At 62.3% G+C, this 56,231-nt stretch carries 57 protein-coding genes, 1 tRNA gene and 1 riboswitch (2 of these 59 running past the window's edge); of the genes, 20 read left to right on the plus strand and 38 right to left on the minus strand.

Annotated features, from left to right (window positions below; genetic code table 11):
* From ftsL to GL286_RS01750, 4 genes are all read right to left on the minus strand, one after another.
* Window positions 1-136: the beginning of a cell division protein FtsL gene (gene ftsL / locus GL286_RS01735; protein WP_155093822.1), read on the minus strand. Its footprint begins 272 nt before the window's first position; the window shows 136 of its 408 coding nt (coding positions 1-136); its start codon is at window positions 134-136; its stop codon lies off the left edge, out of view.
* The gene (gene rsmH, locus GL286_RS01740; RefSeq protein ID WP_155093823.1) at window positions 136-1,110 is read right to left on the minus strand and encodes a 16S rRNA (cytosine(1402)-N(4))-methyltransferase RsmH; all 975 of its coding nucleotides are present in this window, start codon (window positions 1,108-1,110) and stop codon (window positions 136-138) included. Before rsmH ends, ftsL begins: the two co-directional genes overlap by 1 nt.
* 3 nt (window positions 1,111-1,113) lie before the next feature.
* Window positions 1,114-1,623, minus strand: a complete 510-nt coding sequence (gene mraZ / locus GL286_RS22840; RefSeq protein WP_170295007.1) for a division/cell wall cluster transcriptional repressor MraZ — start codon at window positions 1,621-1,623, stop codon at window positions 1,114-1,116.
* A 675-nt stretch (window positions 1,624-2,298) separates the two neighbouring features.
* Window positions 2,299-3,414 (minus strand): Mrp/NBP35 family ATP-binding protein, encoded by a 1,116-nt coding sequence (locus GL286_RS01750; protein WP_155093824.1) that lies wholly within the window; start codon window positions 3,412-3,414, stop codon window positions 2,299-2,301.
* Between the two features lie 319 nt (window positions 3,415-3,733).
* Here GL286_RS01750 and GL286_RS01755 point away from each other — a divergent pair, with 319 nt between their 5' ends.
* Both GL286_RS01755 and rlmJ read left to right on the plus strand, forming a co-directional pair.
* Entirely contained in the window at window positions 3,734-3,961 is a 228-nt protein-coding gene (locus GL286_RS01755; protein WP_155093825.1) for a DUF1127 domain-containing protein, read from the plus strand.
* A gap of 621 nt (window positions 3,962-4,582) precedes the next feature.
* Window positions 4,583-5,359: a 23S rRNA (adenine(2030)-N(6))-methyltransferase RlmJ gene (gene rlmJ / locus GL286_RS01760; RefSeq protein WP_155093826.1), complete on the plus strand. Its 777-nt coding sequence runs from the start codon at window positions 4,583-4,585 to the stop codon at window positions 5,357-5,359.
* Here rlmJ and GL286_RS01765 read toward each other — a convergent pair.
* From GL286_RS01765 to gatC, 4 genes are read right to left on the minus strand one after another with little or no spacing between them, the layout of a single operon-like run.
* A complete protein-coding gene (locus tag GL286_RS01765) occupies window positions 5,344-5,973 on the minus strand; it encodes an N-acetylmuramoyl-L-alanine amidase (protein WP_155093827.1) in 630 nt (209 codons plus the stop codon). The two genes, rlmJ and GL286_RS01765, sit on opposite strands and share 16 nt — an antisense overlap.
* The gene (locus GL286_RS01770) at window positions 5,970-6,542 is read right to left on the minus strand and encodes a hypothetical protein (RefSeq protein WP_155093828.1); all 573 of its coding nucleotides are present in this window, start codon (window positions 6,540-6,542) and stop codon (window positions 5,970-5,972) included. The genes GL286_RS01765 and GL286_RS01770 overlap by 4 nt, the downstream gene beginning before the upstream one ends.
* A 25-nt stretch (window positions 6,543-6,567) precedes the next feature.
* A complete protein-coding gene (gatA, locus tag GL286_RS01775; protein WP_155093829.1) occupies window positions 6,568-8,052 on the minus strand; it encodes an Asp-tRNA(Asn)/Glu-tRNA(Gln) amidotransferase subunit GatA in 1,485 nt (494 codons plus the stop codon).
* Entirely contained in the window at window positions 8,049-8,336 is a 288-nt protein-coding gene (gene gatC / locus GL286_RS01780) for an Asp-tRNA(Asn)/Glu-tRNA(Gln) amidotransferase subunit GatC (protein WP_155093830.1), read from the minus strand. Before gatC ends, gatA begins: the two co-directional genes overlap by 4 nt.
* A 139-nt stretch (window positions 8,337-8,475) precedes the next feature.
* Here gatC and GL286_RS01785 point away from each other — a divergent pair, with 139 nt between their 5' ends.
* The gene (locus GL286_RS01785) at window positions 8,476-9,168 is read left to right on the plus strand and encodes a metal-dependent hydrolase (protein ID WP_155093831.1); all 693 of its coding nucleotides are present in this window, start codon (window positions 8,476-8,478) and stop codon (window positions 9,166-9,168) included.
* Window positions 9,169-9,223: 55 nt separating this feature from the next.
* Here the strand turns inward: GL286_RS01785 and GL286_RS01790 are convergent, their stop codons facing one another.
* The 12 genes from GL286_RS01790 to GL286_RS01845 all read right to left on the minus strand — a co-directional run bounded on the left by GL286_RS01790 (window position 9,224) and on the right by GL286_RS01845 (window position 17,179).
* Window positions 9,224-9,373 carry a hypothetical protein gene (locus GL286_RS01790; RefSeq protein ID WP_155093832.1) on the minus strand — a complete coding sequence of 50 codons (150 nt, stop codon included), beginning with the start codon at window positions 9,371-9,373 and terminating at the stop codon, window positions 9,224-9,226.
* 146 nt (window positions 9,374-9,519) lie between these two features.
* Window positions 9,520-10,299 (minus strand): succinate dehydrogenase iron-sulfur subunit, encoded by a 780-nt coding sequence (locus GL286_RS01795; RefSeq protein WP_155093833.1) that lies wholly within the window; start codon window positions 10,297-10,299, stop codon window positions 9,520-9,522.
* A gap of 12 nt (window positions 10,300-10,311) precedes the next feature.
* Complete coding sequence (locus GL286_RS01800) at window positions 10,312-11,157, minus strand: hypothetical protein (protein WP_155093834.1); 846 nt, start codon at window positions 11,155-11,157, stop codon at window positions 10,312-10,314.
* 6 nt (window positions 11,158-11,163) lie between these two features.
* Window positions 11,164-11,472 (minus strand): hypothetical protein, encoded by a 309-nt coding sequence (locus GL286_RS01805; RefSeq protein WP_155093835.1) that lies wholly within the window; start codon window positions 11,470-11,472, stop codon window positions 11,164-11,166.
* The gene (locus tag GL286_RS01810) at window positions 11,472-11,837 is read right to left on the minus strand and encodes a hypothetical protein (protein ID WP_155093836.1); all 366 of its coding nucleotides are present in this window, start codon (window positions 11,835-11,837) and stop codon (window positions 11,472-11,474) included. The genes GL286_RS01805 and GL286_RS01810 overlap by 1 nt, the downstream gene beginning before the upstream one ends.
* A complete protein-coding gene (gene sdhA / locus GL286_RS01815; RefSeq protein WP_155093837.1) occupies window positions 11,837-13,639 on the minus strand; it encodes a succinate dehydrogenase flavoprotein subunit in 1,803 nt (600 codons plus the stop codon). The genes GL286_RS01810 and sdhA overlap by 1 nt, the downstream gene beginning before the upstream one ends.
* Before the next feature lie 9 nt (window positions 13,640-13,648).
* Window positions 13,649-14,038: a succinate dehydrogenase, hydrophobic membrane anchor protein gene (locus GL286_RS01820; RefSeq protein WP_155093838.1), complete on the minus strand. Its 390-nt coding sequence runs from the start codon at window positions 14,036-14,038 to the stop codon at window positions 13,649-13,651.
* Window positions 14,039-14,052: 14 nt separating this feature from the next.
* Entirely contained in the window at window positions 14,053-14,445 is a 393-nt protein-coding gene (gene sdhC, locus GL286_RS01825; RefSeq protein WP_155093839.1) for a succinate dehydrogenase, cytochrome b556 subunit, read from the minus strand.
* 281 nt (window positions 14,446-14,726) lie between these two features.
* On the minus strand, window positions 14,727-14,933 hold the full coding sequence (locus GL286_RS01830) for a DUF1737 domain-containing protein (RefSeq protein ID WP_155093840.1): 207 nt from the start codon (window positions 14,931-14,933) through the stop codon (window positions 14,727-14,729).
* 1 nt (window position 14,934) lies between these two features.
* Window positions 14,935-15,486, minus strand: a complete 552-nt coding sequence (locus tag GL286_RS01835; RefSeq protein WP_155093841.1) for an NnrU family protein — start codon at window positions 15,484-15,486, stop codon at window positions 14,935-14,937.
* Window positions 15,487-15,528: 42 nt separating this feature from the next.
* Window positions 15,529-16,368: an HpcH/HpaI aldolase/citrate lyase family protein gene (locus tag GL286_RS01840; protein WP_155093842.1), complete on the minus strand. Its 840-nt coding sequence runs from the start codon at window positions 16,366-16,368 to the stop codon at window positions 15,529-15,531.
* A 76-nt stretch (window positions 16,369-16,444) separates the two neighbouring features.
* Window positions 16,445-17,179, minus strand: coding sequence for a sulfite exporter TauE/SafE family protein (locus GL286_RS01845; protein WP_155094495.1), 735 nt, complete (start codon window positions 17,177-17,179; stop codon window positions 16,445-16,447).
* A gap of 221 nt (window positions 17,180-17,400) precedes the next feature.
* Between GL286_RS01845 and mdh the strand changes: the two genes are divergently transcribed.
* Window positions 17,401-18,363, plus strand: a complete 963-nt coding sequence (gene mdh, locus GL286_RS01850; protein WP_155093843.1) for a malate dehydrogenase — start codon at window positions 17,401-17,403, stop codon at window positions 18,361-18,363.
* Window positions 18,364-18,425: 62 nt separating this feature from the next.
* On the opposite strand, the gene GL286_RS01855 is transcribed toward mdh, so the two are convergent.
* Window positions 18,426-21,077, minus strand: a complete 2,652-nt coding sequence (locus GL286_RS01855) for a beta strand repeat-containing protein (protein ID WP_155093844.1) — start codon at window positions 21,075-21,077, stop codon at window positions 18,426-18,428.
* 289 nt (window positions 21,078-21,366) lie between these two features.
* On the opposite strand from GL286_RS01855, the gene sucC reads away from it, so the two are divergent.
* The 9 genes from sucC (at window position 21,367) to GL286_RS01900 (ending at window position 31,473) form a co-directional block, all read left to right on the plus strand.
* A complete protein-coding gene (sucC, locus tag GL286_RS01860) occupies window positions 21,367-22,560 on the plus strand; it encodes an ADP-forming succinate--CoA ligase subunit beta (RefSeq protein WP_155093845.1) in 1,194 nt (397 codons plus the stop codon).
* Between the two features lie 6 nt (window positions 22,561-22,566).
* Entirely contained in the window at window positions 22,567-23,451 is an 885-nt protein-coding gene (sucD, locus tag GL286_RS01865) for a succinate--CoA ligase subunit alpha (protein ID WP_155093846.1), read from the plus strand.
* A 105-nt stretch (window positions 23,452-23,556) separates the two neighbouring features.
* Window positions 23,557-23,955 (plus strand): hypothetical protein, encoded by a 399-nt coding sequence (locus GL286_RS01870; protein WP_155093847.1) that lies wholly within the window; start codon window positions 23,557-23,559, stop codon window positions 23,953-23,955.
* A 122-nt stretch (window positions 23,956-24,077) separates the two neighbouring features.
* Entirely contained in the window at window positions 24,078-27,044 is a 2,967-nt protein-coding gene (locus GL286_RS01875; protein WP_155093848.1) for a 2-oxoglutarate dehydrogenase E1 component, read from the plus strand.
* A 1-nt stretch (window position 27,045) separates the two neighbouring features.
* Window positions 27,046-28,590 carry a 2-oxoglutarate dehydrogenase complex dihydrolipoyllysine-residue succinyltransferase gene (odhB, locus tag GL286_RS01880; protein ID WP_155093849.1) on the plus strand — a complete coding sequence of 515 codons (1,545 nt, stop codon included), beginning with the start codon at window positions 27,046-27,048 and terminating at the stop codon, window positions 28,588-28,590.
* A gap of 151 nt (window positions 28,591-28,741) precedes the next feature.
* Window positions 28,742-28,999 (plus strand): hypothetical protein, encoded by a 258-nt coding sequence (locus GL286_RS01885; RefSeq protein WP_155093850.1) that lies wholly within the window; start codon window positions 28,742-28,744, stop codon window positions 28,997-28,999.
* The gene (locus tag GL286_RS01890) at window positions 28,999-29,391 is read left to right on the plus strand and encodes an MAPEG family protein (protein ID WP_155093851.1); all 393 of its coding nucleotides are present in this window, start codon (window positions 28,999-29,001) and stop codon (window positions 29,389-29,391) included. The genes GL286_RS01885 and GL286_RS01890 overlap by 1 nt, the downstream gene beginning before the upstream one ends.
* Before the next feature lie 45 nt (window positions 29,392-29,436).
* On the plus strand, window positions 29,437-30,831 hold the full coding sequence (gene lpdA / locus GL286_RS01895; protein ID WP_155093852.1) for a dihydrolipoyl dehydrogenase: 1,395 nt from the start codon (window positions 29,437-29,439) through the stop codon (window positions 30,829-30,831).
* A 147-nt stretch (window positions 30,832-30,978) separates the two neighbouring features.
* Window positions 30,979-31,473, plus strand: coding sequence for a lytic transglycosylase domain-containing protein (locus GL286_RS01900; RefSeq protein WP_155093853.1), 495 nt, complete (start codon window positions 30,979-30,981; stop codon window positions 31,471-31,473).
* Window positions 31,474-31,528: 55 nt separating this feature from the next.
* Here GL286_RS01900 and GL286_RS01905 read toward each other — a convergent pair whose 3' ends face one another.
* Both GL286_RS01905 and GL286_RS01910 read right to left on the minus strand, forming a co-directional pair.
* Window positions 31,529-31,969 carry a GNAT family N-acetyltransferase gene (locus GL286_RS01905; RefSeq protein WP_155093854.1) on the minus strand — a complete coding sequence of 147 codons (441 nt, stop codon included), beginning with the start codon at window positions 31,967-31,969 and terminating at the stop codon, window positions 31,529-31,531.
* Entirely contained in the window at window positions 31,966-32,805 is an 840-nt protein-coding gene (locus GL286_RS01910) for an AAA family ATPase (RefSeq protein ID WP_155093855.1), read from the minus strand. Before GL286_RS01910 ends, GL286_RS01905 begins: the two co-directional genes overlap by 4 nt.
* A gap of 161 nt (window positions 32,806-32,966) precedes the next feature.
* Between GL286_RS01910 and dksA the strand changes: the two genes are divergently transcribed.
* A complete protein-coding gene (dksA, locus tag GL286_RS01915; RefSeq protein WP_155093856.1) occupies window positions 32,967-33,389 on the plus strand; it encodes an RNA polymerase-binding protein DksA in 423 nt (140 codons plus the stop codon).
* Between the two features lie 73 nt (window positions 33,390-33,462).
* Window positions 33,463-34,605, plus strand: coding sequence for an FAD-dependent monooxygenase (locus GL286_RS01920; protein ID WP_155093857.1), 1,143 nt, complete (start codon window positions 33,463-33,465; stop codon window positions 34,603-34,605).
* Here the strand turns inward: GL286_RS01920 and glmM are convergent.
* The 8 genes from glmM to GL286_RS01960 form a co-directional block, all read right to left on the minus strand.
* Window positions 34,602-35,945 carry a phosphoglucosamine mutase gene (gene glmM / locus GL286_RS01925; protein WP_155093858.1) on the minus strand — a complete coding sequence of 448 codons (1,344 nt, stop codon included), beginning with the start codon at window positions 35,943-35,945 and terminating at the stop codon, window positions 34,602-34,604. The genes GL286_RS01920 and glmM overlap by 4 nt on opposite strands.
* Window positions 35,942-36,916: a dihydropteroate synthase gene (gene folP, locus GL286_RS01930; RefSeq protein ID WP_155093859.1), complete on the minus strand. Its 975-nt coding sequence runs from the start codon at window positions 36,914-36,916 to the stop codon at window positions 35,942-35,944. Before folP ends, glmM begins: the two co-directional genes overlap by 4 nt.
* A 38-nt stretch (window positions 36,917-36,954) precedes the next feature.
* On the minus strand, window positions 36,955-37,737 hold the full coding sequence (locus GL286_RS01935; RefSeq protein WP_155093860.1) for a dihydroneopterin aldolase: 783 nt from the start codon (window positions 37,735-37,737) through the stop codon (window positions 36,955-36,957).
* Between the two features lie 70 nt (window positions 37,738-37,807).
* Window positions 37,808-38,323, minus strand: coding sequence for a cell wall hydrolase (locus tag GL286_RS01940; protein WP_155093861.1), 516 nt, complete (start codon window positions 38,321-38,323; stop codon window positions 37,808-37,810).
* A 217-nt stretch (window positions 38,324-38,540) separates the two neighbouring features.
* A complete protein-coding gene (locus GL286_RS01945) occupies window positions 38,541-41,102 on the minus strand; it encodes a putative PEP-binding protein (RefSeq protein WP_155093862.1) in 2,562 nt (853 codons plus the stop codon).
* A 132-nt stretch (window positions 41,103-41,234) separates the two neighbouring features.
* The gene (gene glyS, locus GL286_RS01950; RefSeq protein ID WP_155093863.1) at window positions 41,235-43,292 is read right to left on the minus strand and encodes a glycine--tRNA ligase subunit beta; all 2,058 of its coding nucleotides are present in this window, start codon (window positions 43,290-43,292) and stop codon (window positions 41,235-41,237) included.
* A complete protein-coding gene (locus GL286_RS01955; RefSeq protein WP_155093864.1) occupies window positions 43,292-43,762 on the minus strand; it encodes a DUF6446 family protein in 471 nt (156 codons plus the stop codon). The genes glyS and GL286_RS01955 overlap by 1 nt, the downstream gene beginning before the upstream one ends.
* Window positions 43,763-43,765: 3 nt before the next feature.
* Window positions 43,766-44,728, minus strand: coding sequence for a glycine--tRNA ligase subunit alpha (locus GL286_RS01960; RefSeq protein WP_155093865.1), 963 nt, complete (start codon window positions 44,726-44,728; stop codon window positions 43,766-43,768).
* A gap of 85 nt (window positions 44,729-44,813) precedes the next feature.
* On the opposite strand from GL286_RS01960, the gene GL286_RS01965 reads away from it, so the two are divergent.
* Window positions 44,814-46,280 (plus strand): peptidoglycan-binding domain-containing protein, encoded by a 1,467-nt coding sequence (locus tag GL286_RS01965; RefSeq protein WP_155093866.1) that lies wholly within the window; start codon window positions 44,814-44,816, stop codon window positions 46,278-46,280.
* 7 nt (window positions 46,281-46,287) lie between these two features.
* On the opposite strand, the gene GL286_RS01970 is transcribed toward GL286_RS01965, so the two are convergent.
* Window positions 46,288-47,736, minus strand: coding sequence for a TrkH family potassium uptake protein (locus tag GL286_RS01970; RefSeq protein WP_155093867.1), 1,449 nt, complete (start codon window positions 47,734-47,736; stop codon window positions 46,288-46,290).
* A gap of 103 nt (window positions 47,737-47,839) precedes the next feature.
* On the opposite strand from GL286_RS01970, the gene GL286_RS01975 reads away from it, so the two are divergent.
* Window positions 47,840-47,913, plus strand: a tRNA-Gly gene (locus GL286_RS01975).
* 33 nt (window positions 47,914-47,946) lie between these two features.
* Here the strand turns inward: GL286_RS01975 and GL286_RS01980 are convergent.
* The 5 genes from GL286_RS01980 to GL286_RS02000 form a co-directional block, all read right to left on the minus strand.
* Window positions 47,947-48,096, minus strand: a complete 150-nt coding sequence (locus tag GL286_RS01980; protein ID WP_155093868.1) for a hypothetical protein — start codon at window positions 48,094-48,096, stop codon at window positions 47,947-47,949.
* Window positions 48,097-48,240: 144 nt separating this feature from the next.
* The gene (locus GL286_RS01985) at window positions 48,241-49,005 is read right to left on the minus strand and encodes an ABC transporter ATP-binding protein (RefSeq protein ID WP_155093869.1); all 765 of its coding nucleotides are present in this window, start codon (window positions 49,003-49,005) and stop codon (window positions 48,241-48,243) included.
* On the minus strand, window positions 49,002-50,003 hold the full coding sequence (locus GL286_RS01990) for a FecCD family ABC transporter permease (RefSeq protein WP_155093870.1): 1,002 nt from the start codon (window positions 50,001-50,003) through the stop codon (window positions 49,002-49,004). Before GL286_RS01990 ends, GL286_RS01985 begins: the two co-directional genes overlap by 4 nt.
* Window positions 50,000-50,842, minus strand: coding sequence for an ABC transporter substrate-binding protein (locus tag GL286_RS01995; protein WP_155093871.1), 843 nt, complete (start codon window positions 50,840-50,842; stop codon window positions 50,000-50,002). The genes GL286_RS01990 and GL286_RS01995 overlap by 4 nt, the downstream gene beginning before the upstream one ends.
* On the minus strand, window positions 50,836-52,719 hold the full coding sequence (locus tag GL286_RS02000; protein ID WP_155093872.1) for a TonB-dependent receptor plug domain-containing protein: 1,884 nt from the start codon (window positions 52,717-52,719) through the stop codon (window positions 50,836-50,838). Before GL286_RS02000 ends, GL286_RS01995 begins: the two co-directional genes overlap by 7 nt.
* A 131-nt stretch (window positions 52,720-52,850) precedes the next feature.
* A riboswitch (cobalamin riboswitch) is annotated at window positions 52,851-53,054 on the minus strand.
* A gap of 222 nt (window positions 53,055-53,276) precedes the next feature.
* On the opposite strand from GL286_RS02000, the gene GL286_RS02005 reads away from it, so the two are divergent.
* Entirely contained in the window at window positions 53,277-54,257 is a 981-nt protein-coding gene (locus GL286_RS02005; protein ID WP_155093873.1) for a 5-bromo-4-chloroindolyl phosphate hydrolysis family protein, read from the plus strand.
* Window positions 54,257-55,045, plus strand: a complete 789-nt coding sequence (gene truA / locus GL286_RS02010; protein ID WP_155093874.1) for a tRNA pseudouridine(38-40) synthase TruA — start codon at window positions 54,257-54,259, stop codon at window positions 55,043-55,045. Before GL286_RS02005 ends, truA begins: the two co-directional genes overlap by 1 nt.
* Window positions 55,046-55,056: 11 nt before the next feature.
* On the opposite strand, the gene GL286_RS02015 is transcribed toward truA, so the two are convergent.
* Complete coding sequence (locus GL286_RS02015; RefSeq protein ID WP_155094496.1) at window positions 55,057-55,758, minus strand: sugar transferase; 702 nt, start codon at window positions 55,756-55,758, stop codon at window positions 55,057-55,059.
* 269 nt (window positions 55,759-56,027) lie between these two features.
* Here GL286_RS02015 and GL286_RS02020 point away from each other — a divergent pair, with 269 nt between their 5' ends.
* Window positions 56,028-56,231: the 5' portion of a universal stress protein gene (locus GL286_RS02020; RefSeq protein ID WP_155093875.1), read on the plus strand. Its footprint extends 252 nt past the window's final position; 204 of the gene's 456 nt are visible here — the first part of the coding sequence; the start codon lies at window positions 56,028-56,030; its stop codon lies off the right edge, out of view.

The following is a 56,231-nucleotide window of genomic DNA, read 5'->3' on the forward strand; positions in this document are numbered from 1 at the left end:
CGCGCAGGGTCGCGATTTCACGCTGGACCCTGCCCATATCGGACAGGGCAGCCTGAGTGCTGTAATTCTCGCGATAGGCCCAAAACGCCATTCCCATCACTGCCAAGGTCGTCAGCAGATACAGGACCGAGCGCATCAGACCCCCCTTTCATCCAGTTGCGGCAGACCCAGCAGATGCGGGTCGACCTGCCCCGCCGGAGCCGTTGTCCTGATACCCACGCGCAGCAGCGCAGAGCGCGAACGCGGGTTCAGTGCCAGTTCGCTCTCATCAGGCCCGATCGCGCGGCGGAACGGCAACTTGAACGCGGCCTCATCCTGCTCGACGACCGGCGCGTAGCGGCTGCCGCCACCCGCGCTGTTCGAGCGCGACTGCATGAAGCGCTTGACGATGCGGTCCTCGAGCGAATGGAAGCTAACCACCGCCAGTTTACCGCCGGGGCGCAAAGCACGCTCGGCCGCGGCAAGACCAGCGACAAGCTGGCCGAATTCGTCGTTGACCCAGATCCGGATCGCCTGGAATGCGCGGGTCGCGGGATGGCTTTGACCGGGCTTCGGGCGCGGCAAGCAATTCGAGATGATATCCGACAACTCGCCCGTGCGGCTGATCGGACGCGCGGCGACGATGGCCTTGGCGATCCGGCGCGAGGCGCGTTCCTCGCCGTAAAGATACAGCACATCGGCGATCACTGATTCCGGTGCCGTGTTCAGCAGATCCGCGGCCGAGGGACCGTTGCCCCCCATGCGCATATCCAGCGGTCCGTCGCGCATGAAGGAAAAGCCGCGCTCGGCCTGATCCAGCTGCATCGAGCTGACGCCCAGATCCAGCACCACGCCATCAACCTGCTCTCCGGCAAGCGTATCAAGTTCCGAGAACGTGCCCTCGACCAGTTGCAGTCGGTCGCCGAACTCTCCGGCCCATTCCTGTGCCATACGGAACACCATCGGATCGCGGTCGATCCCGATGACCTTTTCCGCGCCTTGGGCCAATAGCCCGCGCGCATAACCGCCCGCGCCGAACGTGCCATCGACCCAGGTGCCCGATACCGGCGCCACTGCCCGCAGAAGCGGACCTAGCAGAACCGAGATATGGGGATCATTCGCATTCGACATCGTCTAGCCTTCGGCTTTCTGGGCCGTGGCCAACAAGGACAGCGGGTCTGCACCCGGTTCGAAATTCGGGACGAGGTCTTCCAGTGCGCTCTCCTGCGCTTCGTAATTCTCGGGGCTCCAGACCTTAAGGCTTTCACCCGCCGAGATAAAGAAGGCGCTGTCGGTCAACCCGATCTTGTCGCGCAACTTCTGCGGCAGGACCAGACGACCGTCATTGTCGATCTCGGTCTCCTCCGCGTGGCCGTAATAGATATTTTCCAGAAGGTTGCGTTCGGCGCTACCGCGCGGCAGTTGCGAGATCTGTTCGTCGATCTCGCCCATCGCCTGCATGGTGTAAAGCTGAAGATGCTTCCAATCGCGGGTGCCGAAAACGATCACCAGTTGCGGGCGTTTTCCGGCTTCCCAGTCGCTGTCACAGGACTCGAACACCCGACGGAACTTGGCCGGGATCGAAACGCGACCTTTCGCGTCGACCTTGACCTCCTCGGATCCTCTGAACCTGTTGCGTGCCACTGGCCCGCACTCCTTCCACTGTCCCGACCTTTCCGGTGCTCCGAAAAGGAAAGGGCGGACCGGGCTGCTGCCACTGCCCGATCCGCCGCCCTCGTTCCCATCTCTGGGCCCCGTAGTTTCGGGGATCGATCCCTGTGTTTGCGCCACCTGGGGGAGGTGCTGCTCGCGCGCCACAAGGTCGTTTCGGAAGCGGGTTGCCTGTATGAAGCCTGCTTGTCGCCTTCGGGGTCTTGTTGCCCCTTGAAGCCCGTTTCCGTGATGAAAGGGATGACATGGGATTACATGGGACGCAATGGGTTTGTTCGGCCCCAAACCCCTTGCAAGCGGGCATCCGCCCGTGAACTTCTGCCGAACTGAAAGTCATTAAAGATTCACAAATGGAAGGTTTGGAAGCTTTGGCAATTCAGACCACTACATATGGTAGCTCGATAGGGGTGAAGCAAAAATCCCACAATTTCCCAGAAAGCGACGGCAGCCTACTGTCAACGGCGGCGCAAGGCGTTATTAGAGCCGACTTTGCCTTTTGCAAATCGGCCGAGATTCGCAGCATTCACGGGTGGTCACGCTCCGGTGATTCGTGGTTGCAATCGCATTCCCATGTTTTCCCAGACAGCGGACAATAAAAAAGGGGGTCGATGACCGACCCCCGCGAATCAACTCCAAGGTGATTCGAACTTACGCCATGCCACCGCCAATCAAACGCTCAGCCAAACGGGCAAAAGCTTGAGCCACCGGACTGTCGGTCGTGGCGATCGGCGCGCCGCCGTCACCGGCCAATCGGACGTCCAGATTCAGGGGAATCTCGCCCAGGAAAGGCAGTCCCATTTGCTGCGCCTCGGACGCGACGCCGCCATGACCGAACAGATGCGCCTCATGGCCGCAATTCGGGCATACATATGTCGACATGTTCTCGACCAGCCCCAGCACCGGAGTCTTGAGCTTGTTGAACATGTCGATTGCCCGACGTGCGTCGATCAACGCGACGTCCTGCGGGGTCGAGACGATGATCGCACCCGAGACCTGCGCCTTCTGGCATAGCGACAGTTGCACATCGCCCGTGCCCGGCGGCAGATCGACCAGCAGCACATCCAACTCGCCCCATTTTACCTGATTCAGCATCTGCTGCAACGCACCCATCAGCATCGGACCGCGCCAGACCAGCGCCTCGCCTTCCTTCATCATCAGCCCGATCGACATGACGGTGACGCCATGGGCATGCAGCGGCTCGATCATCTGGCCGTCGCTGGTCGGGCGCTGCCCGGTCAGGCCCAGCATCCGCGGCTGCGAGGGGCCATAGATATCGGCATCGAGCAGACCGACCTTCCGACCCGCCCGCGCCAGCGCCACAGCAAGGTTCGATGTCAGTGTCGACTTGCCGACGCCACCCTTGCCCGATCCGATGGCCAGAATGCGAGCGACACCGCTGACCGGCTCTGGCCCCGCCTGCGGTGTGGGGTGACGTCCGATTTTCAGGCTGGGCGGCGGCTCACCCTGCCCCGAGCGGGCCACCACCTCGGCTCCGGCCGGAGGACCGCGCCTTGGCCCTGTCGGAGCAGTCATGACAATCTGCACCTTTTCAATGCCGGGAATCGCGCGCAAGCGGCGTTCCGCCTCGGCTTCGACGGGGGAAAGCGCCCGCGCAGCATCGGCATCCGCAGCCTCAATGACGAATCGAACCGTCCCATTCTCGATGGAAAGGGCGCGGATCAGGTCTGCCGAAACCAGGTTCCCGCCTCCCGGAACCGCTACCTGCTGTAGCTCAGAGAGCACACGTTCACGTGATATCGTCATTTCGACCCCCGGAATTCAAAGCGACCGCAGCATGTCAATTTTGACTGCGCTCGGCAAGGCAGGCCGCGATCCATTCTATAACCCCCTGAAACCACGTATAACTTGTGCTGCATTATCGTGATTTCATTGAAGCTGAACCAAGCCCTGTCAAAAAGTTAAGACTTATGAATGATTTGTGGCGCTGATTTTCAAAAGCTATTCGGTTTCTGCATAGCAGCATCACGCCCCCGTCTCTTGTGAATTTGCGTCGGAAATAGCATGTTCGCCCTAACAGAGCGACGGACGATCCGAAGCTCGGGACGATGTAAGAGTGAATGATATGGCTGTTATCGAACTGAACCAAGGCGCGGCTCGTCAAAATCAAGCTGGCGAAGGACGTTTCGGGAACCTTCTGGCCGATTTGCGCGATTACCTGTCTCGCCGGGCGCTGTTCCGCCAGACCGTGCGCGAGCTGAACGACCTGACCGGTCGCGAGCTTGCCGATCTGGGGATCAACCGCTCGATGATCCGCAGCGTGGCTTACGAAGCTGCCTGGGGGTCGAAGTAAAGAATAGAATACCCGACCCTCTCCTCCTCCCTTGGGTCCGGGTTCAGGCGGCATCCTCTCCTCCTCCTCCCTGAGGATGTCGCCGCCCTAATACCGTGAAGCCCCTCCTCCTCCCTGGGCTTCGCAGTTCAGGTGGCACTCTCCTCCTCCTCCCTGAGGGTGCCACCGATCCTATACCGTAAGGCCCCTCCTCCTCCCTGGGCCTTGCAGTTCAGGCGACACCCTCCTCCTCCTCCCTGAGGGTGTCGCCGATCCCATACCGTGAAGCTCTCCTCCTCCCTGAGCTTCACTGTTACGGCGGCCGACCCTCCTCCTCCCTGGGGACGCCGCCACCGATACGGCGAAGCCCCTCCTCCTCCCTGGGCTTTGCGGTTCAGGCGGCACCCTCCTCCTCCTCCCTGAGGGTGCCGCCGAAAAACCACCGGTCGGGACTTTGGAATACGACGGCCCCTCCTCCTCCCTGGGTCGTCGGATAGCGGCGAATGGCTCCTCCTCCCTGCCATTGCCGCACCCCATACGCGGCCCCTCCTCCTCCCTGGGCCGGCGTTACGCGGCGGTGCCCCTCCTCCTCCCTGGGCGCCGCCGCTTTTCATTTCAGCCCAAGACGTTTAAGCGGTCAGCATGTTGTCCTATCAGCACGCCTATCATGCCGGGAATCTGGCCGACCTGCAGAAGCACGCTCTTCTGGCATGGATGCTTGATTATCTGGCGGCCAAGCCAAAGCCGTTGACCTATCTGGAAACCCATGCAGGGCGCGGGCTTTACGATCTGTCCGGCCCTGAATCCGAAAAGACCGGCGAAGCGCGCGCCGGCATCACCCGTGCTCTGGCCGAGGACTGGCTGCCCGCTGACCACCCGCTCCGGCAGGCGCTGGATGTGATCCGCGGCCGCTTCGGACCGAATGCCTATCCCGGCTCTCCCCTGATCGCGCGCGAGTTCATCCGCTTCGAGGACAATGTCCACCTCGCCGAGTTGCATCCGGCCGAGCACGAGGCCCTTCGCCAAGTCGCGGGCTTTGCCCATCTGCACAAGCAGGACGGTTTCGCCATGGCGCAGGCAGTCTGCCCGCCGACGCCGCGCCGCGGCATGATGCTGATTGACCCCAGTTACGAGGTGAAATCCGAATATGACGCCATTCCGCGCCAGATCGGATTGATCGCGCGCAAGTGGAATGTCGGCGTCATCGCGTTGTGGTATCCGCTTCTGACCGATCTGCGGCACGTCCCGATGATCATGGCGCTGCGCACTGCCCACCCCGAGGCGCTGGTGTCAGAGGTGCGCTTCCCGCCAGCCCGTCCCGGGCATGGCATGGTTGGCTCGGGTATGTTCGTGATCAATCCGCCCTACGGCCTGCAAGACGAAGCCCGCCGGATCGAGGCGCTTTACAAACGCCTATAGGCCAGCCCTGCCGCCAGCTTGCGATCGGCGACATCCTCGGGGCCGTCGGCCCAAGGCCGGAACCGCAAGCGGAACGCTGCAAGCCCTGCCGGGCCGTCGGGATAGCCGATCCGCGCCAGACTGTCCGCAAGCGGCAGATCCTGCCCCAAGCGCTCCGGCCACTCGGCAAGTCCCTGCAGCGCCAATCTGCGCCAATCGAACCGCGGGCCGGGATCGATCTTGCGGTCGGGGGCCATGTCGGAATGTGCAATCACGCTATGCGCCGGAATGTTCCAACGCGTCAGGATCTGCCGCAGCAGGGTTTCAAGCGCCGCCACTTGGGGCTCGGGAAAGGGGCGGTCGCCCGGATTGACCAGTTCGATCCCGATCGAACGCGAATTCACGTCATCGCGCCCCTGCCAGCTTCCCGCGCCTGCATGCCACGCGCGGCGATCCTCGGGGACCAATGCCTCGGTCAGGCCGTTTTCATGGATCAGCCAATGCGCGCTGACTTCGGCAACAGGATCACACAAACGCTGGCGCGCCGAAGGACCGTCCGCCATGCCGGTATAATGCAAAACGACCAGCTCGGGACGTTGCCCGCGCCGGTCGCCATGATTGGGCGATAGGCTCAAAGCCCGTTCGACTGCCGCACAGGCCGCGGATCCCAGCCACAAACATAGCCGTCGCCATCCGGATCCATGCCTTTGGGGTCAAGGATCGGGCCGCCCTGCGCGATGAAGCCACGCTGTGCCGCATCGACCGAAGGGTAGCTGCTGCAGGTGCGCGCCGCTTGCGCCACCGAGCCACCGGTCCGCTGGTAAACGCTGGACCCGGGATCGTGATGCTCTTGATAGGCGTATTTCACCAGAACCGGCGTTGTCCCCGCATAAGGTCCGGTCGTCGTGACCGGCGCGGCGTTCGGCGCAGAGCCACGCGGGACCGCGACCACCTTGGCCGGTGTGGTCGAGGTGGGTGTCGCCCCCAGATCCAGAACCGACGGAGCATTTGCGGGCAGCTGTACAGGAATGGCCTGTGGAACCGCGGCCTTCCCGTCCAACGCGACTTCACGCTGCTGCAAGTAACTTGCATAGGAAGAACCGTTGTTCATGGCGCTGTAATTCGGGTTCCACCCCGTATTCTCAGCACAGGCCATCACGGTCAGGACAGGGGCCAGCATGGCCAGTGTCGCCAATCTTAGCATCACGTTCCCTCCAGTTCCGGGCTGTTTACCACCAGCGCGTCGGTTTCGCTGTAAATTCTGCCGCAGTTTCTAACGATTGCGCAAGGTTCAACAGCCCACCCTCGTCCCAGGGACGGCCGATGAGTTGCATTCCAAGCGGCAATCCCTGCTTATCAAGACCGACCGGCACCGATATGCCCGGCAGTCCGGCAAGGTTCAACGTCACGGTGAAGACGTCGTTCAAATACATCTCGACCGGGTTGCTCTTGTCCGCCGTGCCAAGCCCAAAGGCCGAACTGGGCGTGGTCGGAGCCAAGATCGCATCGACACCCGAGGCATAGGCCTGATCGAAGTCGCGTTTGATCAGCGCACGGACCCTGCGGGCGCGGTTGTAATAGGCATCGTAGAAGCCTGCCGACAGAACGTAAGTTCCGACCATGACGCGGCGCTGCACCTCGGGGCCGAAGCCCTCGGCGCGGGTGCGCTCATACATCTCGACCACGCCATCGCCTGCGCCGAGTTTCGCGCGGCGGCCATAGCGCACCCCGTCATAGCGCGCGAGGTTCGAGGACGCCTCGGCCGGAGCAATGACGTAATAGGCCGGAAGGGCATATTTCGCATGCGGCAGGCTGATGTCGACAATCTCGGCACCGGCATCGCGCAACATATCCGCTGCTTTCGACCACAGCCCGTCGATCTCGTCCGACAGGCCATCAATGCGGTATTCCTTGGGAATACCGATCTTCTTGCCGCGGATATCGCCGGTCAACGCAGCTTCATAATCGGGGACCGGACGCTCGGCGCTGGTCGAATCCTTGGCATCGACCGAGGCCATCGCACCCAGCATGATCGCCGCATCGCGCACGGTCTTGGTGATCGGACCAGCCTGATCCAAGGACGAGGCATAGGCGATCACGCCCCAACGGCTGACACGGCCATAGGTCGGACGCAGACCGACCGTGCCGGTAAAGGCCGCAGGCTGACGGATCGAGCCGCCGGTATCGGTCGCGGTCGCGCCAAGGCACAGATCCGCCGCAACAGCCGCAGCCGAACCACCCGAGGAACCGCCAGCGGTGCGCTCGACGCCATCGCCCAGTTTCCACGGGTTGACCGTCGCGCCGTAAACGCTGTTCTCGGTCGAGGAGCCCATGCCGAACTCGTCCTGGTTCAGCTTGCCCAGCATGACCGCGCCCTGATCCCAGAGGTTCTGGGTCACGGTCGATTCATATTGCGGCAGGAAGCCTTCAAGGATGCGGCTGGCCGACTGGCTCGGCACGCCCTTGACGCAGAACAGATCCTTCACGCCGACCGGAATACCGGTCATCGGTGCGGCATCGCCCGCCTTGATCCGTGCGTCGGCCGCCTTGGCCATGTCACGCGCCATTTCGGGCGTATTATGGACGAAGGCGTTCAGCGCGCCCGAAGCGTCAATCGCGCCAAGGCAGGTTTCGGTCAACTCGACCGCGGTGATCTCGCCCTTGGCCAGCGCATCGCGGGCCCCGGCAATGGTCAGTTTGTTCAGATCGCTCATTCCACCACCTTCGGCACGGCAAAGAAGCCCTCGCGCGCATCGGGCGCGTTCTTCAGGACCAGATCCTGCTGTTCGCCGTCGGTGACGACATCCTCGCGCCGCTTCAGGCGCATCGGTTCAACGCCGGTCATCGGCTCGATGCCATCGACATCGACCTCGTTCAGCTGTTCCATGAAATGCAGGATACCGTTCAGTTCCTGCGCCAAGGCCGGCAGGTCCGCATCAGCAACCGCGATGCGCGCCAGATGCGCGACCTTGCGGGCTTCGTCCTCTGTGATCGACATGGGGGCTCCTTTTCGCTTGGGGCGGGTTTACCCCCCACGTCGAGGCGGGGCAAGCGCCGCAAAAGCCGCATGCAGGGAACTTTACGCCCGTATGCCACCTTGGCAGGATGCATCCAGCGCTTAAGAAGGAATCTCCCCCATGAAACTGACCTGGCTTGGCCATTCCGGCTTCCGTCTGGAAATCGAACAGGCCGTGATCCTGATTGACCCGTGGATCATGGGAAACCCGGTTTTCCCCGATGGCCGCCGCGACGATGCAATCAAGGACGCCACCCATATCCTGATCACGCACGGCCATGGCGACCATACCGGCGACACGCTATCCATCGCTCGCGAGTTGAAGATCCCCGTTGTCGGCATCTATGACCTGATCAGCACATGGGAAACCCATCAGGGGATTCAGGGCATCGGCTTCAACAAGGGCGGCACGGTCGATCTGGGCGGTGCGGCGGTGACGATGGTCAATGCCAGCCACTCATCCTCGATCGAGGGCAATGAGGGACCGATCTATGCCGGTCATGAATCCGGCTACATGATCGCCGGAGACGGCCATGTGATCTATGTCTCGGGCGATACCGACATCATGGCCGACATGGCGTGGATGGGCGAGTACCATCAGCCCGATATCGGCATCCTGTCTGCGGGCGGGCATTTCACCATGGATATGAAGCGCGCAGCCTGGGCGGCGAAAAAATACTTCGACTTCAAGACCGTGGTCCCCTGCCACTACAAGACGTTCCCGCTGCTCGAGCAATCCGCCGAAGCGCTGAGGGCCGGACTTCCGGGCGTCAATGTCATAGAACCCGAGGTGATGGAGGCAATCACCCTGTAGAAATGACAAAGCGCGGCTTGGAGCCGCGCTACATCACATATCGTTACTGCCGCAATCAGGCAGCGAGGCGATCATCCGCTTCCAGCGGCATCGGCTCGAAGCTGAAATAGCCATACATCTGCTCAAGCACGGCTTGGGCTTCGATGGCGGCTTTGTCATTCACACGGTTCAGGGGCGTGACTTTGTTGGTCTCGGTGGTGTTCATCGGGCAACTCCGGATCGGATAACAACTATGCGGGATTGCCCAAAATATAATGCCGCGAGGCAGCCAAAACCAGTGCTGCATCGCGGCGAAAGCGGGGTTTGGCCGTCATACCGGCCATGCCCTCAGGTCAAATCAGACGCCTGAAATCAGACGACGCGCTCGACCATCATGTGCTTGATCGAAGCAATTGCCTTGGCCGGGTTCAGGCCTTTCGGGCAAGTGTTCGTGCAGTTCATGATCGTGTGGCAGCGATACAGCTTGAAGGGATCTTCCAGCGCATCCAGACGCTCGCCGGTCGCTTCGTCGCGGGAATCGATGATCCAGCGATAGGCATGCAGCAGCGCCGCCGGCCCAAGATAGCGGTCGCCGTTCCACCAGTAGCTGGGGCACGAGGTCGAGCAGGACGCGCACATCACGCATTCATAAAGACCGTCGAGCTTCTTGCGATCCTCGATCGACTGGCGCCATTCCTTGTCCGGAGTCGGCGTCTCGGTCATCAGATACGGATTGACCGAGGCGTGCTGCGCATAGAAATGCGTCAGGTCGGGAATAAGATCCTTGACGACCGCCATGTGCGGCAGCGGATAGATGTTCACGTCCTTGCCCTGAACTTCGTCGATGCCGAAAATACAGGCCAGACGGTTGCCGCCGTCGATGTTCATCGCACAGGAGCCGCAGATCCCTTCGCGGCACGAGCGGCGGAAGGTCAGCGTCGGGTCGATCTCGTTCTTGATCTTGATCAGCGCGTCCAGAACCATCGGGCCGCATTTGTCCAGATCGATGAAATAGGTGTCGATCCGCGGGTTCTCACCGGTATCCGGGTCCCAGCGGTAGATGTTGAAGCGGCGGACATTCTTGCCCTCGGGCTTGGGCCAGGTCTTGCCGACCCGCATGCGGCTGTTCTTGGGAAGGGTCAACTGGACCATTTGGTGCTCCTTTCAGAGAGTGCCTTTGGACGGCGTGGCGGCCGTGAACAATTCTTGCGAGCGGGCGACCAATCCGGCCACTCTGCTGCGGGCGTGGGGGTTAAGCGCCAGCCCGTTGAGCTGACGTAGAAATTCTGTCGATCCGGTATTCAGCCGCTGCATGGGCAGGCCCTGCATCGGGGTCAGCGCGTCGATTTCCGGATCGGAGAATCCGACATGCTTCAGAAGCTGGCGGCCTGGACGATCCGTCTCGGTTTCGTCCTCGAGCCGCAGGAAGGAGATCCGCAATGCGCCAAGCGTCGCAACCATGCGGGCCCGCAGGTCGTCCCAATCGGGCAGATCGGCAACCTCGGTCAAGAACTCGCCCTCGGTTCCGGTATAGCCATCGGTGCGGATCGCTTGCGCCCAGACGCTGGGTTTCCAGTTCGACATCTCGCGGGTGTAGATCACGAAATGCACGTCGAATTCCGGCGTCTGATCGCTCAGCAACGACGCGATCTCGGGCAACAACGGATAAAGGCGCGTCTCGCCGCCATTTCCGGGCATGGCTCCGGCCAGGTTCTCGTGGCTCAGCAAGACCGGCAGATCATTCGCAGGCAGACCGTCAAGCACATCCCGCCATGCCGCAGACAGCGCTGCAGCATGCGACGCGCCACCAGCGCCAAGGCTGTAGGCAAGGGCCGCCCGGCCAAGCGGCGGCATGGACGAACCCTTCACGGGGGTCCGAACCGTGACGCGGTCGGCAAGTGTCTTGGCGTTCTGGTTCAGGAAACGCTGGATCGCCGTACTACCGGTTTTCTGCACGCCCAGATGCACGATCATGCGGCGCTTGCTGCTGGATATCAGAGATTGCGGCATTCCGCCTTACCCCCTCCAGCCCGGTTGATCGTAAAGTGGACGGCTCGGCATCCGACCCGACCGGCGGCGCACGCAATGGTCGAACACATCCGAAGGATCACGCCCCATGATGTAGTCCGACGTCACGCCAAGCTGGATATAGCCGCCGCGATAACCGCCCGAGCCGACGCCCAGACCAACCTCAGTCTGGGGCGCGACCGCCGAGCGGGCGTCTTGCAGGCATGATCGCTCGGCCTGCTCGACCGGCACCGGCGCGCAGGCAGCCATCCCCAATAGCGAGGGGGCAAGGGCCATCAGCGCGCCGCGCCCTGTCATCAGGCGGCCGTCTTGGCTGCGGCAGCAGCCCCGGCGATGCACTGCGTCGTCGAAGGACGGCTGACGATGGATGCGACCGCGCCGCTGGCACCGGTTGCCGCCGAATCCGCGATATTGGCCAGCTCGGCCGTAGTCGCGTTTTGGATCACGCAATCGGTATAGGGAGCGACATTGGCACCCGGAAGCCGCTTGGCCATCTCGCGGTTGATGACGACCCGTGCGTTCGAACGTACGGCCGCATCCGGCGCGGGCGTCGTGACCGGCGGAGCCGTCGGCACGGGCGTGACCGGCACAGCGCCGGGATTCTGCACCACGCAGCCCGAAAGGGCCAGCGCGGCAACAGTCATGATCAGGGGTAGACGCATCAATAAACCCTCGCTTTGGGTGCGATTTTTTTCAAATCGATCCCGCCTTCGTCGAGCGTGGTCAGAGGCTCGAGGTGAACAGGCCGATAGGCCAGTTTAACATCGTTGCCTTCTATCCAAGCAAGCGAGTGCTTGCGCCAGTTGGCGTCATCCCGCTCGGGCCAGTCTTCATGGGCGTGCGCGCCGCGGCTTTCCTTGCGTGCCTCGGCCCCGACAATGGTCGCCAGCGCGTTCGGCATCAGGTTGGTCAGTTCCAGCGTCTCCATCAGGTCGCTGTTCCAGATCAGGCTGCGGTCAGTGACCTTCAGGTCATCCATCTTGGCGGCGATGACCTTCATCTTCTCCATGCCCTCGGCCAGCGTGGCGTCGGTGCGGAAGACGGCGGCGTCAGCCTGCATGGTCTTCTGCATCTCAAGACGCAGTTCGGCCGTCGAGATCGAGCCATTCGCATTGCGGATGCGGTCGAAACGCTCCAGCGCCTTGTCGACCGATTCCGTGTTGGTCACCGGGATCGGCGCGTCGCGGTCGACGACCTGACCGGCGCGGATCGCGGCGGCGCGGCCAAAGACCACGAGGTCAATGAGCGAGTTCGAGCCCAGACGGTTCGCCCCATGCACCGAGGCGCAACCGGCCTCGCCCACCGCCATCAGGCCGGGGAAGACGGCGTCCGGGGTCTCGTCGGTCGGGTTCAGCACCTCGCCCCAGTAGTTGGTCGGAATGCCGCCCATGTTGTAGTGAACGGTCGGCAGGATCGGGATCGGCTCGCGCGTGACATCGACGCCGGCAAAGATCTTGGCCGATTCCGAGATGCCCGGCAGACGCTCGGCCAGGCTTTCCGGCGGCAGGTGCATCAGGTTCAGGAACATGTGGTCCTTTTCGGGACCGACGCCACGACCTTCGCGGATCTCCATGGTGATGCAGCGCGACACCACATCGCGCGAGGCCAGATCCTTGTAGGTCGGCGCATAGCGTTCCATGAAACGCTCGCCTTCCGAGTTGGTCAGGTAGCCGCCTTCGCCGCGGGCACCCTCGGTGATCAGGCAGCCCGAGCCATAGATGCCGGTCGGGTGGAATTGCACGAATTCCATGTCCTGCAGCGGCAGGCCCGCGCGGGCCACCATGCCGCCACCGTCGCCGGTGCAGGTATGGGCCGAGGTTGCGCTGAAATAGGCGCGGCCATAGCCGCCGGTGGCCAGAACGACCATCTTGGCGTTGAAGACATGCATGGTGCCGTCATCCAGCTTCCAGCAGACGACGCCCGTGCATTTGCCATCGGTGATGATCAGATCAAGCGCGAAGTATTCGATGAAGAATTCGGCTTTTTCCTTCAGCGACTGCCCATACAGCGTGTGCAGGATGGCGTGACCCGTACGGTCGGCGGCGGCGCAGGTGCGCTGCACCGGCGGGCCTTCACCATATTCCGTGGTGTGGCCGCCGAAGGGGCGCTGGTAGATCTTGCCTTCCTCGGTGCGCGAGAACGGCACGCCGTAATGTTCCAGCTCGTAGACCGCCTTGGGGGCCTCGCGAGCCAGATATTCCATGGCGTCGGTATCGCCCAGCCAGTCCGAGCCTTTGACGGTGTCATACATATGCCACTGCCAGCTGTCCGGGCCCATGTTCGACAGCGAGGCGGCAATGCCGCCCTGTGCCGCGACGGTATGCGAGCGGGTCGGGAAGACCTTGGTCACGCAAGCCGTGCGCAGGCCCTGCTCGGCCATGCCCAGCGTCGCGCGCAGACCGGCTCCGCCAGCGCCCACGACAACCACGTCATAATCGTGCGTTTCGTATTTATAAGCAGCCATTGGGGAACCTCAAAGCACGACAATCGCGCCCAGACCCATGCGGGCCAGCGCGTACACGGCCAAGGCGATGACCGCCCAGCCGAAGATGACAGAAAAGATGATCGCGCCCTTGCGGACGGCACCTTGGAAGTAGTCGTCGATCATGATGCGCGTGCCTTTGATGAAGTGCAGCATGCCCACGATGACGAACAGTCCGGTGATCAGCGCCGGAAGCGGACGGCCGAAATAGGCCAGCAGCAACTCGCGCGGCAGACCGATGGCGCAGGCGATGGTGATCATGAACAGAGGCGTCAGGATCGCCAATGCGACGGCGCTGACGGTCATGTACCAGTGGTGCTGGGTGCCTTCGTGCGCGGCGCCAAGGCCGATGGCGGATTTGCGGGGGGTAATATAACGCATGATGCCGCCTTTCCTTAGAACAGGAAGTAGATGATCAGGGTCAGCACGGCCAGAGCGACCGAACCGGCGATGATCGCCTGACTGGATTTCTGCGCCTGCCCGATCTCGAGGCCGTAGCCCGCGTCGTAGCAAAGGTGACGGATGCCTGCGAGCGTATGGTACCACAGCGCCCACATCGAGCCGGTCAGGATGATGAAGCCAATCCAGGATCGCATCACCCAATCAGCGCAGGCGAATGCGCCCGGCGAGGCGACGGCGGCGACCAGCCACCAGACGATCAGCACAATACCGGCAACCAGAGCATGACCGGTGATCCGGGTCATGATCGAGGTGACGGCGGCGAGTGGCAGGCGGTAAACCTGCAAATGCGGTGACAGCGGCCGGTTGCCCCGGTTGACGTCAGCCATGGTGCGCTCTCCTGCGTTCAGGGGCCCTCACTGCGCGGCGGCTGGCGGCGAGGGCTGGCCGAGAATTTGGTCTGCTTCTAGTCGTTTTGCCGTGACTGTCACGGGCCGAAAACTTGCAAAAGCAGGATAATCACGAAATTTTGCAATTTGTGATCACACAGTTAATGCCCGTGATCACAGGTTACAAAAACACTCGTGAATGATTGCGGTATCAGAAAGCTTGCATCCGCTTTTCAGCGAAACCCAAGCGATTCCAATCGCAATATCCACAACAAACAGGGCTATTGCTGCCCCAGCTTCATCTCGGGATGATATTCCGTCGCGATTTCCTTGGTCACGGCCTGCGCGCAGCGCATGACTCCGCGCGCGGCGTCAAAGGCGATCGAGGGATCGCCGTGCAACTCCCAGCCCTTGCCCAAGGCCGCGCTGACCTTATGGCAGAATTCCGACGTGTCATCCTCGGTCAGCAAGCGGTAGATTTTGGGCATGTCAGCCTCCGAACGGGTTATATCCAAGCAAGGAGTGGACATAGCCCACGACAAGCAGGGTGATGAAGGCTCCGGCAATTGCCATGACTTCTTTTTTCATCGGGAACGGTCCCGCCGGAGGCGACCAGACCGGCTGCGCCCGATTGATCACGACCATCTCGGCCAATGCCCAAAGCAACAGCCCTCCGAACAGGATGAAACTAGGCAGATCGCCATTCACCAGCAAATGCGCGACCGCCCAAAGCGAGAAACCGGTCAGTTGCGGATGCCGCAACCGGCTGGTGATGCGGGTCTTCATGCCGTCTGCGGCGAACAGGTAAAACGCCACCAGCACCAACAGATTGTTGATGCCTTTCAGCGCGGGAGATGCACCCCACCAGTAAGGCCCGTCGGTCATCCGGTAGCCGACGGTCATCAGCAGGATCGAAACGATCAGCGCGGCGGCAACGGCCCCCCTACCGTTCTTGCCCATATCGGCACGGGTGCCCGGAGCCAGCCGCTTGAAGAAATGCGCTCCCCAAAACAGCGCGACACCAAGGATCAGGATCAACATCTGGCGCGTTCCCTAGCTGGATGATTTCATGGCAAGCTGAACCTAGCTTGCCAGATTGGCAATTGCCTCGGCCAATGCGATGGTCTTGCGGGCCGTGACGACATGCAGGTTCTCGACAATACGCCCATCGACAACCGCGACGCCTTTGCCTTGCGCGTTGGCCTCATCGAAGGCCGCGATCTGGCGCAGGGCCAGTTCCAATTCGGCCCCGGACGGACCGAAGACCTCGTTTGCAGTGGCAAGCTGGGCGGGGTGGATCAGGCTTTTACCGTCAAACCCCATGTCGCGCCCCTGCTCGCATTCGATGCGCAAGCCGTCATCATCCTTGAATGCTGTATAAACGCCATCGATGATGACCAACCCCTGACTGCGCGCCGCCAGCAGGCACAGGCCCAACCCAGCCATCATCGGCAAACGGTCGGGACGAAAGCGCGCGTTCAGTTCGCGGGCCAGATCGTTCGTCCCCATGACCATGCCGCTAAGACGGGGATGTGCGGCGATCTCGGCAGCGTTCAGCATCCCTTCAGCGGTTTCCATCATCGCCCAAAGCGGCGCTTCCGGTACCAGATCCGCGACCCGGTCCAGATCCGCCGAACGGTTCACCTTGGGGATCAGCACCGCATCGGCAATCTGGCCGAACTGGCGAGCGTCATTCACGCCCCAATCGGTATCCATGCCATTGATCCTGACGATCCGAGCCCTTCCGCCGTAATTCTCCAGCAGCGCCTGCGCCAGCAGATCCCGTGCGAGGAACTTCTCAGACGGCGCGACCGCATCCTCGAGATCGAAGATGATCGCATCTGCGGGCAGCGTGCGGGCTTTTTCCATCGCACGCGCATTCGACGCGGGGATATACAGGACAGATCGATAGGGTCGGGTCATCAGCACCTCGGGGTTCATTCGGTCCGCCAAGGCTGACGGCAATCGGGTCGAATCGCAAGGCCGCCGCAGCGCAGCGTCACAGAGCGACCCAGATCAACCGGATCGAGACCACGACCAGCGCCCATGTGATGAACTTGTAGAAGACGGTCGCGGGCAGCCTACGCAAGATCCACAAGCCGCAGAACACTCCTAGGATACCGGGCACCATCAGGACCGCAGCGACCGACAGGTTATGCAGCGACAGTTGGCCCAGAAACGCATAGGGGATCAGCTTCACCGCATTGCAGATCGCAAAGAAGATCGTCGTCGTTCCGGCAAAGACCATCGGCTCAAGCCGCAGCGGCTGGGCATAGACCTGATATGGCGGCGCACCGGAATGCGAGACGAAACTGGTATAGCCCGACAGCACACCCCAGAAACTGCCCGCCCCCAAACCGGGCGAGCGCCCTGCCCCGCCGGTTTTGGGGCGAAAGATCGCGTTCAACGCAAAGACCAGACCGATCACGCCGATGATCAGGCCGATATAACGCTCGTTCACGACATGGGCGGTCGCCCAGCCTAGGCCGATACCTGCAAGCGCTCCGGGCAGCAGGGTGAACAGGACACGGCGATCGAAGCTGCGCCGGAATGCGATCAACCCGCCCACATCCGACGCGATATATACCGGCAGCAGGATTCCCGCCGCCTGTACCGGCGACATCACCAGCGACATCAAGGGGACCGAGATTACCCCCACCATCGCCAATCCCCCTTTGGCCAGACCGACGGCAAATGCCGCGACGATTCCCAATGTCCAGCCCCAGACATCCAGCCCCATCATCCCCTCCGCCGATGCTCGCCTTGCAGTAGGCCAAGGCTCGCGGTCTTGCAATGCAACCGGTAGCGGAACTGCTATCGCTAACTGGTCAAAATCGCGGCGGCGACGTGCCGCATTGCGGCGAAATATGTCTGATTTTACGGGCGAGGCTTGCGATTCCCTTTTCAACGGAATACCCCACCGCGCGAACCAATCATGGAAATCGGAGGTTTACCATGGCCCGACCCAAGATCGCTCTCATCGGCGCAGGTCAGATCGGCGGCACGCTGGCACACCTGGCCGCGATGAAGGAACTGGGCGACGTCGTCCTGTTCGACATCGCCGAGGGCACCCCCCAGGGCAAGGCACTGGACATCGCGCAATCGGGCCCGTCCGAAGGCTTCGACGCCGTGATGAAGGGCGCCAATGACTATGCCGACATCGCTGGCGCTGATGTCTGCATCGTGACCGCTGGCGTTCCGCGCAAGCCGGGCATGTCGCGCGATGACCTTCTGGGCATCAACCTCAAAGTCATGAAGTCGGTCGGCGAAGGCATTGCCAAGCACGCTCCGAATGCATTCGTGATCTGCATCACCAACCCGCTGGACGCGATGGTCTGGGCTCTGCGCGAGTTCTCGGGCCTGCCGCATGAGAAAGTCGTCGGCATGGCTGGCGTGCTGGACTCGGCGCGCTTCCGCCACTTCCTGTCGCTGGAATTCGGCGTCTCGATGCGCGACGTCACCGCCTTCGTTCTGGGCGGCCACGGCGACACCATGGTCCCGCTGACCCGTTACTCGACCGTTGGCGGCATCCCGCTGCCGGATCTGGTCTCGATGGGATGGACCAGCCAAGAGAAACTGGACGCGATCGTCCAGCGCACCCGTGACGGCGGCGCCGAGATCGTTGGCCTGCTGAAAACCGGCTCGGCCTTCTACGCTCCGGCGACCTCGGCCATCGAAATGGCTGAAGCCTATCTGAAAGACCAGAAGCGCGTCCTGCCCTGCGCAGCCTATGTCGAAGGCGCTTACGGCCTTGACGGTCTGTATGTCGGCGTTCCGACCGTCATCGGCGCGAACGGCATCGAGAAAGTCATCGACATCAAGCTGAACAAAGACGAGCAGGCGATGTTCGACAAGTCGGTCGACGCCGTCAAAGGTCTGGTCGCGGCTTGCAAAGGCATCGACGGCTCGCTCGCCTGATCGGCCTGCCAGTTGAAGTATGAAACCCCGCGGCAGCAATTCCCGCGGGGTTTTTCGTTCAATCAGACAAAGTTGAAGTCCGATGCGTCGATCTGGCCTGCGTTGATATTCGCCAGAGTGATCGACGTGCCACCCAGCGAGATCACCGTATTCGCCCCCGATTGCGTGACGCGCAGATCGTCGAAGCTGTCATAGCGGACGCCCTGCCAAACGCCTTCGGTCACGCGGATGCTGTCGATGCCATTCTGCCAATCGACAACACGATCTGCGCCTTGGCCGACGCCAAAAACAAACACATCGCTTCCGATACCGCCGTTCAGGATATCGTTGCCTGCACCGCCGATTAGCTGATCGTTTCCGGCCCCGCCGAACAGTTGATCGTTGCCGGCCACACCGTTCAGAACATCCGCTCCGGCACCACCGTTCAACACGTTGTTCGCGGCACTGCCGATCAGCCGGTCATTGAAGTTCGAGCCGTTCACGTTCTCGATCTGGGTCAGGATGTCGGCCCCCATGCCGCCCCCGATCGTCTGCCGCGCTGCAACGGACAGATTGACGGTAACGCCGGAAGTCGCGCCGCCGAAGATCGCCGTATCGATGCCCGCACCTCCGTTCAGCGCATCGTTTCCGGCACCTCCGTTCAGCAGGTCATTTCCGGCCCCGCCGTTCAGCACGTTTGCGACAGCGTTGCCGGTCAGCCGGTCGTTGAAGTTCGAGCCGTTCACGTTCTCGATCTGGGTCAGGATGTCCGCACCCATACCGCCACCGATGGTTTGCCGTGCCGCGACCGACAGATTGACGGTCACGCCAGAGCTTGCCCCTCCGAATGCGGCTGTATCGACGCCCGCGCCTCCGATCAGCGCGTCATTCCCGGCGCCACCGTTCAACAGGTCATTGCCAGCGCCGCCGTTCAGCACGTTTGCGGCCGCGTTCCCGATCAGGATGTCGCCGTATTGCGAGCCGTTGACGTTCTCGATGTTCAGCAACGTGTCGGTGCCCTGACCGCCCCCCAAGGCCTGAGCCGAAGTCAATCCCAGATTGACGCTTACCCGACTGGTCGCAGCGCCATACCCGACCAGATCGACACCCGCGCCGCCATCCAGACGGTCATCGCCCGCACCGCCAAGCAGAGTGTCATTGCCACCGCCGGCGTTGACGTAATCGCTGCCGCGATAGCCGATGAACGAGTCATTGCCGCCGCCAAGTTGGATCGTGTCATAGCTGTTGGTCGAAACGATGCCGCTGATATTGAAGACATCATTGCCTTCGGTCCCCGAGACGTCGTTGACACCGAAATACAGCATCTCGGTCGAGCGGACATTGGCTGCGGTAAACAGGAACCGCGAGGTTACGATGTCCGATTGCAGCACGATCCGGTCAGCGCCATCGCCGCCGTCATAGATGTCGTTTCCGTAATCATTGCCACGGATGTAGAAGCTGTCGTCGCCGCTGCCTCCGATCAGGCTGTCATTGCCCGAGCCGCCCGTCAGCGTATCGTTGCCGCCGCCGCCATTCAGCGTGTCGTTGCCTGATCCACCATCGACATAGTCGCTTCCGACATAGCCGGTGAAGCGGTCATTTCCGGCATTAAGCTGGATCGTGTCATAGCTAGAGGTCGAGGTGATGCCGCTGATATTGAAGTTATCTGCACCCTCGGTTCCGCTGACGTCATAAACGCCGAAATACAGCGTTTCGGTCGCGCGGACATTGGCAGCCGTGAACTGGAAACTGGACAGGACCATGTCCGACAGCAGCATGATGCGGTCGGCACCGTCACCGCCGTCGAAGATATCGGAACCGAAATCGTTGCCGCTGATGTAGAACGTATCGTCGCCACTACCGCCGACCAGACTGTCATTGCCCGAACCGCCCGTCAGCGTATCGTTGCCGCCGCCGCCAATCAGAGTGTCGTTGCCTGATCCGCCATCGACATAGTCGCTTCCGGCATAGCCCGTGAAAATGTCGTTGCCAGCGTTAAGTCGGATCGTGTCGTAGCTATAGGTCGAGGTGATGCCGCTGATGTTGAAGGTATCGTTACCCTCGGTTCCGCTGACGTCGTAAACCCCGAAATATAGTGTCTCGGTCGCGCGGACATTGGCCGAGGTGAACAGGAAGCTCGACACGACCATATCCGACTGAAGCATGATGCGGTCCGCACCGTCACCGCCATCAAAGATGTCATAGCCGAAGTCATTGCCGCTGATGAAGAACGTATCATCGCCGCTGCCGCCGTTCAGGCTGTCATTGCCCGAGCCGCCCGTGAGCGAATCGTTACCGCCACCGCCGTTCAGCGTATCGTTGCCCGAGCCGCCATTGACGTAATCGCTGCCGACATAGCCGGTGAAAACGTCGTTTCCGCCCAGAAGATGGATCGTATCGTAGCTGGAGGTCGAAGTGACGCCGCTGATGTCGAAGGTGTCGTTTCCTTCGGTTCCGGTCACGTCCCAGATCCCGAAATACAGCATCTCGGTCGAAATCATGTTGTTCGAGGTGAACAGGAAGCTGGAAACCGACATATCCGAGGTCAGCAGAATCCTGTCCTCGCCGTCGCCGCCGTTATAGATGTCGTAGCCGAAGCTGTTCCCGCCGATATAGAAGGAGTCGTTACCGCTGTAGCCGTACAGCGTATCGTTACCTTCACCACCGGTGATCGTGTCGTTCTCAACAGTCCCGTGCAGGACCTCGGACGCGGGCGTACCCGGAATTACCGCCATTTACTCTTTCCTTTAATCTAATTCACCGCACACCCCAATTCTTGGGCGAGCCCGAAATGTTAGCTATGAATTCGTGCCCGACTCAACGCCATGAACGGCGATGCGGGCAACTTTCTCTGGCGGGGGAAAGACGTACGCTAACGGAATCGTATTTGCGATCACAGCCAAGATTGCTGTGATCACAAACCGTCTGATCAGGTCGATTTTACCGTTTTCCGCATGGTAATTGCTTTAGAGGCCCGCCCGAATGTGCAAAAAGCCCGCCAACCGATAATTGCGGGGAAGTAGCATGAACATCCACGAATACCAGGCCAAGGCGCTGCTGCGCCAATACGGCGCGCCTGTTTCCGACGGCCGCATCGTGATGAAGGCCGACGAAGCCAAAACGGCTGCCGGCGAACTCGACGGTCCGCTTTGGGTCGTCAAGGCGCAGATCCACGCAGGTGGTCGCGGCAAAGGCCACTTCAAAGAAGCCGAAGCTGGCGAAAAGGGCGGCGTCCGCCTGGCCAAATCGGTTGAAGAAGCCGAAGAACTGACCCGCCAGATGCTGGGCCGCACGCTGGTGACGCACCAGACCGGCGAAGCTGGCAAGCAAGTCAACCGCATCTATATCGAAGACGGTTCGGACATCGCCCGCGAGCTGTATCTGGCTCTGCTGGTCGACCGTCAGACCTCGCGCGTGTCGTTCGTCGCCTCGACCGAAGGCGGCATGGACATCGAGGAAGTCGCGGCCCACACCCCCGAGAAAATCGTCAGCTTCAGCGTTGATCCGGCGTCCGGTCTGTCGGACTTCCACGGTCGCCGTGTTGCTTTCGCCCTTGGTCTGCAAGGCGCGCAAGTCAAGCAATGCGTCGCTCTGGTCAAAAACCTGTATCGCATGTTCATCGAAAAAGACATGGAGATGCTGGAGATCAACCCGCTGATCGTCACCCCGGAAGGCAACATCAAGTGCCTCGACGCGAAGATGGGCTTCGACAACAACGCTCTGTACCGCCAGCCCGACATCATGGCGCTGCGCGACGAAACCGAAGAAGATTCGAAAGAACTGGCCGCCTCGAAGTTCGACCTGAACTACATCGCGCTGGACGGTGAAATCGGCTGCATGGTGAACGGTGCAGGCCTCGCCATGGCCACCATGGACATCATCAAGCTGTTCGGCGCCGAGCCGGCCAACTTCCTCGATGTCGGCGGCGGCGCCACCAAGGAAAAAGTCACCGAAGCGTTCAAGATCATCACCTCGGATCCGAACGTCAAAGGCATTCTGGTCAACATCTTCGGCGGCATCATGCGCTGCGACATCATCGCGGAAGGCATCATCGCCGCCGTGAAAGAAGTCGGTCTGCAGGTCCCCCTGGTCGTTCGTCTGGAAGGCACCAACGTCGAACTGGGCAAAGAGATCATCTCGAAGTCCGGTCTGAACGTGATTGCCGCCGACGACCTGTCGGACGCCGCCCAGAAAATTGTCAAAGCGGTGAAGGGGTAATTTTCCATGGCCGTTCTTATTAACAAAGACACCAAAGTCATCTGCCAGGGCATCACCGGCTCGCAGGGGACCTTCCACACCGAGCAAGCGATTGCTTACGGCACCAAGATGGTCGGCGGCGTGACGCCCGGCAAAGGCGGTTCCGAGCACCTCGGCCTGCCGGTCTACAATTCGGTCCACGAAGCCGTGGCAAAAACCGGCGCGAACGCGACCGCGATCTACGTGCCGCCGCCCTTCGCAGCCGACTCGATCCTGGAAGCCATCGACGCGCAGATCCCGCTGATCGTCGCGATCACCGAAGGCATCCCGGTTCTGGACATGATGCGCGTGAAACGTGCCCTGCAGGGTTCGAACTCGCTACTGATCGGCCCGAACTGCCCCGGCATCATGACCCCGGACGAATGCAAGATCGGCATCATGCCGGGCTCGATCTTCAAACGCGGCTCGGTGGGCGTCGTTTCGCGCTCGGGCACGCTGACCTATGAAGCCGTGAAACAGACCTCGGATGTCGGCCTTGGCCAATCCTCGGCTGTCGGCATCGGCGGCGACCCGATCAAGGGCATGGAGCATATCGACGTGCTGCGCATGTTCCTTGACGATCCGGAAACCGAATCGATCATCATGATCGGTGAAATCGGTGGTTCGGCCGAAGAAGAAGCCGCCGAGTTCCTCGCCGAGCAGAAGCGCAAGGGCAACTGGAAGCCGACCGCTGGCTTCATCGCTGGCCGCACGGCTCCTCCGGGCCGCCGCATGGGCCATGCCGGTGCGATCGTTTCGGGCGGCAAAGGTGACGCAGAATCGAAGATCGAAGCCATGAAATCGGCTGGCGTCATCGTGGCCGACAGCCCGGCAGGTCTGGGCGAAGCCGTGCTGAAAGCCATCGGCCGGTAACGTCTTTGTAAGACTTTTGACTTAGGCGTGGCCCCTACCTAACTTATGGGGGCCACGTCAGAACCGCCGCAGGTGGATGGATTGGACCACAACTCGATCATCAGTATGACGCGTACCGCCCTTCTTCAGGAAGATGGCGGCTTGATGCGTGGCCGCGAACGCTTCGCGCTTCCGCTGGCTGCTGCACTGATCCTGACGCTGACGCTGACGCAGGGTTGCGGTCGTGCCCCCACCGAAGACATTCTTCCCGGCGGCATACCCGCCAGGACCAATCTGCACGAAGCCTCGGGCCTGCCTTCGCAGGCGGTCCGGACCGTCAATCGTAACGATGCCGGCTGGCGGCTTATCTTTCATCCCGGCAACGCCCCGGATGGAGCGGAACAACAGGCGGCGCGCGCCCTTTGCGGCCTTGAGCGTCGTCGGGTCGCGCAAATCGTGCGCTTGCCATTGGATGCACCCTCGGACGATCCGGGTGCTGCCAAGATAGATATCATCTGTGCGTGAGCGGGCCGATAGCCATGAGACTTTCGCATAGTGCCCGCAGACGAGCAGAAGGCGGCCCGGGCCGTCGCGCTGCAACTTCACCAGCCGCCTGAGCGCGACGGCAAGCAACTGGACGATCAGAGATGAACGATCAATCCCCCAACGCAACATTCCACGATTCGAGCTTCCTACAGGGCCATAACGCCGCCTATGTCGAGCAGCTTTACGGTCAGTGGGCACAGGACCCTGCTGCGGTGGATCAGGCATGGGATGCCTTCTTCCGCAGCCTTGGCGATGACGAGAACACCGTCACCCGCGAAGCCAAGGGTGCAAGCTGGCAGCGTGCCGACTGGCCGCCGGCCCCCGCCGACGAAATGACCTCGGCGCTGACCGGCGAATGGCCGATGATGCCCAAGGCCGAGGCGAAAGCCGCTTTGGACAAGATCGCCGCGAAAGCCGGTGAAAAAGGCGTCCAGCTGACCGACGAGTTCCTGAAACGCGCCGTGCTTGACAGCATCCGCGCCATCATGCTGATCCGTGCGTTCCGTATCCGCGGCCACCTGCATGCAGATCTTGATCCGCTTGGCATGCGCGAAATTCCCGATCACGGCGAACTGAACCCTGAAACCTACGGCTTCACCGCCGCCGACATGGATCGCCCGATCTTCATCGACAACGTTCTGGGCCTGCAGATCGCCTCGATCCGCCAGATCGTCGATCTGATGAAGCGCACCTATTGCGGCACCTTCGCCATCCAGTTCATGCATATCTCGAACCCCGAGGAAGCGGCATGGCTGAAAGAGCGCATCGAGGGTTACGGCAAGGAAATCGCTTTCACCCGCGAAGGCCGCCGCGCCATCCTGAACAAGCTGGTCGAGGCCGAGGGCTTCGAGAAGTTCCTGCATGTCAAATACATGGGCACCAAGCGCTTCGGCCTTGACGGTGGCGAGGCCCTGATCCCGGCGCTTGAACAGATCATCAAGCGCGGCGGTCAACTGGGCGTCAAGGAAGTCATCTTCGGCATGCCGCACCGCGGCCGCCTGTCGGTTCTGGCCAACGTGCTGAACAAGCCCTACCGCGCGATTTTCCATGAATTCCAGGGCGGCAGCTACAAGCCCGATGACGTGGACGGCTCGGGCGACGTGAAATACCACCTCGGCGCCTCGTCAGACCGCACGTTCGACGAGAACACTGTGCACCTGTCGCTGACCGCGAACCCCTCGCACCTTGAAGCCGTGAACCCGGTCGTTCTGGGCAAGGTCCGTGCGAAACAGGACCAGCTTTCCGACCAGATCCACCGTGAAGCCGTTCTGCCGATCCTGCTGCATGGCGACGCGGCTTTCGCTGGCCAAGGCGTCGTCGCGGAATGCTTCCAGCTTTCGGGCATCCGTGGCCACCGCACCGGCGGCACGATCCATGTCGTCGTAAACAACCAGATCGGCTTCACGACCGCGCCGCATTTCTCGCGCACCTCGCCCTATTGCACCGATATCGCGCTGATGGTCGAAGCTCCGATCTTCCACGTGAATGGTGACGATCCCGAGGCCGTCGTCCACGCCGCCCGCGTCGCAACCGAGTTCCGCCAGAAGTTCCACAAGGACGTGGTTCTGGACATCATCTGCTACCGTCGCTTCGGTCACAACGAAGGCGACGAGCCGATGTTCACCAACCCGCAGATGTACAAGAGCATCAAGGGCCACAAGACCACGCTGCAACTCTACACCGAGCGTCTGGTGGCCGAAGGCCTCGTCCCCGAGGGCGAGATCGAGGAAATGAAAGCCGCGTTCCAGTCGCACCTGAACGAAGAGTTCGAGGTCGGCAAGAACTTCAAGCCGAACAAGGCCGACTGGCTGGACGGCAAATGGTCCGGCCTTGAGGCCGAGGGTGCCGAGTACAACGCCGGCACCACCGGAATCTCGCCCGAAACCATGACCGAGGTCGGTAATGCGCTGACCCGCACGCCCGAAGGCTTCGACCTGCACAAGACAGTTGGCCGCCTTCTGGAAGCCAAGAAGCAGATGTTCGAAAAGGGCGACGGTTTCGACTGGGCAACCGGCGAGGCTCTGGCCTTTGGTTCGCTGGTCACCGAGGGTCACCCCGTGCGTCTGGCCGGTCAGGACTCGACCCGCGGCACCTTCTCGCAGCGTCATTCGGGCATCGTCGACCAGACCACCGAAGAGCGTTACTACCCGCTGAACCACATCCGTGGTGGTCAGGCCCGCTACGAAGTCATCGACTCGATGCTGTCGGAATACGCGGTTCTGGGCTTCGAATACGGCTACTCGCTGGCCGAGCCGAACGCCCTGACCCTGTGGGAAGCCCAGTTCGGCGACTTCGCCAACGGCGCGCAGATCATGTTCGACCAGTTCATCAACTCGGGCGAAAAGAAATGGCTGCGCATGTCGGGCCTCGTGATGCTGCTGCCGCATGGCTACGAAGGCCAAGGCCCCGAGCACTCGTCGGCCCGTCTGGAGCGCTTCCTGCAGCTTTCGGCCGAGGATAACTGGGTTGTCGCCAACGTCACCACGCCGGCGAACTACTTCCACATCCTGCGCCGTCAGCTGAAGCGTCCGTTCCGCAAGCCGCTGGTCCTGATGACGCCGAAATCGCTGCTGCGTCACCCGATGGCGATCTCTACCGCCGAGGAATTCCAGACCGGTTCGACCTTCCACCGCGTCCTTTGGGACGATGCAGAACGCGGTCGTTCGGAAACCAAGCTGGTTGCCGACGACAAGATCAAGCGCGTCGTGATCTGCTCGGGCAAGGTCTATTACGACCTGCTGGCCGCGCGTGATGCCGCCGGGATCAACGATGTCTATCTGATGCGTCTGGAGCAGTTCTATCCGTTCCCGGCTCAGGCGATGTCCAAGGAACTGGGCCGCTTCAAGGATGCCGAGATCGTCTGGTGCCAGGAAGAACCCAAGAACATGGGCGGCTGGACCTTTGTCGAGCCGAACATCGAATGGGTCCTGTCGCGCATCGGTGCGAAACATGGCCGCGCCCGCTATGTCGGCCGCGCTGCCGCCGCTTCGCCCGCGACCGGTCTGGGTTCGCGTCACAAGGCCGAACAGGAAGGCCTCGTGAACGAAGCCATCACCGTCGGGGCATAAGATGGCCGTTGAACTTCGCGTTCCCACGCTCGGGGAATCGGTCTCCGAAGCAACCGTCGCCACCTGGTTCAAGAAACCGGGTGACACGGTCGCCGTGGACGAGATGTTGTGCGAGCTGGAAACCGACAAGGTGACGGTCGAAGTGCCGTCACCCGTCGCCGGAAAGCTGGCCGAGATCATCGCAGCCGAGGGCGAGACGGTCACGCCGAACGCCCTGCTTGCCCAGATCATGGAGGTCGGCGATGCCGGCCCCGAGGAAATGTTGCCCAAGGCAGAAACGGGCACCAAGCCCCAGGAAGGACAAAAGAAGATGAGCGGAAAATCCGTGGACGTGATGGTTCCCACGCTGGGCGAAAGCGTTACCGAAGCCACTGTGGCGACCTGGTTCAAGAAGGTCGGCGACACCGTCGCGCAAGACGAGATGCTGTGCGAACTGGAAACCGACAAGGTTTCGGTCGAGGTCCCGGCTCCGGCGGCGGGCGTTCTGGCCGAGATCCTGGCCGAGGAAGGCGCGACCGTTGACGCCACCGCGCGCCTGGCAATCATCACCGAAGGCGCTGTCGGCGCTGCTCCGAAAGCGGCCGAACCCGCCGCCAAGGCTGCTGCCGCTGTCGCCTCGCCCGGCGCTGGCCCGGAAACCGTCACCGCCCGCAAGGATGTCGAGGATGCGCCCTCGGCCAAGAAAGCCATGGCGGAAGCCGGTCTTTCGCGCGACGCCGTCACCGGCACCGGCCGCGATGGCCGCGTGATGAAAGAAGACGTGGCCCGCGCCGGTTCCGCGCCGGTCGCCTCTGCTGCTCCGGCTCCGGCTGCTGCTCCGCGTTCGCCCTCGTCGGCTCAGGACGCTGCCCGCGAAGAGCGCGTCAAGATGACCCGCCTGCGTGCGACCATCGCCCGCCGCCTGAAGGACGCGCAGAACACTGCCGCCATGCTGACCACCTATAACGAGGTGGACATGTCGGGCGTCATGAACCTGCGCAACACCTACAAGGACCAGTTCGAGAAGAAGCACAAAACGAAGCTCGGCTTCATGTCCTTCTTCGTCAAAGCCTGCTGCCACGCGCTGAAAGAAGTCCCGGAAGTCAACGCCGAGATCGACGGTGGTGATGTCGTCTACAAGCACTTCGTCCACATGGGCGTCGCCGTCGGCACCCCGAACGGTCTGGTCGTTCCGGTCGTGCGCGATGCCGACCAGAAGTCCTTCGCCCATATCGAGAAGGAAATCGCCGAACTCGGCGCGAAGGGCCGTGACGGCAAGTTGACCATGGCAGAAATGCAGGGCGGCACCTTCACCATCTCGAACGGCGGCGTCTATGGCTCGCTGATGTCCTCGCCGATCCTGAACCCGCCGCAATCGGGTATCCTCGGCATGCACAAGATCCAGGACCGTCCGGTTGTCGTCGACGGTCAGATCGTCATCCGCCCGATGATGTATCTGGCGCTGAGCTACGATCACCGCATCGTCGACGGCAAAGGCGCCGTGACCTTCCTCGTGCGCGTCAAGGAAGCGCTGGAAGATCCGCGCCGCCTTCTGATGGATCTCTGATCTTCGCGGGGCCGCTTGGCCCGCGACAAGAACGGCGCGCAGCCCCCGCACCGGGGCTGCGCAACTCTTTCCGGTCTGCGTCAGTTGAATGCTGAGCGGGCCGCCTTATTTCGCCGAAGGCGGCTATGGACCGAAGCCGAGGAGTGACGCCATGACCCAGATGATCGCCCATTACCAGATTGCCGATTATGCCCGCTTCCGCACCGCTTTCGACGCGGATGCCGAGGATCGAGGCAATAGCGGCTTGTCGCTTTTGCAGCTTTGGCGCGAGAACGACACCAGCGTATGGGCGCTGTATCAGGTCGCTGATGCCACCCGTGCGACGGCCTATCTGCAAGGCGCGGCCGGCGTCTTCAACACGCAGGCCGGCGTATCGGCCACCGAATTCCATCTGGTCGAGACGGCGTAATGTCGGCTGAAACCACCGCCCTTGCTCTTGCCGCGTTGCTGCAAGCCGTCCAGATTGGACTGGCAGGATATTCGATGAACAAGGACGCAAGCCCCGAATGGAACGCGAGCCCGCGCGATACCCAGCCCGAGTTTTCAGCTATGACGGGTCGCCTGCGCCGCGCGGTCGATAACCATTTCGAAGGGCTGATCCTGTTCACGATCGCGGTCCTTCTGGTCGCGATTACCGACACCGACAGCCTGCTGACCGGCCTATGCGCATGGCTCTACCTGCTGGCGCGCATCCTTTATATTCCCGCCTACGCCTTTGGCTGGTCGCCCTGGCGATCAGCGATCTGGGCCGTGGGCTTTCTCGCAACCCTGGTGATGATCGTCACCACGCTTTTTTCATGAACGAGCCGGCGCCGAGGGACGCGCCGGAGATGCAAGGAGACTCCCATGTCCACCTATGACCTGATCGTGATCGGTGCTGGCCCCGGCGGCTATGTCTGCGCCATCCGCGCCGCGCAACTGGGCCTGAAGGTCGCCTGCGTCGAGGGCCGCGAGACCCTTGGCGGCACCTGCCTGAACGTGGGCTGCATCCCGTCCAAGGCTCTGCTGCACGCAAGCCACATGCTGCATGAAACCCACGAGAACTTCGAGAAGATGGGCCTGATGGGCGCGCATGTCGAAGTCGATTGGGCCAAGATGCAGGGCTATAAGGCCGAGACCGTCGGCGGCAACACCAAGGGCATCGAGTTCTTGTTCAAGAAGAACAAGATCGACTGGATCAAAGGCTGGGCCGAGATCGAGGCCGCTGGCCGCGTGAAGGTCGGCGAGACCGTCTACGAGACCAAGAACATCGTCATCGCCTCGGGTTCGGAACCGTCCAGCCTGAAAGGCGTCGAGGTCGACAACGCGGCTGGTATCGTCGTTGATTCGACGGGCGCGCTGTCGCTGCCGAAGATTCCGAAATCGATGGTCGTCATCGGCGCGGGCGTCATCGGGCTGGAACTTGGCTCGGCCTATTCGCGTCTGGGTACGGAAGTGACCGTGGTCGAATTCCTCGACGCGATCACCCCCGGCATGGATGGCGAGGTCCAGAAGTCGTTCCAGAAGATCCTGACCAAGCAGGGCCTGAAATTCGTCCTCGGCGCGGCTGTCTCGGGCACCACGGTCGAAAATGGCGCGGCGAAAGTCACCTACAAGCTGCGCAAAGACGATAGCGAGCACACGATCGAGGCCGAGACCGTTCTGGTCGCCACCGGCCGCCGTCCCTATGTCGCGGGCCTCGGCCTTGACAAGCTGGGCGTCGCGCTGAACGAGCGTGGTTTCGTGCAGGTTGACGGCCACTGGGAAACCTCGATTAAGGGCATCTATGCCATTGGTGACGCGGTGCCTGGCCCGATGCTGGCCCACAAGGCCGAGGACGAGGGCATGGCCGTCGCCGAGGTAGTCGCTGGCAAGCATGGTCACGTGAACTACGACGTCATCCCGGGCGTGATCTACACCACGCCTGAAGTCGCTTCGGTCGGCCTGACCGAGGAAGCCGCCAAGGAATCGGGCCGCAAGGTCAAAGTCGGCAAGTTCCCCTTCATGGGCAATGCCCGCGCCAAAGCCCTGTTCCAGGCCGAAGGCTTCGTGAAAATGGTCACCGACGCGGAAACCGACCGCGTGCTGGGCTGCCACATCATCGGCCCGAATGCCGGTGAAATGATCCACGAAGTCTGCGTCGCGATGGAATTCGGGGCCTCGGCTCAGGACATCGCGCTGACCTGCCACGCCCACCCGACCTGCTCGGAAGCGGTGCGCGAGGCGGCTTTGGCCTGCGGCGGCGGTGCAATTCACGTCTGATCGGCGGAATATCACCGGATTCTCTACAACCAGGTAGCGAGAATCCGCCGAAGGGCCGCCCCTGATCGGGCGGCCCTCATCTTATGGTTTCCCTGAGATGGAACCGCGTGTCTAAACTCTGGCCAACGATAAAATCGGGGGCAGTCCATGAAATCACTGATCGGTATGCTGGCGCTGGGTGGCGTTCTTGCGCTGAGCGCCTGCGGTGACAACAGTGTTGATCCGGACCGTCGCTATTTGGTCGAGCCGCGCGCCTCGAAGTCGGAAACGATGCGGCTGCATGCCAACGAGACGCCGGAACTGCGCCGACTGATCAACAAGTATTCCGCCGAGTATCAGGTTCCCCCCGAGCTGGTACACCGCGTCATCATCCGTGAATCGCATCACCGCCCCGGCGCACGCAATGGCCCCTATTACGGGCTGATGCAGATCCTGCCCGCGACCGCGCGCGGCATGGGCTATCGCGGTCCCGCTGGCGGGCTGCTGGATGCCGAGACCAATCTGAAATACGGTGTTAAATACCTGCGCGGTGCCTATCTGGTCGGGAACGGCAATCCGGATGCCGCCGTGAAATGGTATTCGCGCGGCTACTACTACGAAGCCAAGCGCAAGGGCCTGCTGGAAGAAACCGGACTGCGCTAAGCGACCGCGCCGGACCGGAACGGAAGCAGCGGCCCCTAAGGGGCCGTTTTTCGTTTCAAAGCTTACGATTGTAGCGGATGAAGGGCGACTTCGCGGCGACCCGATCATACAGCATCCGGCCCGCGTAATTATCCTCGGCAGTCAGCCAATAGACATTCGGGACGCCCGCAGCATCCGCCGCAGCATATACGGCATTGATCAACGCGCGCCCGACCCCATTGCCCCGAGCCGCAGGCGCAGTGAACAGATCCTGCAAATAGCACACGCCCTCATCACGCCACAGGTTCGGATGAAAGACAAAATGGACCAGACCCACGATCTGGCCGTCTTCCTCGGCAACGAGCCCTTGGAAATCCCGGGCATCCTCGGACATGAGACGCCTAAAGGCCTTGTCGTAGAATTCCTGCGGGCGGTCGTGGAAGCCGTAAAAGGCCTGATAACCTTGATAGAGTTTCTGCCAACCTTCGCGGTCGTCAGGACAAAGCTCGTGGATCATCGCGTTCTCCGTGCCATAAAGGCCAAACGCTCGAACATTGCCACATCCTGTTCGTTCTTCAACAGCGCGCCATGCAGCTTGGGCAACATCTCTCCGGCAGGGCGCTTCAGATCCTCGGGCGAAAGATCCTCGGCCAAGATCAGCTTCAGCCAATCCAGCAACTCGCTGGTCGAGGGTTTTTTCTTCAGCCCCTGAACATCGCGCAATTCAAGGAACTGCGTCAGCGCCTCGTCCAGCAGTCGCGGTTTCAGGTCAGGGAAATGCACATCGACAATCCGCTTGAGCGTTTCGGCATCGGGAAAGCGGATGTAATGGAAGAAGCAACGACGCAGGAAGGCGTCGGGCAGTTCCTTTTCATTGTTCGAGGTGATGATAACGACGGGACGGTGGCGGGCTCGAATCGTTTCGCCGGTCTCGTAGACGTGGAACTCCATCCGGTCGAGCTCTTGCAGCAGGTCGTTCGGGAACTCGATATCCGCCTTATCGACCTCGTCAATCAGCAGCACGACCTTGCTTTCGGCCTCGAAGGCCTGCCACAGCTTGCCCTTGCGGATGTAGTTGCCGATATCGTGGACCCGCGCTTCGCCCAATTGGCTGTCGCGCAATCGCGATACGGCGTCATATTCATAAAGCCCCTGCTGGGCCCTCGTCGTCGACTTCACATTCCATTCGATCATCGACATTCCAAGGCTTTGCGCGACCTGACGGGCCAGTTCGGTCTTGCCGGTTCCCGGTTCGCCCTTGACCAGCAGAGGCCGCTCCAACGTGATTGCGGCATTGACCGCCACTGCCAAATCTGGGGCAGCAACGTAAGATTCTGTCGAAGAAAACCGCATTCGCCCGTCCTTTGCGCATTATTTACCAGCCTATGAGGCAGTGCGTGTCTTCGCAACCGCAGCATCAATCCTCGTCGGAATGGGATAGTGACAAAGGGCGTACCATACTTTATGGGGGCCGCAAGGAGCTGGCATACAGGCGCCCGGCTCCCGGAGGACCTATGAAAGCCCAGACCTTTCTGCCCGAAGACTATCGCCCCGCCGAAGATGAACCCTTCATGAACGAGCGGCAACTCGAGTATTTCCGCCGCAAACTGATCGCTTGGAAGCAAGAGCTTCTGGATCAGTCGGCAGAAACGCTCGAAGGGTTGCAAGACAGTGCGCGTAACGTGCCGGACCTTGCAGACCGTGCCTCGGAGGAGACCGACCGCTCGTTGGAACTTCGGACGCGCGATCGTCAACGAAAGCTCGTCAACAAGATCGACGCGGCCCTGCGACGGATTGAAACCGGTGACTACGGTTATTGCGAAAAAACCGGAGAGCCGATCAGCCTGAAGCGACTTGATGCGCGGCCTACCGCCACCATGACGCTGGAAGCGCAGGAAAAGCACGAACGCAAGGAGCGTGTCTACCGCGACGATTGAGCCACTTACACCCCGTTGGTCCGGCGGTGTATAGCCGCCGGAAGGGCGGTTTTTTTATGCGTAAGGGGGACTTATGCCCCGACCACTAGACCTTTCCGTCACCATCGTCGGAGCAGGGGTGGCAGGCCTGACTGCTGCCTGCGCACTGGCGCAAAGAGGTGCCTCGGTGCGCGTTCTGGAACGGGCTGGGGCATTGCGCGAGGTAGGCGCGGGTCTGCAAATCTCGCCCAATGCGATCCGCGTGTTCGATGCGCTGGGGCTCTGGCCCGCGTTCAGCGCGATCAGCCTGCCCTCGGGGCGGGTCGAGTTGCGGGATTCCGACGGGGCACCGGTCGCCGTGATGGATCTGGCCAGACATCGACCGCAGGATCGCTTCCGGCTGGTGCATCGGGCGCGTCTGGTCGAGATGCTGGAGAATGCTGCACGCGAGGCGGGCGTTCGTATCGAATTTGGTCAGGACATCCGCACGCTGCCACAGGATTGCGATCTGGTGATCGGGGCAGACGGCGTGAAAAGCCGCATCCGCCCGCTGCTGAACGGCATCGAGCAACCGTTTTTCACCGGCCAGACCGCATGGCGGGCGTTGATTGCCGATCAATCGAACCCCGAACCTGCGGCTCAGGTCTTTATGGGACCGGGGCGGCATCTGGTCAGCTATCCACTGGCCGGAGGTTTACGCAACATCGTGGCGGTGATGGAGCGCGCCGACTGGCAAGACGAAGGCTGGGCGCAACCCGGCGACCCCGACGACCTGCGCGTCGCATTCTCGCGTTTTGGCGGGCCGGTCACCGGTTGGCTGAACAAGGTCAATGAGGTCGGACTTTGGGGTTTGTTCCGCCATCCGGTCGCATCGAACTGGTACCGCCCTGCCTCAACCGATCCCGCAATCGCCGTGATTGGCGATGCCGCACATCCGACATTGCCGTTCATGGCGCAAGGCGCTGTCATGGCGATCGAGGACGCTTGGGTTCTGGCCGCCTGCCTTGAGGACAAGGCCGGACTGACACAATCCTTGGCACGGTTTCAGGAACTGCGCCGCCCGCGCTGCCAACGCATTGTCGAGGCGGCGAATGCCAACGCCCGAAACTACCACTTGCGGGGTCCGGCCCGTGCCGTAGCCCATGCCGGATTGCGCACCATTTCACGCATTGCACCCGGTCAGTTGATCGGGCGCTTCGCATGGCTTTACGACTACGATCCGACGAAGGCGGCCTAAGCCGCCTTTTCGACGGCCGCGACGATGCCTTCGACGACCTCGCGCAATGCGACCTCGTCCTCGGCCTCGGCCATGACGCGGATCAGCGGTTCGGTTCCCGATTTCCGGATCAGGACCCGCCCCGAGCCATTCAGCCGTGCCTCGGCCCGAGCGATCTCGGCCTGAACGGCCTCGGTCGATAGCGGGTCGGCACCAACGGCGTAACGCACGTTTTTCAGCATCTGCGGCACCGGTTCGAACTGTGCGACCAGTTCCGAGGCCTTGCGCCCGCTATCGGACAAGGCGGCCAGAAATTGCAGACCCGCGATCAGCCCGTCCCCTGTAGTGGCATAGTCGGTCATCACGATATGGCCCGATTGCTCGCCGCCAAGATTGAAGCCCGCCGCCCGCATCCGTTCGACCACATAGCGGTCGCCCACAGCCGTACGTTCCAGACGTAATCCGCGCCCTTGCAGGTAACGCTCCAATCCAAGGTTCGACATCACGGTTGCCACAAGGGCTCCGCCACGCAACCGCCCCTGTTCGGCCCAGCGACCGGCAAGAAGTGCCATAAGCTGGTCACCATCGGCGACTTTGCCCTTTTCGTCGATGATCATGACGCGGTCGGCATCGCCATCAAGGCTGATGCCCATATGCGCGCCATGTTCCAGTACCGCTTTCGCACAGGCCTCGGGATGGGTCGAGCCAACGCCGTCGTTGATATTATGTCCGTTCGGGGTCACGCCCAGCGGAATGACCTCGGCGCCCAACTCCCACAATACATCAGGGGCCGCGCGATAGGCCGCGCCATTCGCGCAATCGACCACGACCTTCAGACCGTCCAGCCGGTGCCCCACCGGAAAAGTCGTCTTGGCATATTCGACATAGCGCCCACGTCCATCATCGATCCGTTTTGCACGACCGATATTCTGGGGCTGCGCCGGAGCGATGTCACCAGCCACGATCGCCTCGATCTCGGCTTCGGCTTCGTCGGATAGCTTGAATCCGTCGGGACCGAAAAACTTGATCCCGTTATCGGCCGCCGGATTGTGGCTGGCCGAGATCATGATCCCCACATCCGCCCGCATCGAGCGGGTCAGAAAGCCGACCGCTGGCGTCGGGACCGGTCCCAGCAACAGCACATTCATGCCCGTGCTGGTCAGACCGGCGGTCAAGGCATTTTCCAGCATATAGCCGGACAGGCGGGTGTCCTTGCCGATCACGACGCGGTGGTGATCTTCGCCTTTGCGCCGGAAATAGCGACCGGCGGCAGCCCCAAGACGCAACGCCATCTCGGCGGTCATGGGATAGGTGTTGGCCCGGCCCCGCACACCGTCGGTTCCGAAAAGTTTCCTGCTCATTTGTCCCCTCCGGTCACGGCCTGCCATAAGGCAAGGCCCTGCCTTGTTTCTTCCACGTCATGGACGCGGTGGATTTGTATGCCCTGCGCGACCCCGGCCAAGGTCACGGCCAATGTCCCGGCTGCGCGATCGGCGGGGCGCTCGGCCTTGGCAATATTGCCAATGAAGCGTTTGCGCGAGACACCCAACAGAACAACGCAACCCAAGGCATGAAACAGCGAGATCCGCCGCAGGATGGCAAGATTATGCGCCTCGGTCTTTCCAAAACCAATGCCCGGATCGACGATGATCCAGTTGCGGGGGATTCCCGCCGCTTCGGCCCGCGCGATCCGCTCGGCCAGCGCGTCGTAAACATCCAGCAGAACATCGCCATAGGTCGGGTTGTCCTGCATGTCTTCTGGGATACCCTGGGCATGCATCAGACATACCGGTACCCTCGCATCGGCGACGACCCGCGCCATCGCCGGATCGAAATCAAAGCCGGACACGTCGTTCACCAGCCCCGCACCCGCCGCAATGGCAGCACGAGCAACCGCTGATTTACGGGTATCGACCGAGATCGCGGCCAGAGCCCGCGTCGCCGCGATCACCGGAGCGATGCGGGCGATCTCGGCCTCGACCGGAACTTCCAAAGCGCCAGGGCGGGTGGATTCCCCGCCAATATCCAGTATCTGCGCGCCTTGCGCCGTCAGACGCCGCGCCTGTGCGACCCCTTCATATGCACCGCCATCCGAGAAACTGTCGGGCGTCGCGTTCACGATGCCCATGATGCGCGGACGATTCATCACCAACCCCAGCACATCAGCACGCGGTGCCGTCAGCGCGGCAAGGACGTCATCAGGCGCGTGATCGCTCAGAACCGGAGTCCGACCCCGACGCAAGACCTCGAATTGCGAGAAGCGGACCCATCCACCGGCAAGCTGCCAGCGGCCATGTTCGGCGGGAATCGGTCGGTAATAGGTATCGGTCATCATGTTCGGTGCTGGTTCGAGCGGCCTGATACGCTGGATCACATCCGGCCGGTCGTCACGTGAAACATCGCAGGTATTTCGGGCAAGGGCTGATCCTCGGGCAGCGCCCAGTCCAACCGGCTTGCGCCCAGCCTATCCGCCAGCCAGATTGCCAAGGCATGGGGATGAGGCGGCAAAGACAGCACATCGCGCACCATCCGCGCCGGAGCCCAGACCACTGCGCGGCCTTCGGATGCGGCCCAGTCCAGCTCGGTCCGGCTATCGGCCACGGTCAGCCCGAGCCGTCCTGCCAAAGCCCAAGCGGCCTGATCCAAGGCCAGCAATGCGATCTCGCGACCATTTCCGCCTTGCGGAACGGGCAGTCCGGGTGCGTCGGGAACCAAAGCCACAGCGCCCTTTGGCAAGTCGATTTCACTGCCGTGGAAAATCACGCGCATCGGAATGGCGATTTCCTCGGCCTCGACGCGGGCCTGACGGCGGGTCAGCGTCACGCCCAAAGCGCCCGGAATGCGGTCCAGCTTCTCGACCGTGACCGAGACCTGCGCCGCGCGCGGATGCACCAGAATCTGGGCCGCGATCTTTTCCGCCAGCGTCTCGAGCAGATCGTAGCGCCTGTCGGCAAGGCCGCTTGCGACGGCCTCGGTCAGAACGTCGTAGCTGAGAATTCGGTCCACCTCGTCATCGACCCCGACCACATGGCTGGCCAATTCAACCTCGATGTTGAAGCGCAGCCGCTGAAGGTTACCCCTCTCGGTCTGGAAGGCGCCAATTTCGGCCGAAACGACATAGTCGCGCAGGTGGATACGGTCAGGCTGGTCCATATGCAGCATTTCACAGGAAAACGGCCCCGCCGCAAGGGACGGGGCCGAAACAGATCCGGTCAGGCTTGCGTCAGTTCGACGCGATGCGGTGACCCGAGCGGTAGAAGGTGTGGCTGCCGATGCGCGTCGTGCGCTCGAACTTGCGCGACCAGGACGGTTTCACACGGCCTGCGTGGAAATAGGTCGCGCCGTTGGTCAGATTGCGCGGGCCGCCCTGCAGGGCAGCTTTGGCGATTTTCTGGGCGCGCGAGAAGGCGCCCTGTTCGCGAATACGGGTCTTGCGATAGGTGAACTGGCCCTTCTGGTTCACGACGCCGCAAACCGATTTCGGGAACCTTGGGTGATCTACGCGGTTGAGAATGACCTCGGCCACAGCTTGCTGGCCTTTTGCGCCCTCGCCGCGGGCTTCAAAGTAAAGTGCCTCGGACAGGCAGGCGAGGTCGGTAGAGCTGACCTTCTGGGCAGCGGCTGCACCAGTTTTGGTGCTGGATTTCGTATCGGCGTTTGCCGAAGTGGCCAACATGGCCGGGGTGGTAAGGGCTACACACAGGGAAACGCGCGCCAGCCACGACATGAGTGTCGACATGATGATCCCGTTACATGGATCCGGCTCACTGTCCGGTCGGTTTCGTACTTGGGCCGTTCTGACCCTTATCTCGGGTGTCAGAGACCAAAGAACCGACGCGCCTTGCTAGTTGGCTTTTTCGGGATTCGACTTATCCACAGGATTTTTAATGATTTTGGCGGAAACCCGCCGAGGTGAAATTCGCTGACGGGCGGGATTTGGCCAAAACCGGAATCGTCTACGACTGCGCCGCAGGGTCGGTTTTGGGCGATTCCTGAGCCATCAGGATCGATTCCTGCGCCGCCGCAAGCCGCGCGACAGGGACGCGGAACGGCGAACAGGACACATAATTCACCCCTGCCCGCAGGCAGAACGCGATCGATTCCGGGTTGCCGCCATGCTCGCCGCAAACCGAAATGGTGATCCCCGGAGACTGGCAACGGGCGCGCTCGGCCCCGATCGCGACCAGTTCTCCGACGCCATCGCGGTCAAGAATATGGAACGGATCTTCGGCAAAGACGCCCTGCCCGACATAGGTTCCCATGAAGCGCCCCGCATCGTCGCGCGACAAACCATAGGTCATCTGGGTCAGGTCGTTCGTGCCGAAAGACAGGAATGCTGCATGTTCGGCAATATCGCCCGCGCGCAAGGCCGCGCGCGGAGTTTCCACCATCACACCCAGGCGGTAAGTGAAGTCGCGCCGCGTTTCGTTGCGGACGGCGGCAGCGACGGCGTCGATGCGGGTCTTGACCAGTTCGACCTCGCGACGGGCGCTCACCAGCGGGATCATGATCTCGGGGACGACAGGATCGCCGTTCTTGCTGGCAAGAATGGTGGCCTCGAAAATGGCGCGGGCCTGCATGTCGTAAATTTCGGGAACCGTGATGCCCAGACGAACGCCGCGCATTCCCAGCATCGGGTTGAACTCGCTCAGCGCCTCGACCCGTCGGGTGACGTCAGATAGCGGCAGATCGAGCGACTCGGCCAGTTCACGCATCCCCTCACGGTCATGCGGCAGGAACTCGTGCAAAGGCGGGTCGAACAGGCGGATGGTGACGGGAAGGCCCGCCATGATTTCGAACAAAGCAGCAAAGTCGCTGCGCTGCATCGGCAAGAGCCGTTCCAGCGACAGACGACGATCCTCGGGCTTGTCGGCGAAGATCATCTCGCGCATGGCAGGCAAACGTTGGTCGTCAAAGAACATATGCTCGGTCCGGCACAGCCCGATGCCCTGCGCGTTGAACATCCGCGCGGTGCGGGCGTCCTCGGGCGTGTCGGCATTGGCCCTGATCCGGATGCTGGAATGCTGGTCGGCCCATTCCAGCAATTGGGTAAAGCTGTCGTCCAGTGCTGGTTCGAGCATCTCGGCCTCACCGGCAAGAACCTCGCCCGAGGTGCCGTCGATGGTGATTTTCTCGCCTTCGTGGAAAATCCGGCCACCCGTTTGCATGGTGCGGGCGCGGGTGTCGATCGACAGTCCCGAGACTCCGACGATGCACGGCAAACCGATCCCACGCGCGATCACGGCGGCATGGCTGGTCATCCCGCCACGTTCGGTCAGGACCGCGACAGCCGCATGCATCCCCCGCACATCTTCGGGCACAGTTTCGCGGCGGACCAGAACACAACGCTCGCCCCGCGCTTCGGCGGCCTGCGCTGCGGCGGCAGTGAATACGATCATACCGGTCGCCGCACCGGGACTGGCATTGATACCCTTAGCGACCAGATCGCGCGGCGCGCCCGGATCAACCTGATAATGCAACAGGTCGGACAGCGCACGCGGCTCGACCCGAGTCACAGCCTCGGCAACCGGAATGATGCCGTCATGCGCCAGCGACACCGCGATCCTGACGCTGGCACGCGAACTGCGCTGGACCCTTACCGCGTCGATGATCGAAAGGTTGCTGTCCGAGACGGCGAATTCGATCTGCATTTCCTCGCGTAGGCGTTCGCGGCAGGCGACGCCGAAGCGGATCAGATCGGCAAAAACCTCGGGGGCGGCTTCCTCGAGCGAAGGACCACGCGGATCGCGGGTCAGGTACAGGGTTTCGGTCCCTTCTCGTTCGGCCCGACCCTGAGTTTGCCCGCGAAAACGTCCGGTGATCCGCGGCATCCCCGTGCTGCTGTCGACAAGCTGGATCGACCCCGAGCCGGTGACCCCCGGCCCGATCGCCAGCGCCATATCCTGCACGATCAACCCGAGCGCCGCTTGCGAGGGCGCACCCTTGGCCTGCCGCAGCAACCGCGCCGTCGGTCCGTCCCATGCCCGCGCCATCGAACGCAACACTTCGGCCAGTTGACGTGCAGGGTCCTGAGGAAATTCCTCGTCGGTTTCGTTCTCGTAAGCGCGCAGGGCAGTCTGCAAATCACCCGCACAATCCGAAAACATGTCCGGATCAAGCCGCGCGACATGGATGGCATAGGACTGTACGAAGCCCAGATAGATCGCGTCCGCCGCCTTCTTGCCGCGCGATTCCACTAGACGGGCATGGCAGGCATTGTTGATGCCGACATTCAGCACCGTGCCGGGTCCGCCCCATGCCGGATTTGCGGCGGAGGGCCGGACGCTGACCAGCCCCTCCTCGCGTTCGATCAAGGCGGCAAGAGCCTGACGGTCAGGCGTCTGTCCTGCCGCAATCGCGCGGACCGCATCGGCCGAAATGGCAAAGCTTGTCGGTACGGGTAATTCCATCCGGACCAGACGCTGCAAGCATTTCGCCCTCCAGCCGTGACGCGCGACCTGAACCCCCGCCGACGGGGTAATTTCGACGATTGCATCAGGATCGGTGAGCGCTGTCATGATGCCTTCACATTAGGCATGTGCCACGGGATGCTGCAAGTGCGAAAGGATTGCAAAAAGGGGGCTTCTGCCCCCTTGGGCCGGACCGCGCGGCCCGACCATACCCTTGCGGGCATCGCAACTGTCCCGAGATCAGCCCTCGATCCGGCCGAGATCGGCGATCAGCCGCCCCGCCTCTCGGATGCGCGAGAGCAGGTTCAGGCGGTTGCGACGGACAATCTGGTTGTCGGTGTTGATTTGCACCGCCTCGAAGAAGGCGTCGATCGGGGCGCGCAAGGTGGCGATGCCCTGCACGGCGGCCGGGAAATCCTCCAGCCGGACGGCCTCGCGGATCGCGGGCTCGGCCTTGTCGAGGGCGGCAAACAGCGCGCGTTCCTGCTCGGTCTCGGCGAATTTCTCGTCCGCACCGAAGCTGTATTCGACGCCGTCCTTTTCCTCGGCCTGAGTCAGGATGTTCGACGCGCGCTTGAGACCCTGCAGCAGGTTGGTGCCGTCCTCGGTCTTCAGCACCTCGCCAAGCGCGACGGCCCGGTTCACCAGCAGAACAAGGTCGTCATTCCCCGGCATCGCCAGAACCGCGTCGATAATGTCGTGACGCACGCCCTGATCGCGCAGATAGACCTTCAGGCGATCGTGGAAGAAAGCCAGCAACTCGCCCGAATCCGCGCCCGGATAGCCCTTGGCGAAGACGTCCAGCAGGTTCGCGCGAACCTTGTTCGACAGGATCAGACGGATCACGCCAAGCGCGGCGCGACGCAACGCGAAGGGGTCTTTCGAGCCGGTCGGCTTTTCGCCGATGGCCCAGAATCCAGTCAGCGTATCCAGCTTGTCGGCCAGCGCTACGGCAGTCGAGACCGGAGCCGAGGGCACATCATCCGACGGACCCAGCGGCGAGTAATGGTCGCGCGCCGCATCGGCGACGGCGGCGGGCAGACCCGCCTCCAGCGCGTAATAGCGGCCCATCGTGCCCTGAAGCTCGGGGAACTCTCCGACCATCGCAGAACGCAGATCCAACTTGGCCACGCGCGCGGCCTGTTCGGCCAGATCGGCATCGGCACCAACCAGCGGCGCGATCTCACGCGCCAGCGCGGCGATGCGGGTGATGCGGTCAGCCTGAGAACCAAGCTTGCTCTGGAAAGTTACGGATTTCAGGCTTTCCGCCCAATCCGCCATGCCCGATTTCGCGGTCCGCAGATCATTGTCCCAGAAGAAGGCGGCATCCGACAGGCGCGCGGCCAGCACGCGCTGGTTGCCCTTCAGGATGGTCTCGCCATGATCCGGCGTCTCGATATTGGCGACCGTGACGAAGCCCTCGATGCGGCCCGTCTTGGGATTTTTGGCCGAGAAGAACTTCTGATGCTCTTTCATCGAGGTCTGCAGAACCTCGGCGGGCAGCGTCAGGAAGCGGTCCTCGATCGCGCCCATCAGCGGCACCGGCCATTCGACCAGGCCCGCGACTTCGGTCAGCAGACCGTCATCGGGCACGATTTCCCAGCCGCGCACGAAGGCAAGATTGGCGGCTTCCTGACGGATCGCGGCCTCGCGCTCGGACGAATCCAGCATGACCTTGGCGCGGCGCAGCTTGGCCGCGTAATCGTCAAAGCTGGAAACGGTGATCTGATCCGGGGCTATGAAGCGGTGGCCGCGGGTGGTGTTGCCCGAGGTAATGCCCTCGATCTCCAGCGGCACGACTTCCGCGCCTGCCTCATCGGTCAGGATGCAGATCATCGAATGCAGCGGACGCACCCAGCGCAGCGAACCCGAACCCCAGCGCATGGATTTCGGCCAAGGGAAGTCCCGGATGGTTGCGGTCAGGACCTCGGCCACGATCTCGGCGGCAGGGCGGCCCGCTTTCTCGATGGTGGCGAACCAGACTTGGCCCTTCTTGTCGTCGCGCGCTTCAAGCTGCTCGCGGGTCAGGCCGGTCGAGCGCAGGAAGCCTTCCAGCGCCGCTTCGGGGGCGTCGGTGCGCGGGCCCTTGCGTTCTTCGCGGGTGGTCGGGCTATGAGCGGTCAGCCCCTCGACGGTCAGGGTCAGACGGCGCGGGGTCGAGAAAGCACCCGCCGAGGCATAGGTCAAGCCAGCCTGAACCAGCCCGTCTGTCACCAGTTTTTTCAGGTCCTCACGGGCGCGGGCCTGCATCCGCGCCGGGATTTCTTCCGAGAATAGCTCGATCAGAAGGTCGGGCATCAGTCCATTACTCCGCGTTCGGGGGTCTTGTCGTTGAATTGGTGCCAGCCGTAAGCGCGACCATCGGGATAGACGGCGATCACGCGATCCACATCGGGGCGGATCTCGGACTGGGACAGATAGGCTTTGGCCGCACCACTGGCCAAATCGGCCTGCAACTGTCCGGCGTCAAAGCAGGAAAACCAGTTCGGGCCAACCAGCGGCGTCGGCTGCGCGAACACTTCCGCGCCCTCGGGCAGCGGCTGGTCTAGGCGAAAGCATCCGCGCCAGCGGATGGGCGAGCTTGAGGCGTCGATCGCCTCAAGATCGCCAGCCTCCAGCGGAACAGGCTGGCCATGCGCCATGACGGTGATCGTCACGCCGGCCGGGTCCACACGGTCATAGAAGCCATATTCCTGCGCATACCAGACCCCGGCGCCAGCGGCCGCCGCGGCACCCAGTATCAGCAATGCGGGAATCCGGCCGTCCAAGGATCAGGCCCCGGCCGGGAAGGCCGGCAGCGGCTCGCCGGTCGCGGCCGAGGTGGTCACGAACAGGTCGGCACAGCGCTTCGCCAGCGCGCGCACCCGACCAATATAGGCCTGACGCTCGGTGACCGAGATCACACCGCGCGCGTCCAGCAGGTTGAACAGATGGCTGGCCTTGATCGCCTGATCATAGGCCGGATGCGCCATCGGGATATTGCGGCCCGCGCTGTCCGTCTCGGCGGCGTCCAGAATGCGGGCGCATTCGGCCTCGGCATTCTTGAAATGGGTCAGCAGCATCTCGGTATCGGCCTGCTCGAAGTTCCAGCGGGAATATTCGCGCTCGGCCTGACGGAAGATGTCGCCATAGGTCATCGGAATCGCGCTGTCGGGATCGTTGAAGGGCATGTCCATGACATGCTCGACGCCCAGCACATACATCGCCAGACGCTCAAGGCCATAGGTCAGCTCGCCCGAGACCGGGCGGCAATCATGCCCGCCGACCTGCTGGAAATAGGTGAACTGGCTGACTTCCATGCCGTCGCACCAGACCTCCCAGCCAAGGCCCCAAGCGCCCAGCGTCGGGCTTTCCCAGTCGTCCTCGACAAAGCGCACGTCATGGATCATCGGGTCCAGACCGATCGCCTTCAGCGAGCCCAGATACAGATCCTGCAGGTTCGCGGGCGAGGGTTTGATGATGACCTGATATTGGTAGTAATGCTGCAACCGGTTCGGGTTTTCGCCATAGCGGCCATCGGTCGGGCGGCGCGAGGGCTGCACATAGGCCGCAGCCCAAGGACGCGCCCCCAGCGAACGCAGCGTGGTCGCCGGATGGAAGGTCCCCGCGCCGACTTCCATATCATAGGGTTGCAGCACGGCGCAGCCCTGCGCGGCCCAATAGGATTGCAGGCGCAGGATCACGTCCTGAAAGCAGACGGGTTTCGCCGTCTGATTGTCCTTGGGGCTGGTCATCGCCGCATCCTTTTGCATAACTGGCAAGTAGGTCAGCCGCCTTCTAGGCAGAGGGCGGCGCAGGGTCAATGAGAGGGAATTCCCGATGCGGCGCTTTGCATACATCTTTGGCGCGGCTCTGCCGCTTTTAGGCGCGACTGGCGCGCTGGCCGAAGATGTCCTGATCCGGATCGAAGCCAAGCGCGGCTCGCAGGTCGCGCAATCCTCGGCTGAACGGTGGAGCGCCAAATTCAACGACGTGGTAACCTTCCCGCTTAGCGATGGCTGGATCGGCATAGGGCTTGGTCCCCTGCCCCGCGACGAAGCCACGAACAGGCTGCGCCAGCTGAAAGCCGGGGGCGCGGTGCCCGGCGACAGCTTCCTCGCACCCGCAGGGCGCAACCTGACCCGTTTTGCCGGCCAGCCCTTGCCCGCCGCAGCGGCGGCAACACCGGCACCGGTAACTCCGGTCACCAACCCCACGACCATCCCTTTGAACACAGCGGCGGCAGATTCCGCGCAGGAAGTCGCGCCGGTTGCCGAACCAGCGCCCGTTCCTCAATCCGAACCCGAGCCTGCAAAGTTTTACCTGCGAATCGATTCGACGACCGACCGCGCCAAAGCCGACGAGATATTGGCCAAATGGCGCGAGACCTTGCCCGAAGTGGGGATATGGACGCTGTCCAACGGTCGCTACGCCATCGCAATGGGGCCACTGGACGAAACGGTTGGCGAAGCGTGGCTTGCTGCCTTCCGCCGCGCGGGCGCAGTGCCCAAGGATGCCTTCCTCGCTCCGGCAGAGGAAATTGGCGACGTGACCATTCCCGGAACGACGCCGGAACTGGGCGCTCCGCCAGTCGAGGGTACGACGCCTGTTGCGATGCCTCCGCTCGAGGATATCCAACGCGCGCTGCGTTGGGCAGGTCATTATGATGGCAGCATCGACGGCAAGGACGGCCCAATGACCCAGACCGCCATTGCCGACGAGATCGTGAATCTGCGCACCTCGCCCGATACCGCGACCGCCATGATCGAACTGATCCGCCGCCGCGAGGCATGGCGCAGCGAAATGGGCCTGACCGAGTTGCGCGACACCCATACCGGCTTGGCCATGCCGGTCCCGATGGACAAGCTGCAATTCGACCGGGCCGAGCGCGCGCTGTCGATCTATGGTCCCAAGGATGGCTCGGGTGCGGCGCTGATCCTGTTCTCGCAGACCGGTGGCCAACAGGAAATGTTGGACCTTGCCGGTCTTGTCACCGCGCTTGGCTGGGTTCCCACCCCGACGCGCCAGATCCATAAGGGCACGATCACGCTGGATGGCCGCAACGACACCCATATCAGCCATGCCGAAGCGCGTGTGATCGACGGCAGGGTGCAGGGCTTTGTCCTGATCTGGCCCGAGCGCGACCCGTTGGAGCAACGCCGGATCTCGGCTGAAATTGCGGACAACCTGACCCGATTTGCGCCGGCCGCAGCCGAGGCCGTGCCCGAGACTCCGGTGATCGCGCCTGCGGCAATTCCGCCAGCTGCAACTTCGCAACGCGTCGAGACCCCGCCGACCACGCCCTGACAGGCGATCAGCTTCGCCAGAAACGTGGCAGGAACAGTACCAGCACGGTCATCAGTTCAAGCCGACCCACATACATGCCCGCCGTCATCATCCATTTGGCGGCGGTGGGAAGCTGATCGACCGCTCCGTTCGGGCTAAGTTCCGGCCCCCACAGCACACCGACGTTTGCAATCGAGGTCCACGCTCCGGTCAGGGCCGTCCTTGGATGCAGGCCGGTCATCGCCAATCCCATGACCAGCAAGCCAAAGGTCAGCATGAACAGTGTGAAGAACGTCATCACCGAATCAACGACATCGCGATCCAGCGGGCGGCCATCGTAAAGCAGGGGAAAGATCCGGTGCGGCGATTGCATCCGGCGCAACTGAGCTTTCACGGCCTGAAAAAGCACCAGATAGCGGAAGACCTTGACCGAACAGGCGGTCGAACCGGTACACCCTCCGATCAGTCCGATCACCACAAGAATAGCGAATGGGAAATGCCCCCATTGCGTGACATCGGTCGACGACAGTCCAGTGCCCGAGAAAGTAGAGACCACGTTGAACACGGTCTCGCGGATGATGGCCTCGGGGTGCTTTGCCTCGAGCCAGAGCAGGCGGTAGACCACGATTGCGGCAATGGCAAAGAAGGTCCAGCGCAGATAGGCGCGGATCTGGACGTCCTGCCACAACGGTTGAGCCGAGCCCCGCACCAGTTGCACCATGCGGATGAACGGGATCGAGGCGAGGATCATGAACACCGCAGCAGCATATTCCAGTACCCCGGCATAGGGCCCGAAACTGGCGTTGTAATTCGAAAATCCGCCGGTCGAGCAGGTCGACATGGCCAGCACGATGGCGTCGAAGCCCGTCATCCCCAACAGGATATAGACAATGGCGCAGATCGCGGTCAGCCCGATATAGACCCAGGTCATCTCGCGAGCGATATCGAAGGCGCGCGGCAGGATTTTCCCTAAAGTATCGAAGCCTTCCGACTTGAAGAACTGCATCCCGCCGACCTTCATCACCGGCAAAAAGATCATGGCAACGACGATGATCCCCAGGCCGCCGGACCAGTTCAGAAAGCCGCGCCAGAAGTTGATGCCCTTGGGCAGGTTATCAAGTTCGGGCAATGCCGTCGCGCCGGTGGTGGTCAGACCCGACATCGCCTCGAAATAGGCATCGGTGAAGCCGACATAGGGGGCGCCGATCATAAAGGGCATCGCGCCCGCCGCAGGCAGCACGGCCCAGATCGCCGCTGTCAGCAGAAAAGCCTGCTCGATCGTCAGCGAATGATTCGCCCCATGTGTCGCCAAGGTGATCAGCCCGCCCGCCAGCATGGTCAGGAAGGCCGCCTCCAGAAACGACTTCCAATGCGGATCCCCCGCCATGAAATCGACGCACATGGGAATCACCATCGCCGCGCCCAGCGTGATGACCAGTTTGCCTATTGTATTGGCCACGGGGCGAATGTCGATCATGCGACCTTGCTAGCCGCGCCCCTTCTCTTGCGTCAAGCTTCTGCATCGTCGCGCGTTCAGACGCTTGCAACGTCCGGAAGCCTTGCCTATAGAAAGTCACGACGCGGGTGTAGCTCAATGGTAGAGCAGCAGCCTTCCAAGCTGAATACGTGGGTTCGATTCCCATCACCCGCTCCACCATCCCCCACACAAGCGCGAAGCTCCGGAGTATCACTCGGATAGAAGTGCGGTTGCCAACAGGGCAGCGGCGCTGAAAATGACGGCGATCCCCGAAATCACCCAAGTTCTGACCATGGCCTGAATCCTGTGGGTTTCGGCCTGAATCTTCAGCGTCTCGGCCTGAAGTCTCAGAAATTTCAACCGATTTCGGGTTGTTCGGACATCGTCTGCCACTCGTTCGGGCGTCTGCGTCTTGCTGTCATGCATCGGAATCGTCCCTTGCGACAGACTGACGCAAGCGACGGCGCGTGGCAGAGCGATTTCGCAACCTCGGTTAACTGCCGGTTAATTCGCGCCCTGAGACGAGGCCGTATCGATCACCTGAAACAGCATCCCTTCGGGTCCGACCGACATCTGGGCGGTAATGCCGAAGCTTTGTGCCAGATGACCCGCAGTCAGCACCTTGGCGGGCGGGCCATCTGCGACGATTCGTCCGTGGTCCAACAGGATCAATCGCGTGCAATGGCGCGCCGCCAGCCCCAGATCGTGCAGCGAAGCCAGCACCGCCTTGCCTTGCGCGGCCAAACCCGCGAACAACCGCATGACGCTGATCTGGGCCGCAGGGTCCAGTCCGGCAATCGGTTCATCCGCCATCAGCAGCGGCGTATCCTGCGCCAAGGCGCGCGCAATCAGAACGCGGGCCTGCTCGCCACCCGATAGCGAGGTGGCCGCGCGGTGGCGCAAGCCCTGCAGTTCCAGCGCGGCGATAGCCTGCTCGGTCGCGGCGCGATCGCTTGCGCTGGCAGCGTCGGGATGGGCGATGCGACCCAAGGCGACCAAGGACTCGACCGGCATCGGCCATGCGATCTCGCGCCCTTGCGGCATAAAGGCCGCCGCGCGGGCGCGTTCGCGCACCGACATATCTGCCAGCGAGGACCAGCCTTGCGCCGGTATCAACCCCAGCGATGCGCGCAGAAGCGTGGTCTTGCCCGCGCCGTTGCGTCCGATTAGCCCGACGAACTCGCCAGGCGCGATCGACAGGTTGATCCCGTCCAGAACCTGTCGGCCATCCTGCGTGCAACACATGTCCGAAAGCATCAACAAAGTCATGCGCCGGATCTCCGCGTCTTCAGGATCAGGTGCAGGAAGAACGGCGCCCCGATCAGTGCAGTCAACACGCCCAGCTTGATATCACGCTCGGGCGCGATGGTGCGGACAGCCAGATCCGCAGCCAGAACCATCGCCGCTCCGCCCAAGGCCGAGACCGGTATCAGCCGCGAAGGACGCCCGCTGACCGAGCGGCGCAGGATGTGGGGCACGACAAGACCGACGAAGCCGATCGCCCCCGCAACCGCCGTCGCACCACCGATCAGCGCAGCCGTGCCCGCCACCAGCGTCAGCCTGAGTCTGGTCAGGTTGATCCCGCTGCTGGCTGCCGCATCCTCGCCCAGGGTCAGTGCATCCAGCCCCCGTCCGGTCGCCAGAAGCAACGCCGCGCCGACCAGCATGAATGGCAACGCGATCCAGACATGCAGCATCGAGCGATCCGCAAGCGAGCCCAGCATCCAGAAGATGATCTCGTTCGCCGCGAACGGATTTGGCGACAGGTTCAGCACCAACGAGGTAGCCGCCCCTGCCAAGGCGGAAATCGCGATACCGGACAGGATCAAGGCCAGTGCCCCGCCCTGCGGTCCGGCAAGCAGCAGGACCAGAATGACCGAGCCCGAAGCCCCGACCAGTGCCGCAAGCGGCAATCCCAGCGGAAAAGCAGCCGCCAGACCCAGTTGAATCGCCAGTACCGCGCCTAGCGCCGCTGAGCCGCTGGTGCCTACCAGACCGGGCTCGGCCAGCGGGTTGCGCAGAAATCCCTGCATGACTGCGCCGGACATGCCCAATGCCGCGCCGACCATGACCCCCAGCAGGGCGCGCGGCAGACGTATCTCGCGCATGACCAGTTGCAGCATTTCGGGGCCTTGGCCGAACAACGCGCGCAGGCAATCCCACATGCCCAGCCGCGCGGGACCGACCAGAAGCGAGGCAAGAAACAGCGTCAGGACCAGACAGGACAACCCGGTCAGCAATGCGGGATATGTTGCGCCGCGCGTCATTGTGCCAGCTTTCCTGCCATCCGCACGGCACGCAATTCGCGGATCGCGTCCAGCACATGCGGCGTGCCGCAGATCCAGTTGCGATCCTCGACCGATGCATGAGGCTGACGCGCGATCAGTGCATACAGGGCGGGATGGTCCAGCGTTTCTTCGGAGCGCGCGTGGCCGCGATTCTTTTCGGCCAGCACGATCAGGTCCGGTTGGGCCAGCACAAGCCGCTCAAGCGGCACCGTACCCCCGACCGTGATGCCGAATTCAGCCGCGAGGTTGCGATATCCCGCCGCCCTGAGGATCGCCCCCGCCAAGCTGTCGTGACCCGCGACATAACCGTTCGCGCCATAGATGATGGCGCTTGGCAGCGGATGCTCGTTGGATTCCAGCGCAGAAAGCCCCGCGTCGAAATCCGCGACCACCTGATCGGCCATCGCCTCGCGCCCCAGCACCTGTCCCATCTGCAGCACGTTGTCGCGGATGTCGTGAAGATTGGTTTCAGGCGGGAATACCTCGATCCTGACGCCAAGGCGCGACAGCATCCGCAGGGTGTCGGGCGGGGTGAAAGCACCGGCCAGAACCAGATCGGGCTTGAGCAGAAAGACCTCTTCGGCGCTGGCACGATTGGCAGGAATTGCGGCGGCCTTGGTCTGCATCACCGACGAGGCCGGATCATGCGCAAGATATGAAACCGAGATCAATTGCCCCGGCGCGGCAAGCTCCAGCGCCAATTGATCGGTACACAGGTTGATCGAGACGACCCGTCGAGGCGCCTCGGCCGCTGCAACCGAGGCCCCAAGCGCCAGCCCGCCCGCGAGGCAGACGGTCTGGCACCATGCCATCACCATTTCGCTTCCAGGCCCGCATAAACAGCACGGTCCTGCGAGGCATAACCCCAAACGTCCGAATATTCCTCGTCGAACAGGTTCACGATGCGACCGGTAACGCGGACGTTCCCCGTCAGATCGTAGCCGCCCGACAGGTTGACGGTGGTATAATCGGGCAGTTCCTTGGTTTCGGACGCGCCCCAGAACTGGGTGTCGTAATTGCCCGCGACATGGCGCAGATCGGCGGTGACCCAGCCCCGCCCTTCGAACAGCGCGAGGGTAGCTGACAACCCCAATTCGTGCCGAGGGCGGCGGATCTCGACCGAACCGTCGGGGTTTTTCGCGTCGAGATAGGTGTAGGTCAACCCGATATCCAGATCCTCGGTCGCCTTCACCTTGGCCGCCACTTCGACGCCCTGATGCGGGCTTTCGCCAGACTGGTTGACATAGGTCGAGCGGCCATCCGCAACCCCGCCATAGACATAGGTCACCTCATCCTCGATCCTCTCGCGGAAGAATGTCACGTCGACCGACCCGCGGCCATCAGGCAATTGCGCCTCGACCCCCAGATCGAAGCCCGAGTTCTTCTCGGGTTTCAGGTAGGGATTGCCCACTGTGTAGGTATCGTTCGAGTAAAGCTCGTAATAGGACGGATTGACCAACCCCGTGCCCGCCGAAGCGTGCAGCCGGAACGGACGGTCGGGCATTTGCCACGACACACCAAGGTTCCAACTGGTGAAATCCTCGAACACCTTGTTGTTGTCACGGCGAAGTCCCGCTTGCAGGTCCAGCCCGTTATCCAGAAAAGCGCGATATTCCAATGCCACCGACGACATCTCGCGCGAGAAATCCGGCGCCAACGAAGATTCGTCGGTCTGCTTTTCAACCAGCACGTTCAACAAATGCGACGCATCCGCGACTGCCTGACCGTCCAGACCGAAGCTGAGACGATACTTCCATTTGTCGGTCTCGCCGCGGGCCTCGGGCGCGCCGGTATCGCTGCTTTTGGACACACTGTTCTGGTATTCCAACCGTTGGGTCAGCCGACCGTCCAGCGCGGAATATTCGCCCCAGACCGCGCCCTGAAACTCGTTCCGGTCGAAATACAGGCTGTCATCGTCAATGACGTAACTTTCGGCATCCGTGGCCGACAGGTAGTCCTCGCGGTCGTAATCGTAGTGTTCCTTGGCGCGACGCAGGCTGCCCCCGACGCGCAGGTCGTCGGTCGCCTGATACCAGCCCGACAGGCCGATGGTTTTGCGGTTGATTCCGTCTTTCTCGCCGCCATCGCCCGACTGGTCAAAACCGTGGTCGTCCCGTGCCGAAAGGTTCAGCGCGAGCCCGCCCCGATCGCCGTTCTGGCTAACATGGGCCGAGGCCGCCGCACCGTTCCCGACTTCGACCCTGCCACCGTAGCTGAGGCCCCGCTCCCCCTTGTCGGTGATGATATTGATCACCCCGGCCGAGGCGTTCGAGCCGTAATAGACCGATTGCGGGCCACGCAGAACCTCGATGCGCTCGATATTCGCGGTTTCAAGGCCGCTCAGGACATATTCATCCGCACCGCCCGCAGCCTCGATCCCGTCGATCAGGATCAGCGTATGATCGGCCTCGGCGCCGCGAATCCGGACCTGGGTATAGCTGGAGCCAGTGCTGCTGACGGACACGCCGGGAAGCGCGCGCAAGGCGTCCTGTACGGTCAGCAGGCCGCGCTCCTTGATCTCGTCGGCGGTGACGACGCTATGGGCGCGGCCATAGCCGTCGCTGGCCACCGGCAGGAAGCCCGCCGACAGCACAAGCGGGTCCAGTGTGATCTGGCTGGCCTGCTCTTGTCCGGCGGCAAGGCCGGGCAGCGTGGCGACAATCAGGGCTAGCGACGAACTTTGGATACGGATCATGTCCGGGCCTTTCTGTGCAGGCGAACCTGCCGATCTGCGTGGTATGCGGTCAGGGCCGGTTCATGGCGCCTTCGCAAAGGATGTGGCTTCACCACTGCGGATCGCCGCTTTCCGGACGCGCCCCGCGCCGGAAATGGGTGAGTGCTGCGGCAGGTCTCCTGGCTTGCGGGTCAAGGCTCGGGTCGGCCTTCCCAGAGGATCAGCCTCCAGTGACGCGAATGACCCTTGCTCGCCGCACACAGTTGCGGGGGCAGCCGCGGATTTGCCTGCTGACAGGCGCACCGCGTTCCCTTTTCATCCGGTCGAATACCGGAACCGTAGCAATGCCGCTGTTGGCGCAGACAGGGCCGCGCTGTCAAGCGGATCGGCTATGTTCCGGCCGCGACGCCCTTTCTTTCACGGCGTCGCGGCCCTATATCCTGCGGGAAACCGGTCCCGCCCACCACCGCAGCGAAAGGAAACAGATGTCCGGGAAAGCGACGAAACGCCTGTCCTTCTTTCTGTTGATGGGATTGACCCTATACGCCTCGTTTGTTGGCGCGGGCTGAGGACAGGACATGGCCAAACGCTTTGGAGGAAGGTTCTCGCCGCTTGGACGCGCGCAGACCGGGGATGACGCTCTGGCCGCAACCCGGCCACCGCCCCGCCCGATCCACCATCCGCTGGAATCGCGCACCCGCTGGATCACCATCATGGCGACCCCGCTTTTGCTCAGCGCGTTCTGGCAAGCTCCATTCGGTCTGGTCATGCAACTCCTGGCTTTTGGCGGCATAGCTGCCGGCATGATGCTGACCCGTGAGGGCCTGCAGGCCGAGGCCACCTATGACGCCCGCCGCGTGGCGCGCAGGCCCGCCGTTCCACGCAAGCTGTTCGGCGGCATCCTGACCGGACTTGGCCTTGCACTGGGCTCGTACGTGCCGGGGGCCGAACTCGGCGCGGGAGTGATCGGTGTCGCAGGCGCCGTGCTGCACTGGCTGTCCTTCGGCACCGACCCGATGCGGGACAAAGGGATGGAGGGCATCGACAGCTTCCAGCAGGACCGCGCCGCCCGCATCATCTCGGAGGGTGAGGCCAATCTGAAGGCGATGAACGATGCGATCCTGCGCACCGGCGACCGCCGCCTTGAAGCACGGGTCAATTTGTTCGCCGCCACCGCCCGCGAACTTTTCGCCCGTATCGAGCAAGACCCCGGCGATATCGCCGCCACGCGCCGCTATCTGGGCGTCTATCTGCAAGGCGCGCGCGATGCGACGGTGAAATTCTCGGATCTTTATGCCCAGACCCATGATGTCAGGGCGCGACAAGACTTCGAAACGCTGCTGAACGATCTGGAAACCCAGTTCGCCGCGCAAACCCGCAAGCTGGTCCAAGGCGGTCGCACCGATCTGGATATCGAGATCGGCGTGCTGCGTGACCGTCTGGCCCGCGAAGGCCTGCTTCGACCGGCATCCGCGCCGACGCCCGAGGCGGGACTCGAGGTTCCGATGACCATGGATGATCTGCTGATCCCCCGCGAAAGCGAAAAGCAGCGCCGCTGATGCCCCGTTACGCCTTATTGATCGAATATGACGGCTCCCCGTTTGCCGGTTGGCAAGCGCAGGCGGACCAGCCCAGCGTTCAGGGTGCAATCGAATCCGCCTTGGCCCGTCTGGATGCAGGCTTTGCCAACGGAGCAAGGATTGCCGCTGCCGGTCGCACCGATTCCGGCGTCCACGGCACGGGTCAGGTCGCCCATGCCGATCTGCAACGCGAATGGGACCCTTTCCGGCTGTCCGAGGCACTGAACTGGCATCTGAAACCCGCCCCCGTGGCAGTGCTTGCAGCGGTGCGCGTCGACGATGACTTCCATGCGAGGTTCTCGGCAACCGAGCGGCGCTACGTCTTTCGCCTGATCGCCCGTCGCGCGCCCGTCACACATGAGCGCGGTCGGGTCTGGCAGGTTCTGAACCCGCTGGACATTACAGCCATGCGGGACGGGGCCGCGCACCTGATCGGGCTGCACGATTTCACGACCTTCCGCTCGACCATGTGCCAGTCGGCCAGTCCGGTGAAGACGCTGGACCAGATCCGCATCGACGAGCACGAAATCCCGCAAGGGCGCGAATATCGCTTCCACATGCGCGCGCGGTCATTCCTGCACAATCAGGTCCGCTCGATCGTCGGTACGCTCGAGCGCGTCGGCGCAGGTTCCTGGGCACCCGAGCGCGTTGCCGAGGCCCTTGCCGCAAAGGATCGTGCGGCTTGTGGTCCGGTCTGTCCGCCACAGGGACTGTATCTTTCAGGGGTGGGCTATCCGCAGGACCCGTTCGGGATCGGCCGCGGCTAGGCAGCGAATCACTATTCCGCAGGAACCTGCTCTTTCGGGCTACTTTTCTGGTTCGCGACAACCGTCACGCCCGAGGGCAGACGACGGCGACCGCGACCCTGCCAGTTCGGAACCAGCACAGTCATCGCCGTATGCCAGATGATCCACAGGTCCATCCGCAGACCGCGCCGCCGCTGATAAATCAGATCAAGGCGCAATTTGGTCGGCAGGCAGCGGCGATAATAGGCAGCCTCGGTGGCCTCGGCGGTCTTGCAGCGCGCCATGATCCGATCCTCATGCGCGTGATAGATCATCGTCGCAAGGCCGGTCACGCCCGGACGGTTCCGCAAGACCTGATTGTAAAGGCTGGGGAAGCGCTCGACATATTCCGGCAGCGGAGGGCGCGGGCCGACAAAGCTCATATCGCCGCGCAGGATATTGAAAAGCTGGGGCAATTCGTCGATGCGGGTACGGCGCAGGAAGCGCCCGACGCGGGTGATGCGCCAGTGCTTATGTGCACCTGTCGCGCCCGAGTCATGTGCTTCGAGCAGCATGGTTCGAAACTTGAGCAGATTGAACTTCTCGCCGGGTGCACGCATGCGCGGCGCGACGTAGAAAAGCGGCCGGCCTTGCGTGACCAGAAGCACGATTGCGACCAGCAAGATCACGAAGGAAAGCGGCACGAGCAGAAGCAACGCAAAGCTGAAATCGAAGGCCCGCTTGCCAAAAGTCATACCAATGCGCTTGACCTGCTTCTCGTCATTGATCCATGAAATCCCGACGCCTTGTGCCGGTTCCACGGAACGGTTCTGACGTCTGTCCCAATCGTGATGAATTGTCACAGCGCGGTCCCGCTTAAGATTGTCAGCTCATTAACGTTTTTGCCTTAACATAGGGCATCCAAATTGAAAACCGACGCAAGGGGTAATGCGAGACTCACTTGCACGACCGTGTCCTTTCGGCCAGTCTTTGCCAACCTCGGACCTGACGGGACGGATCGAATATGCGGAAATTCCTGGTTTTTCTGGACGATTCGCGTGAATGTCTGAACGCAATCCGCTTTGCCGCGATGCGTGCCGCAAAGACAGGCGGTGCGGTGCAGGTTCTTGCAGTGATTCCCGCCTCCGAAATCCAGCACGGTCTTGGTGTGGCCGAGGTCATGCGCGCCGAGGCTTACGAGCGAATCCGCGCCCATTTCGAGGTCTTT

Origin of the sequence: Paracoccus aestuariivivens (genome assembly GCF_009711225.1) — a bacterium.
Taxonomy (GTDB): domain Bacteria; phylum Pseudomonadota; class Alphaproteobacteria; order Rhodobacterales; family Rhodobacteraceae; genus Paracoccus; species Paracoccus aestuariivivens.

Coding starts and splice junctions, on each gene's coding strand:
- rsmH (WP_155093823.1), bottom strand. CDS start 1,110: ATGTCGAATGCGAATGATCCCCATATCTCGGTTCTGCTAGGTCCGCTT.
- GL286_RS01750 (WP_155093824.1), bottom strand. CDS start 3,414: ATGACGATATCACGTGAACGTGTGCTCTCTGAGCTACAGCAGGTAGCG.
- GL286_RS01755 (WP_155093825.1), top strand. CDS start 3,734: ATGGCTGTTATCGAACTGAACCAAGGCGCGGCTCGTCAAAATCAAGCT.
- rlmJ (WP_155093826.1), top strand. CDS start 4,583: ATGTTGTCCTATCAGCACGCCTATCATGCCGGGAATCTGGCCGACCTG.
- GL286_RS01770 (WP_155093828.1), bottom strand. CDS start 6,542: ATGCTAAGATTGGCGACACTGGCCATGCTGGCCCCTGTCCTGACCGTG.
- gatA (WP_155093829.1), bottom strand. CDS start 8,052: ATGAGCGATCTGAACAAACTGACCATTGCCGGGGCCCGCGATGCGCTG.
- gatC (WP_155093830.1), bottom strand. CDS start 8,336: ATGTCGATCACAGAGGACGAAGCCCGCAAGGTCGCGCATCTGGCGCGC.
- GL286_RS01785 (WP_155093831.1), top strand. CDS start 8,476: ATGAAACTGACCTGGCTTGGCCATTCCGGCTTCCGTCTGGAAATCGAA.
- GL286_RS01790 (WP_155093832.1), bottom strand. CDS start 9,373: ATGAACACCACCGAGACCAACAAAGTCACGCCCCTGAACCGTGTGAAT.
- GL286_RS01795 (WP_155093833.1), bottom strand. CDS start 10,299: ATGGTCCAGTTGACCCTTCCCAAGAACAGCCGCATGCGGGTCGGCAAG.
- GL286_RS01800 (WP_155093834.1), bottom strand. CDS start 11,157: ATGCCGCAATCTCTGATATCCAGCAGCAAGCGCCGCATGATCGTGCAT.
- GL286_RS01805 (WP_155093835.1), bottom strand. CDS start 11,472: ATGACAGGGCGCGGCGCGCTGATGGCCCTTGCCCCCTCGCTATTGGGG.
- GL286_RS01810 (WP_155093836.1), bottom strand. CDS start 11,837: ATGCGTCTACCCCTGATCATGACTGTTGCCGCGCTGGCCCTTTCGGGC.
- sdhA (WP_155093837.1), bottom strand. CDS start 13,639: ATGGCTGCTTATAAATACGAAACGCACGATTATGACGTGGTTGTCGTG.
- GL286_RS01820 (WP_155093838.1), bottom strand. CDS start 14,038: ATGCGTTATATTACCCCCCGCAAATCCGCCATCGGCCTTGGCGCCGCG.
- sdhC (WP_155093839.1), bottom strand. CDS start 14,445: ATGGCTGACGTCAACCGGGGCAACCGGCCGCTGTCACCGCATTTGCAG.
- GL286_RS01830 (WP_155093840.1), bottom strand. CDS start 14,933: ATGCCCAAAATCTACCGCTTGCTGACCGAGGATGACACGTCGGAATTC.
- GL286_RS01835 (WP_155093841.1), bottom strand. CDS start 15,486: ATGTTGATCCTGATCCTTGGTGTCGCGCTGTTTTGGGGAGCGCATTTC.
- GL286_RS01840 (WP_155093842.1), bottom strand. CDS start 16,368: ATGACCCGACCCTATCGATCTGTCCTGTATATCCCCGCGTCGAATGCG.
- mdh (WP_155093843.1), top strand. CDS start 17,401: ATGGCCCGACCCAAGATCGCTCTCATCGGCGCAGGTCAGATCGGCGGC.
- GL286_RS01855 (WP_155093844.1), bottom strand. CDS start 21,077: ATGGCGGTAATTCCGGGTACGCCCGCGTCCGAGGTCCTGCACGGGACT.
- sucC (WP_155093845.1), top strand. CDS start 21,367: ATGAACATCCACGAATACCAGGCCAAGGCGCTGCTGCGCCAATACGGC.
- sucD (WP_155093846.1), top strand. CDS start 22,567: ATGGCCGTTCTTATTAACAAAGACACCAAAGTCATCTGCCAGGGCATC.
- GL286_RS01870 (WP_155093847.1), top strand. CDS start 23,557: ATGACGCGTACCGCCCTTCTTCAGGAAGATGGCGGCTTGATGCGTGGC.
- GL286_RS01875 (WP_155093848.1), top strand. CDS start 24,078: ATGAACGATCAATCCCCCAACGCAACATTCCACGATTCGAGCTTCCTA.
- odhB (WP_155093849.1), top strand. CDS start 27,046: ATGGCCGTTGAACTTCGCGTTCCCACGCTCGGGGAATCGGTCTCCGAA.
- GL286_RS01885 (WP_155093850.1), top strand. CDS start 28,742: ATGACCCAGATGATCGCCCATTACCAGATTGCCGATTATGCCCGCTTC.
- GL286_RS01890 (WP_155093851.1), top strand. CDS start 28,999: ATGTCGGCTGAAACCACCGCCCTTGCTCTTGCCGCGTTGCTGCAAGCC.
- lpdA (WP_155093852.1), top strand. CDS start 29,437: ATGTCCACCTATGACCTGATCGTGATCGGTGCTGGCCCCGGCGGCTAT.
- GL286_RS01900 (WP_155093853.1), top strand. CDS start 30,979: ATGAAATCACTGATCGGTATGCTGGCGCTGGGTGGCGTTCTTGCGCTG.
- GL286_RS01905 (WP_155093854.1), bottom strand. CDS start 31,969: ATGATCCACGAGCTTTGTCCTGACGACCGCGAAGGTTGGCAGAAACTC.
- GL286_RS01910 (WP_155093855.1), bottom strand. CDS start 32,805: ATGCGGTTTTCTTCGACAGAATCTTACGTTGCTGCCCCAGATTTGGCA.
- dksA (WP_155093856.1), top strand. CDS start 32,967: ATGAAAGCCCAGACCTTTCTGCCCGAAGACTATCGCCCCGCCGAAGAT.
- GL286_RS01920 (WP_155093857.1), top strand. CDS start 33,463: ATGCCCCGACCACTAGACCTTTCCGTCACCATCGTCGGAGCAGGGGTG.
- glmM (WP_155093858.1), bottom strand. CDS start 35,945: ATGAGCAGGAAACTTTTCGGAACCGACGGTGTGCGGGGCCGGGCCAAC.
- folP (WP_155093859.1), bottom strand. CDS start 36,916: ATGACCGATACCTATTACCGACCGATTCCCGCCGAACATGGCCGCTGG.
- GL286_RS01935 (WP_155093860.1), bottom strand. CDS start 37,737: ATGGACCAGCCTGACCGTATCCACCTGCGCGACTATGTCGTTTCGGCC.
- GL286_RS01940 (WP_155093861.1), bottom strand. CDS start 38,323: ATGTCGACACTCATGTCGTGGCTGGCGCGCGTTTCCCTGTGTGTAGCC.
- GL286_RS01945 (WP_155093862.1), bottom strand. CDS start 41,102: ATGACAGCGCTCACCGATCCTGATGCAATCGTCGAAATTACCCCGTCG.
- glyS (WP_155093863.1), bottom strand. CDS start 43,292: ATGCCCGACCTTCTGATCGAGCTATTCTCGGAAGAAATCCCGGCGCGG.
- GL286_RS01960 (WP_155093865.1), bottom strand. CDS start 44,728: ATGACCAGCCCCAAGGACAATCAGACGGCGAAACCCGTCTGCTTTCAG.
- GL286_RS01965 (WP_155093866.1), top strand. CDS start 44,814: ATGCGGCGCTTTGCATACATCTTTGGCGCGGCTCTGCCGCTTTTAGGC.
- GL286_RS01970 (WP_155093867.1), bottom strand. CDS start 47,736: ATGATCGACATTCGCCCCGTGGCCAATACAATAGGCAAACTGGTCATC.
- GL286_RS01985 (WP_155093869.1), bottom strand. CDS start 49,005: ATGACTTTGTTGATGCTTTCGGACATGTGTTGCACGCAGGATGGCCGA.
- GL286_RS01990 (WP_155093870.1), bottom strand. CDS start 50,003: ATGACGCGCGGCGCAACATATCCCGCATTGCTGACCGGGTTGTCCTGT.
- GL286_RS01995 (WP_155093871.1), bottom strand. CDS start 50,842: ATGGTGATGGCATGGTGCCAGACCGTCTGCCTCGCGGGCGGGCTGGCG.
- GL286_RS02000 (WP_155093872.1), bottom strand. CDS start 52,719: ATGATCCGTATCCAAAGTTCGTCGCTAGCCCTGATTGTCGCCACGCTG.
- GL286_RS02005 (WP_155093873.1), top strand. CDS start 53,277: ATGGCCAAACGCTTTGGAGGAAGGTTCTCGCCGCTTGGACGCGCGCAG.
- truA (WP_155093874.1), top strand. CDS start 54,257: ATGCCCCGTTACGCCTTATTGATCGAATATGACGGCTCCCCGTTTGCC.
- GL286_RS02015 (WP_155094496.1), bottom strand. CDS start 55,758: ATGACTTTTGGCAAGCGGGCCTTCGATTTCAGCTTTGCGTTGCTTCTG.